The 53,718-nt window shown below is 35.2% G+C and carries 50 protein-coding genes (1 of these 50 cut by a window edge); 44 read left to right on the top strand and 6 right to left on the bottom strand.

The features are described 5' to 3' along the window. Nucleotides 1-118: 118 nt before the first annotated feature. Entirely contained in the window at nt 119-997 is an 879-nt protein-coding gene (locus HW423_RS03165) for a MetQ/NlpA family ABC transporter substrate-binding protein (RefSeq protein WP_218930494.1), read from the bottom strand. A gap of 290 nt (nt 998-1,287) precedes the next feature. Here HW423_RS03165 and HW423_RS03160 point away from each other — a divergent pair, with 290 nt between their 5' ends. The 24 genes from HW423_RS03160 (at nt 1,288) to pip (ending at nt 27,380) form a co-directional block, all read left to right on the top strand. Continuing rightward, nucleotides 1,288-1,728, top strand: a complete 441-nt coding sequence (locus tag HW423_RS03160; RefSeq protein WP_218930493.1) for a hypothetical protein — start codon at nt 1,288-1,290, stop codon at nt 1,726-1,728. Between the two features lie 198 nt (nt 1,729-1,926). Further along, on the top strand, nt 1,927-2,400 hold the full coding sequence (rimP, locus tag HW423_RS03155) for a ribosome maturation factor RimP (RefSeq protein ID WP_218930492.1): 474 nt from the start codon (nt 1,927-1,929) through the stop codon (nt 2,398-2,400). Nucleotides 2,401-2,424: 24 nt separating this feature from the next. Continuing rightward, the gene (nusA, locus tag HW423_RS03150) at nt 2,425-3,759 is read left to right on the top strand and encodes a transcription termination factor NusA (protein ID WP_218930491.1); all 1,335 of its coding nucleotides are present in this window, start codon (nt 2,425-2,427) and stop codon (nt 3,757-3,759) included. Nucleotides 3,760-3,791: 32 nt separating this feature from the next. Then, the gene (rnpM, locus tag HW423_RS03145; protein ID WP_138403503.1) at nt 3,792-4,085 is read left to right on the top strand and encodes an RNase P modulator RnpM; all 294 of its coding nucleotides are present in this window, start codon (nt 3,792-3,794) and stop codon (nt 4,083-4,085) included. Beyond that, a complete protein-coding gene (locus HW423_RS03140; protein WP_138403502.1) occupies nt 4,082-4,405 on the top strand; it encodes a L7Ae/L30e/S12e/Gadd45 family ribosomal protein in 324 nt (107 codons plus the stop codon). Before rnpM ends, HW423_RS03140 begins: the two co-directional genes overlap by 4 nt. Nucleotides 4,406-4,425: 20 nt before the next feature. Then, on the top strand, nt 4,426-6,642 hold the full coding sequence (infB, locus tag HW423_RS03135) for a translation initiation factor IF-2 (protein WP_218930490.1): 2,217 nt from the start codon (nt 4,426-4,428) through the stop codon (nt 6,640-6,642). A 21-nt stretch (nt 6,643-6,663) separates the two neighbouring features. After that, on the top strand, nt 6,664-7,038 hold the full coding sequence (gene rbfA / locus HW423_RS03130) for a 30S ribosome-binding factor RbfA (protein ID WP_218930489.1): 375 nt from the start codon (nt 6,664-6,666) through the stop codon (nt 7,036-7,038). Nucleotides 7,039-7,174: 136 nt separating this feature from the next. After that, nucleotides 7,175-8,083, top strand: coding sequence for a tRNA pseudouridine(55) synthase TruB (gene truB / locus HW423_RS03125; RefSeq protein WP_218930502.1), 909 nt, complete (start codon nt 7,175-7,177; stop codon nt 8,081-8,083). 17 nt (nt 8,084-8,100) lie between these two features. Next, nucleotides 8,101-9,060, top strand: a complete 960-nt coding sequence (ribF, locus tag HW423_RS03120) for a riboflavin biosynthesis protein RibF (protein ID WP_218930488.1) — start codon at nt 8,101-8,103, stop codon at nt 9,058-9,060. Then, nucleotides 9,053-9,925: a YitT family protein gene (locus HW423_RS03115; protein ID WP_218930487.1), complete on the top strand. Its 873-nt coding sequence runs from the start codon at nt 9,053-9,055 to the stop codon at nt 9,923-9,925. The genes ribF and HW423_RS03115 overlap by 8 nt, the downstream gene beginning before the upstream one ends. Nucleotides 9,926-10,054: 129 nt before the next feature. Beyond that, entirely contained in the window at nt 10,055-11,071 is a 1,017-nt protein-coding gene (gene hrcA / locus HW423_RS03110) for a heat-inducible transcriptional repressor HrcA (protein ID WP_218930486.1), read from the top strand. A 22-nt stretch (nt 11,072-11,093) separates the two neighbouring features. Next, on the top strand, nt 11,094-11,666 hold the full coding sequence (grpE, locus tag HW423_RS03105) for a nucleotide exchange factor GrpE (RefSeq protein ID WP_235956264.1): 573 nt from the start codon (nt 11,094-11,096) through the stop codon (nt 11,664-11,666). A gap of 21 nt (nt 11,667-11,687) precedes the next feature. Beyond that, nucleotides 11,688-13,514: a molecular chaperone DnaK gene (dnaK, locus tag HW423_RS03100; RefSeq protein WP_218930484.1), complete on the top strand. Its 1,827-nt coding sequence runs from the start codon at nt 11,688-11,690 to the stop codon at nt 13,512-13,514. 107 nt (nt 13,515-13,621) lie between these two features. Then, on the top strand, nt 13,622-14,770 hold the full coding sequence (dnaJ, locus tag HW423_RS03095; protein ID WP_218930483.1) for a molecular chaperone DnaJ: 1,149 nt from the start codon (nt 13,622-13,624) through the stop codon (nt 14,768-14,770). 248 nt (nt 14,771-15,018) lie between these two features. After that, nucleotides 15,019-16,842: a translation elongation factor 4 gene (gene lepA / locus HW423_RS03090; protein WP_218930482.1), complete on the top strand. Its 1,824-nt coding sequence runs from the start codon at nt 15,019-15,021 to the stop codon at nt 16,840-16,842. A gap of 232 nt (nt 16,843-17,074) precedes the next feature. After that, nucleotides 17,075-18,751, top strand: a complete 1,677-nt coding sequence (locus HW423_RS03085; RefSeq protein WP_218930481.1) for a formate--tetrahydrofolate ligase — start codon at nt 17,075-17,077, stop codon at nt 18,749-18,751. A 58-nt stretch (nt 18,752-18,809) separates the two neighbouring features. Beyond that, the gene (locus HW423_RS03080; RefSeq protein WP_218930480.1) at nt 18,810-18,992 is read left to right on the top strand and encodes an LPXTG cell wall anchor domain-containing protein; all 183 of its coding nucleotides are present in this window, start codon (nt 18,810-18,812) and stop codon (nt 18,990-18,992) included. A 137-nt stretch (nt 18,993-19,129) separates the two neighbouring features. Continuing rightward, nucleotides 19,130-20,848, top strand: a complete 1,719-nt coding sequence (locus tag HW423_RS03075; protein WP_218930479.1) for an ABC transporter ATP-binding protein — start codon at nt 19,130-19,132, stop codon at nt 20,846-20,848. 83 nt (nt 20,849-20,931) lie between these two features. Further along, on the top strand, nt 20,932-22,824 hold the full coding sequence (locus HW423_RS03070) for an ABC-F family ATP-binding cassette domain-containing protein (RefSeq protein WP_218930478.1): 1,893 nt from the start codon (nt 20,932-20,934) through the stop codon (nt 22,822-22,824). A 16-nt stretch (nt 22,825-22,840) separates the two neighbouring features. Beyond that, nucleotides 22,841-23,785, top strand: a complete 945-nt coding sequence (locus tag HW423_RS03065; RefSeq protein ID WP_218930477.1) for a thymidylate synthase — start codon at nt 22,841-22,843, stop codon at nt 23,783-23,785. Between the two features lie 12 nt (nt 23,786-23,797). Further along, nucleotides 23,798-24,298, top strand: a complete 501-nt coding sequence (locus HW423_RS03060) for a dihydrofolate reductase (RefSeq protein WP_218930476.1) — start codon at nt 23,798-23,800, stop codon at nt 24,296-24,298. Beyond that, nucleotides 24,298-25,596, top strand: coding sequence for an adenylosuccinate lyase (gene purB, locus HW423_RS03055; protein WP_218930475.1), 1,299 nt, complete (start codon nt 24,298-24,300; stop codon nt 25,594-25,596). The genes HW423_RS03060 and purB overlap by 1 nt, the downstream gene beginning before the upstream one ends. 15 nt (nt 25,597-25,611) lie before the next feature. Continuing rightward, on the top strand, nt 25,612-26,427 hold the full coding sequence (proC, locus tag HW423_RS03050) for a pyrroline-5-carboxylate reductase (RefSeq protein ID WP_218930474.1): 816 nt from the start codon (nt 25,612-25,614) through the stop codon (nt 26,425-26,427). Nucleotides 26,428-26,441: 14 nt separating this feature from the next. Further along, nucleotides 26,442-27,380, top strand: a complete 939-nt coding sequence (gene pip / locus HW423_RS03045) for a prolyl aminopeptidase (protein WP_218930473.1) — start codon at nt 26,442-26,444, stop codon at nt 27,378-27,380. A 40-nt stretch (nt 27,381-27,420) separates the two neighbouring features. Here the strand turns inward: pip and trhA are convergent, their stop codons facing one another. Next, nucleotides 27,421-28,065 (bottom strand): PAQR family membrane homeostasis protein TrhA, encoded by a 645-nt coding sequence (gene trhA / locus HW423_RS03040; protein ID WP_218930472.1) that lies wholly within the window; start codon nt 28,063-28,065, stop codon nt 27,421-27,423. A gap of 105 nt (nt 28,066-28,170) precedes the next feature. Next, complete coding sequence (locus HW423_RS03035) at nt 28,171-28,344, bottom strand: hypothetical protein (RefSeq protein ID WP_171031222.1); 174 nt, start codon at nt 28,342-28,344, stop codon at nt 28,171-28,173. A gap of 203 nt (nt 28,345-28,547) precedes the next feature. Here HW423_RS03035 and HW423_RS03030 point away from each other — a divergent pair, with 203 nt between their 5' ends. From HW423_RS03030 to HW423_RS02975, 12 genes are all read left to right on the top strand, one after another. Next, nucleotides 28,548-28,769 carry a YozE family protein gene (locus HW423_RS03030; RefSeq protein WP_218930471.1) on the top strand — a complete coding sequence of 74 codons (222 nt, stop codon included), beginning with the start codon at nt 28,548-28,550 and terminating at the stop codon, nt 28,767-28,769. A gap of 14 nt (nt 28,770-28,783) precedes the next feature. Next, nucleotides 28,784-29,503: a purine-nucleoside phosphorylase gene (gene deoD, locus HW423_RS03025; RefSeq protein ID WP_218930470.1), complete on the top strand. Its 720-nt coding sequence runs from the start codon at nt 28,784-28,786 to the stop codon at nt 29,501-29,503. Between the two features lie 20 nt (nt 29,504-29,523). Next, nucleotides 29,524-30,981, top strand: coding sequence for a S41 family peptidase (locus tag HW423_RS03020; protein ID WP_218930469.1), 1,458 nt, complete (start codon nt 29,524-29,526; stop codon nt 30,979-30,981). Beyond that, a complete protein-coding gene (gene lepB / locus HW423_RS03015) occupies nt 30,978-31,571 on the top strand; it encodes a signal peptidase I (protein WP_218930468.1) in 594 nt (197 codons plus the stop codon). Before HW423_RS03020 ends, lepB begins: the two co-directional genes overlap by 4 nt. 13 nt (nt 31,572-31,584) lie before the next feature. Continuing rightward, nucleotides 31,585-32,448 (top strand): ribosome biogenesis GTPase YlqF, encoded by an 864-nt coding sequence (gene ylqF, locus HW423_RS03010; protein WP_218930467.1) that lies wholly within the window; start codon nt 31,585-31,587, stop codon nt 32,446-32,448. Further along, nucleotides 32,441-33,238, top strand: a complete 798-nt coding sequence (locus tag HW423_RS03005) for a ribonuclease HII (protein ID WP_235956262.1) — start codon at nt 32,441-32,443, stop codon at nt 33,236-33,238. The genes ylqF and HW423_RS03005 overlap by 8 nt, the downstream gene beginning before the upstream one ends. Nucleotides 33,239-33,306: 68 nt before the next feature. Continuing rightward, nucleotides 33,307-34,212: a DNA-processing protein DprA gene (gene dprA / locus HW423_RS03000; RefSeq protein WP_218930466.1), complete on the top strand. Its 906-nt coding sequence runs from the start codon at nt 33,307-33,309 to the stop codon at nt 34,210-34,212. A 187-nt stretch (nt 34,213-34,399) separates the two neighbouring features. Next, nucleotides 34,400-36,460 (top strand): type I DNA topoisomerase, encoded by a 2,061-nt coding sequence (topA, locus tag HW423_RS02995; RefSeq protein WP_218930465.1) that lies wholly within the window; start codon nt 34,400-34,402, stop codon nt 36,458-36,460. Between the two features lie 275 nt (nt 36,461-36,735). After that, entirely contained in the window at nt 36,736-37,656 is a 921-nt protein-coding gene (gene xerC / locus HW423_RS02990) for a tyrosine recombinase XerC (protein ID WP_218930464.1), read from the top strand. Between the two features lie 2 nt (nt 37,657-37,658). Next, the gene (hslV, locus tag HW423_RS02985) at nt 37,659-38,186 is read left to right on the top strand and encodes an HslVU peptidase proteolytic subunit (protein WP_218930463.1); all 528 of its coding nucleotides are present in this window, start codon (nt 37,659-37,661) and stop codon (nt 38,184-38,186) included. A gap of 33 nt (nt 38,187-38,219) precedes the next feature. Beyond that, nucleotides 38,220-39,641 carry an ATP-dependent protease ATPase subunit HslU gene (hslU, locus tag HW423_RS02980; RefSeq protein WP_235956261.1) on the top strand — a complete coding sequence of 474 codons (1,422 nt, stop codon included), beginning with the start codon at nt 38,220-38,222 and terminating at the stop codon, nt 39,639-39,641. 21 nt (nt 39,642-39,662) lie between these two features. Continuing rightward, nucleotides 39,663-40,553, top strand: coding sequence for an aldose 1-epimerase family protein (locus tag HW423_RS02975; protein WP_218930462.1), 891 nt, complete (start codon nt 39,663-39,665; stop codon nt 40,551-40,553). Nucleotides 40,554-40,627: 74 nt separating this feature from the next. Here HW423_RS02975 and plsY read toward each other — a convergent pair whose 3' ends face one another. Further along, the gene (gene plsY, locus HW423_RS02970) at nt 40,628-41,257 is read right to left on the bottom strand and encodes a glycerol-3-phosphate 1-O-acyltransferase PlsY (RefSeq protein WP_235956259.1); all 630 of its coding nucleotides are present in this window, start codon (nt 41,255-41,257) and stop codon (nt 40,628-40,630) included. Nucleotides 41,258-41,522: 265 nt separating this feature from the next. Between plsY and parE the strand changes: the two genes are divergently transcribed. The 3 genes from parE (at nt 41,523) to HW423_RS02955 (ending at nt 47,112) form a co-directional block, all read left to right on the top strand. Next, the gene (parE, locus tag HW423_RS02965; protein ID WP_218930461.1) at nt 41,523-43,622 is read left to right on the top strand and encodes a DNA topoisomerase IV subunit B; all 2,100 of its coding nucleotides are present in this window, start codon (nt 41,523-41,525) and stop codon (nt 43,620-43,622) included. Further along, nucleotides 43,612-46,107, top strand: coding sequence for a DNA topoisomerase IV subunit A (parC, locus tag HW423_RS02960; protein WP_218930460.1), 2,496 nt, complete (start codon nt 43,612-43,614; stop codon nt 46,105-46,107). Before parE ends, parC begins: the two co-directional genes overlap by 11 nt. Nucleotides 46,108-46,182: 75 nt before the next feature. Further along, entirely contained in the window at nt 46,183-47,112 is a 930-nt protein-coding gene (locus HW423_RS02955; RefSeq protein ID WP_218930459.1) for a manganese-dependent inorganic pyrophosphatase, read from the top strand. A gap of 101 nt (nt 47,113-47,213) precedes the next feature. Here HW423_RS02955 and HW423_RS02950 read toward each other — a convergent pair whose 3' ends face one another. Further along, the gene (locus HW423_RS02950; RefSeq protein ID WP_218930458.1) at nt 47,214-48,920 is read right to left on the bottom strand and encodes an Rqc2 family fibronectin-binding protein; all 1,707 of its coding nucleotides are present in this window, start codon (nt 48,918-48,920) and stop codon (nt 47,214-47,216) included. Between the two features lie 438 nt (nt 48,921-49,358). Here HW423_RS02950 and HW423_RS02945 point away from each other — a divergent pair, with 438 nt between their 5' ends. From HW423_RS02945 to nrdH, 5 genes are all read left to right on the top strand, one after another. Further along, nucleotides 49,359-50,360: an ABC transporter substrate-binding protein gene (locus tag HW423_RS02945; protein ID WP_218930457.1), complete on the top strand. Its 1,002-nt coding sequence runs from the start codon at nt 49,359-49,361 to the stop codon at nt 50,358-50,360. An 8-nt stretch (nt 50,361-50,368) separates the two neighbouring features. After that, nucleotides 50,369-51,259 carry an ABC transporter permease gene (locus tag HW423_RS02940; RefSeq protein ID WP_218930456.1) on the top strand — a complete coding sequence of 297 codons (891 nt, stop codon included), beginning with the start codon at nt 50,369-50,371 and terminating at the stop codon, nt 51,257-51,259. A 16-nt stretch (nt 51,260-51,275) separates the two neighbouring features. Next, complete coding sequence (locus tag HW423_RS02935; protein WP_218930455.1) at nt 51,276-52,067, top strand: ABC transporter ATP-binding protein; 792 nt, start codon at nt 51,276-51,278, stop codon at nt 52,065-52,067. Then, a complete protein-coding gene (locus tag HW423_RS02930) occupies nt 52,057-52,953 on the top strand; it encodes an LD-carboxypeptidase (RefSeq protein WP_218930454.1) in 897 nt (298 codons plus the stop codon). The genes HW423_RS02935 and HW423_RS02930 overlap by 11 nt, the downstream gene beginning before the upstream one ends. Before the next feature lie 134 nt (nt 52,954-53,087). Then, nucleotides 53,088-53,315: a glutaredoxin-like protein NrdH gene (nrdH, locus tag HW423_RS02925; RefSeq protein ID WP_218930453.1), complete on the top strand. Its 228-nt coding sequence runs from the start codon at nt 53,088-53,090 to the stop codon at nt 53,313-53,315. A gap of 76 nt (nt 53,316-53,391) precedes the next feature. Here the strand turns inward: nrdH and HW423_RS02920 are convergent, their stop codons facing one another. Then, nucleotides 53,392-53,718 carry the end of a helix-turn-helix domain-containing protein gene (locus HW423_RS02920; RefSeq protein ID WP_218930452.1) on the bottom strand. Its footprint extends 837 nt past the window's final position, so 327 of the gene's 1,164 nt are visible here — the last part of the coding sequence; the start codon falls outside the window, past its right edge; the stop codon is at nt 53,392-53,394.

Raw genomic sequence — 53,718 nt, 5'->3', positions numbered from 1 at the left:
CCTTAAAAAACGCGCGTAGAAAGCTAGAGAAGTCTTACTTTCTACGCGCGTTTTTGTTTTTAAGAATAACTACAAACGGTATCGTTTCTTGAAGTTGTGATGATCACAAAATAAATAATTAATTACTTTCATTCTCAAGACTTGCTTCGTATTCTTCTAATAATATCCAAGCAGGAATATGACCACCATTTGAAATTTCTTCAATATAGTCTGCAACATCGTCAGATTGATATAAATCTACAATATATTGGTATAGTGGGTTGTCTTGATCTTCTTCACGAACCGTAATGGTGTTTAAGCGATTATAATTGAATGTTTCTGTATTGTGGCCATAAGAATAGATAGCATCATTTGGTTCAAAGTCAGTACTTTCTAAGTAGACCTGATGAATCACTCCCATATCAACATCGGCCATGGCAGCTGGAATTTGAGCAGCTTCCAATTCTATGATTTCATAATTATTTGGATTTTCAACGATGTCATTCACAGTAGGTAAGGCATCAATTGATTCATCTAGTTTAATAAGCTCAGCATAATCTAAGATTTGTAAGGCGTAAGAGCTACTTGCCAAATCATTTGGAATAGCAATGATCGCCCCTTCAGGTAAATCATCAATAGAATTATGCTTTTCAGAAAAGAAACGCAAAGGAGTAGCAAAAGTATTTCCAATAGAAACTAAATTTGTTTCATTTGCATCATTCCACTCATTTAAGAAGTCGGTATGTTGATAAGCGTTCATATCCAATGAGCCATCAACTAAAGAAATATTAGGAGTATTATAGTCAGTAAACAAGACTATGTCTAATTCAATGCCATCTTCCTCAGCTTTATCAGCAACAAACTCCCATATATCAGCCAATTCTTCACCGACCGTTCCGATAGTCACAGTTTCACCTACAAATTCCTCGGAAATTACCTCAGCTTTAGCAGGGGCCATTGGTTCTAAGACTAAGAATAATAACAAACCAAAAAGCAACAGTTTTATAGTTTTTTTCATTTATATAAACATCCTCTCAATTCAATATGAATAGAATTATAGCACAACTTTTTAATCATAAGAAATAAAATTGGTCTTAAATAAATATAACAGATAATAAAAATATAATATAACAGATTGATGTGTTTTTTATTCACATGAAAAAGTTTCATATTAAATTTAAGTGAATTAAACGCTGATTTAATCACATGATTTAATTGTGAAAAAGATAACAAACTTCTGGACTCGTCAAAAAAATGTGTTATAATAAGTTTATAAGAAAACTATATAGCTTAAAGGGGAGAACTGTAATGGGAAGAAAGGTTCAGAAATTTAATTTTCATTTTCATAATGGTGGCCAATGGGAAATTCCAGTAGAATTAGTCGGCGACATGTGGATTAAACGCGTTTCAACAAGTTTAGGTAGAATTAATGATGGAGAAATTGTTGAGATTCATCCTTCAGAAGCTTTCAGAATGGAATTACTACCTGAAGCAGATACTTTTCAAACAACAGATATTAATCAAGGTGGTCTAGAAGCTGGTATGTTTGAGACAGTGATTAAAAATCAAGATATTGAACGATTGACAGTCGTATGGGACAATGATGAAAGTGAAGAAGTTTACTTCCCATTCGAAGTAACTGAAGAAAGTGGTACAGTGAATAGATTTATGTCAGGAAAAATTCAAGATGAAAAATTATACTTAGTAATCGATGTAAACAATCATGTGAATGATATTTACCCAAATTAACTTGAATTAAAACCTTTGATCATATTTTGATTGAAGGTTTTTTATTTGGAATGCTTTAAAGAAGCTGTTACTTGTACATTTTAAAGATTTGTGGTATATTGGTTAAGGAATTTAGAAGAGACGGGGAGGAGTGAGCGGCGACGCTTGCTCCTTTCATATTTATAACTAAGAATTTAATTTAAAGGATGAGGTGAAATATTGAGTAAAGTTATTGAGTCCGTAGTTCCAGTAATTGAGCCAATTGTAGAATCAGAAAATTGTTATTTGGTTGATGTTGAATATTTAAAAGAGGGACCAAACTGGTACTTGAGAGTCTATGCCGATAAAGAAAAGGGAATAGATATTGAAGATTGTGCGGAAATTAGCGAAAAACTAAGTGAGGCACTCGATCAGATTAGCCCAGATCCATTTCCAAAAGCATATTTTTTAGAAGTGTCATCGCCAGGTGCTGAACGACCATTAAAAACTGAACAAGATATCTTAAATGCAGTGGGCGAATATATCCATTTAGATTATTACGTACCACAATTTGGAGAGAAATTTCATGAAGGTACTTTATTAGAAGTCACAGATGAAATGTTCCAAATTGAAGTGACAATTAAGACAAGAAAAAAAGTACTCGAAATTAAACGCGATGCGGTATCAAAACTCCGTTTAGCAATTAAATTCTAAAAAAATAATAAGGTGATTAAGAAGATGAGTAAAGATTTAGTACAAGCTATGCAGATTCTTGAAGAAGAAAAAGGAATATCTAGTCAGGTCATCAAGGAAGCTCTCGAATCGGCTTTAGTATTAGCTTATAAAAAAAGATACGATAATGCACAAAACGTAGAAGTAGAATTTGACGAAGAAAGTGGATCAATCAAAGTATTTTCAGTGAAAGAAGTCGTAGAAACTAAGTATGATCCTACTTTTGAAATTTCATTGGAAGAAGCTTTAGAAATTAATCGTGCTTATGAAATCGGCGACAAAATCAAATTCGAAGTAACACCAAACGATTTTGGTCGTATTGCCACTCAAACAGCTAAACACGTTGTAATGCAACGTATTCGTGAAGCTGAACGAGACATTATTTACAATGAATTCATTCAATATGAAGATGAGATTTTAACTGGGACTGTTGAACGTTTCGAAAAAGGAATTGTTTATATCAATTTAGATAAAGTTGAGGCAGTAATGCCTATCCGTGAACAAATTGCTGGAGAAAACTTAGAAATTGACGAACGTGTGAAAGTGTATGTGTCAAAAATTGATAAAACTCCTCGTGGACCACAAGTGGTCGTGAGTCGTTCACATCCAGATTTCTTACGCAGATTATTTGAACAAGAAGTGCCAGAGATTTATGATGGGATTGTTGAGATTGTCTCAATTTCACGTGAAGCAGGAGACCGTTCGAAAGTAGCGGTAAGATCTCGTGATGAGAATATTGACCCAGTTGGTACATGTGTGGGTCAAAAAGGACAACGTGTACAAACAATCGTGAATGAACTTAATGGTGAGAACATGGATATTATTGAGTATAGTGAAGACCCTGCAACATTTATCCGTAACGCTATGAGTCCTGCAGAAGTTATTAATGTAATTTTTGAAGAAGAAGGAAACTCTTGTATCGTTGTAGTGCCAGATTACCAATTATCGTTAGCAATCGGTAAAAAAGGGCAAAATGCTCGCTTAGCTGCGCGTTTAACATCACATAAGATAGATATTAAATCAGAAACAGCTTATGAAGAGTATTTATCAGAACAAAGTGCTGAAATCGAAGAAGATTACTTAGTTAACAATGAAGTAGAATTAACCGAAGAGTATGATGCATTCGATGAAGCTGAAATTATTGCTGATGTAGAAGAGATAGAAGAAATTGAAGAAATTGAAGAACAAGATAGTGTCAATGAACAACTTGAAGAGCAAGATCTAGATGAGAATAATTACGATGCTGAAGCTGTAGAGGACGCAATTTCTGAAGTTGAGCATGATCATGAGCAAGATTATGATGAATTACTTGAAGAGCAAGAAGAACAAGATGAATTATAATAAATAATAATTTTCATTAAAGGAGCGAACTAATGGCTGCTAAACAACGCAAACAACCAATGAGAAAATGCATTGTATCTCAGGAAATGTATCCAAAAAAAGAATTAGTGCGTGTTGTTAAATCCAAAGAAAACGAAGTTTTTCTTGATCCAACAGGACGACAAAATGGACGAGGCGCTTATATAGCACTTGAACCTGAGTTGGCATTAAAAGCAAAAAAAGAAAAAACATTTGATCGTGCATTTGGTGTGAAGATTAATGATGAATTCTATGATGAGTTATACAATTATATTGATCATCAGAAAGCTCGCAAAGAACTACTATGAAAAATGATTTAAAAAAATTAAATATGTTAGGTTTAGCTATGCGCGCCAGAGAGATTATTTCGGGAGATGAATTGGTCGAAAAAGCGGTAAAAAATAACCGCGTTCGCTTAGTATTATGCGCGAGCGATGCCAGTGAGAAAACATTAGAGAGATACCGTTCTTTAAGTGAACGAAAAGATATTCCCCTTAACACAGAATTTACTAAGTATGAATTAAGTCAAGCTATTGGTAAAAACCGTTCAATTATCGGTTTGACAAATCAAGGCATGACAAAGAAATTTTTATCTTACGATGTGGAGAGTGAGGAATCATATGACTAATTAATTAGGAAGGTGATTATATGACTAAACGCGTATATGAATATGCAAAAGAACATAATCTGACAAGTAAAGAACTACTAACTATGGCTAAGTCAAAAGGCATGGAATTCGGTAGCCATATGTCTTCAATTTCTGAAGAGCAAGAAAAGCAACTGAATAATATTATTAGTAATAAAAACAATAAGAAATCCGAAAAACCAGAAACAAACTCGAAAGAAGCAAATAAAGAAGGTTCAAACACTTCTCAAAATACGAATAAAAAAGCATCGGATAAAAACCAAGCAAAACAAAATCAACATAAAAAAGAGGAATCTAAAACGAATACTAAGCAGAATAACAACTCAAATAAGAACGCTTCTAATAACAATAAATCATCTAATCAAGCTGGACGCCGTAATCGACGCAACCGTCGCGGTAAAGGAAACAAGAATTTCAAAAACACTGAGTCTAAAGGGATTACACAACGTAAACATAAAGATTTACCAGAAAAATTAGTGTATTCCGAAGGAACAAATATTCAAGAAATTGCTAAAATGTTGCACCGGGATGCATCTGAAATCATTAAGAAATTAATGATGAACGGTGTTATGGCTAACCAAAACCAAGCACTTTCAAAAGATGTGATCGAATTAATCGCGCTTGAGTATGGTGTAGAACCAGAAGAAAAAGTTGTTGTTGATGTATCTGATTTAGATGTGTACTTCGAAGAAGAACAAGATGAAGCTAAATTAACAATTCGTCCAGCTGTTGTTACAATTATGGGTCACGTTGACCACGGTAAAACAACATTACTTGACCAATTACGTCATTCACGGGTTACAGAAGGTGAAGCTGGTGGGATTACTCAACATATTGGTGCTTACCAAGTTGAAACTGAAGACGACAATATTATTACATTCTTAGATACACCTGGGCATGAGGCTTTCACAACTATGCGTGCTCGTGGAGCGGATGTAACGGATATTGCAATTATTGTTGTAGCTGCCGATGACGGTGTAATGCCACAGACAGTGGAGGCGATTAACCATGCGAAAGCTGCTGATGTACCAATAATTATCGCTGTGAACAAAATTGATAAACCAACAGCAAATCCAGACCGTGTAAAACAAGAGTTATCTGAACACGGAATTATTTCTGAGGATTGGGGTGGAGACAACATCTTTGTCGAAATCTCAGCGAAATTCAATCAAAATATTGAAGAATTATTAGAAATGATTGTACTAGTAGCAGAAGTTCAAGAACTGAAAGCTAACCCAGATCGTTTAGCAATAGGGTCAGTTATCGAAGCACGTCTTGATAAAAACCAAGGTGCAACAGCTACATTATTAGTACAAGATGGTACTTTAAATGTTGGAGATCCGATCGTTGTTGGTAATACGTATGGCCGTGTTAGAACAATGGTTAACGATATCGGACGACGTATCCGTACAGCTGGACCTGCCACTCCTGTTGAGATTACTGGTTTACAAACAGCACCACAAGCGGGTGACTTATTCGTAGTATTCGAAGATGAGAAAACTGCACGTCAAGCCGGTGAACAACGTGCACAAGAAGCTCAAGAAGCTCAACGTAGTTTAACAAAGAAAGTAACTTTAGATAACTTATTTGAATCATTACAAGAAGGCGAATTAAAATCAGTTAACGTGATTATTAAAGCCGATGTGCAAGGTTCAGCTGAAGCATTATCTGCAAGTTTACAAAAAATTGAAGTTGAAGGTGTGCGTGTAAATGTAGTTCACCAAGCCGTTGGAGCAATTAATGAAAGTGACATTTCATTAGCCACTGCTTCAGGTGCGATTGTGATTGGATTTAACGTTCGCCCAACACCACAAGCGCGTCTACAAGCAGATTCTGAAGTTGTCGACATTAGACAATATCGTGTAATTTATGACGCTATTGAAGAAATAGAAACAGCCATGAAAGGTATGCTAGACCCAGAATATGAAGAAGAAGTTCAAGGTCAAGCGCTTGTACGTGAGACATTTACAGTGTCTAAATTAGGTACGATTGCTGGTTCATTCGTTACTGATGGCTACATTGCTCGTGATAGTCAAGTTCGTTTAATTCGTGATAACATTGTAATCTTTGAAGGTGAAATCGCAAGTTTGAAACGATTCCAAGATGATGCAAAACAAGTAGCTAAAGGCTATGAATGTGGTATCATGATTGAAAACTATAACGATGTTAAAATGGATGACGTTATCGAAGCATTCCATATGGTTGAAATAGAAAGATAACCTTTTAAGGAGGACGATACTATGGCAAAATACCGTGCAGGTAGAGTTAGACAAGAAATATTACGTGAAGTTAACAATATCTTATTATTAGAAATCAAAGATCCGCGTGTTGAAGGGGTAACAATTACCGATGTAAATGTTACTGGAGATTTACAACAAGCGACAATTTACTATAGTACTTTATCGGATAAAGCTGGTGAGAGACAAAAGACTCAAAGAGGTCTTGATGCTATTACAGGTAAAGTTCGTAGAGATTTAGGTAAAAAATTAACTTTATATAAAACACCGGAAATTAAATTTGAACGTGATCGTTCAATTGATTACGGTAGTCATATTGATTCGTTATTAAACCAAATTAAAGGTGACTATAATGAAGAAAGTGACAATGAAGCTTAAAGATTTAAACCATTCAAGTCACATTTGTGATTTGAATGGTTTTTTGCATTTCCAATCAGTTAATATAGAATAGCGGTTATGGTGGAAGTTTGATATAATCAAGTGTCGAAAAGTTTATATTAAGGAGTTAATTATGATAAATGGGATTTTAGCGGTTTGGAAACCTAGAGGCATGACAAGTCATGATGTGGTATTTAAATTGCGAAAAATGTTAAAAATGAAAAAAATCGGACATACTGGAACGCTCGATCCAGAAGTAGATGGCGTTCTAGTAGTGTGTTTAGGAAAAGGAACTCGCTTAGTTGAATTGCTGATGGACTCACCTAAAGTATATTACGGAGAGATTACCCTTGGTATGTCAACAGAAACTGAAGATGCCCACGGTGAAGTTGTTGACCATAAAGCAGTTGAACAGCCTGTTTCAATTGAAAAAATCGATAAAGCAATGTCAACTTTTGAAGGTGTCATTGAACAAATACCACCGATGTATTCAGCAGTGAAAGTGAATGGTCGAAGATTATATGAGTATGCTCGAGAAGGTTTAGAGGTAGAACGCCCAATTCGAAATACGGTCATCCATTCGTTAGAACGCGACGGCGAGCCCGTGTATAATCAAGAAATTGGTACTCAATCATGGAAATTCAAAGTAGATTGCGGTAAAGGAACTTACGTTAGAACTTTAGCTGTCGATTTAGGGAAGAAGTTGGGATATCCTGCACATATGTCGAAATTAACAAGATTAGAAACAAGTGGATTTTCAGATTCTGAGAGCTATACACTTGAAGAAATACAAACGTTAATAGATAATGAAGAAATCAAAGATAAAGTGGCTACAATTGAGACAGCATTGAAGCATATTCCCAAAACTGATTTAGACGATGAATTATATGATAAGGTAAAAAATGGACAAGTACTCTTGAAAAGCGATTTTGAGCAGGATTTTCAAGATCCAATCGCTTTCTATTATAATGATAAAATTATCGCGCTTTATCGTCAGCATCCAGAAAAAGAACTATATATAAAACCATACAAAATGTTTGTTTAAATGAAAGGAGATTCTAAATGAAGATAGTACACTTAAGTCATCCTTACGATTCAAAAGAAATATCAGACGAACCTGTAGTCATGACTTTAGGTTTTTTTGATGGCGTTCATTTAGGTCATCAAAAAGTAATTAAAAGAGCAAGAGAAGAAGCAGATAAAAGAGGAATTAAACTAGCTCTAATGACGTTTAATCAACATCCTAGAATAGTTTATGAAGATCTTAATTTAGATTCATTTCATTACTTAACAACGAATAAGCGAAAAGCGGAACTAATGGAAGAATTTGAAGTGGATATTTTATACATTGTTGAATATACATTTGCTTTTGGTACTCAAACGCCGCAAGAATTCGTTGAAAAGTACTTAGTCGATTTGCATACCGAAGTTGCGGTGGCAGGTTTTGATTATACTTATGGAAAAAAAGACATCGCGAATATGCAAACTTTACCCATTCATGCTGCTGAGCGCTTTGATGTCATTGAAGTCGAGGAATTAGCATCACATTTTTCCAAAGTAGCAACGACTCGAATTAAAGAACTCGTTTACCAAGGCGATATGGAGCAAGCCAACCAGGATTTGGGCTATATTTATGAAATATACGGTACAGTTATTCATGGTGAAAAAGTAGGACGTACATTAGGATATCCAACAGCTAATATCCAAGTCCCACATCCGCAACTGCTACCTGGAATAGGCGTTTATGCCGTTGAAATTAAGATAGGCGATACTTGGCATCTAGGTAGCGCATCTATTGGTCATAATATTACGTTCTACGATAATCATGATTTAACGTGCGAAGTTTACATTTTAGATTTTGATCAAATGATTTATGGTGAAAAAGTCAGAGTAAGATGGCATCATTATTTACGTGGAGAATATAAATTTAATAGTGTCGATGAATTGATCGACCAATTGAAAATTGATGAAGATAACACCCGTCTGTATTTCAAAAATCTAGGTGGTGGTCGAGATGTATAAATCAGTGATTAAAAACCTAGCACTTGTGTTAATCGGGACATATATCTTTTCAATCGCTGTTAATTCAATAGTCATTCCAAACCAACTTGGTGAAGGTGGCGTAACAGGTATCACACTCTTATTGTTCTATATATTTGACATTAGTCCTGCATTGAGTAACTTTATAATCAATGCGATTATTATGTTGGTCGGTTGGAGGTTTCTCGAAAAGGAGACAATCTTTTATACGATTGTCGCAATTATATCCATGTCATTATTCTTAGAATTCATATTCCTACCTAGTTTTATTCCAACGAATTCATTATTAGGACCATTAGCCAGTGGATTTTTAATTGGATTGGGAATCGGAATTGTTATTTTAGGACACGGGACGACAGCAGGCGTTGATATTATTGCCTTAATTATTAATAAATATTTGGGCTTGCAAGTTTCTATTGCTTTGTTGATTCTTGACGTTTTGATTGTCATTCCACTAACAATTGTCATCGGTTTAGAAAAAGGCTTACTGACTTTAATCTCGTTATATATTACAAGTAAGATTTTAAACTTTGTCATGGAAGGGTATAATCCTAAAAAAGCGATCATGGTTGTATCAAATAAACATGATGAAATTGCTGAAGAAATTATGAAGCGAGTTGACCGTGGGATTACAGTACTAAAAGGTTACGGATATTATTCTAAAGCTGAAAAAGAAGTACTATATGTCGTTATTAATCGAATTCAGTTAATTAAAGTACAAAGAATCATAAATGAAATTGATTCAAATGCCTTTGTAACAGTGACGGGAATTCAGCAAGTTCTAGGTGAAGGCTTCACGTTTAACCTTGACCAGTCACATAATATAGAGGAAAATGAAGTGATCTAGCACTCTTAATAAAAGAGTGCTATTTTTTTTATTTATTTCTGTAAAACCCTTGACAATTGTCCCGGGAGGATGTATTATAATAACAGTTAGCACTCAGATAACTTAAGTGCTAATAAGTGGGGTGAGAAAATGTTGACACCAAGGCAACAAGAAGTTCTTAATTTAATCATACAACTTTATGGACAATTTGAAGAACCCATTGGTTCAAAAACTTTACTTCGAGAGAGTTACTTAAAAGTGAGTCCTGCAACAATACGCAATGATATGGTCGTGTTAGAACAACAAGGCTTACTAATGAAGCCACATACTTCTAGTGGCCGTATACCATCTATTGATGGTTATCGTTATTATATTGATGGGATTATTCATCAGGAGGACAAAGAATTACCATTTCTTGATGATGACGCTAATTTTGAAGAGTTGACTCAAGCGAAACATTATAGTCCCTTACAATTAACGCAACTTTGTGCAGATATATTAGTTTCATTGACTGGTTTTACAGCAGTGGTACTAGGGCAAAATAAAGAATCGCATTATTTCGAAGAATTTAAATTAGTACCAATTGATCGGACGCGTTATATTTCTATCCTTATGACAGATAAGGGGAATATAGAAAGCGAGCAAATTGAATTAAAAGTATCACTTTCAAAAGATGATATTACAAAGTTAGTTGAGATGATAAATGATGAACTCAAAGGTGTTGTACTTGAAGATGCCTATCAAAGAATGAAGTTAGGAATACCTTTATTAACTCAACGTTTAACAGGATATCAATTAGATTTCTCTCCGTTGATTGAAAAATCAATGCACCACATAAAAGGACACCGCTATTACATTAGTGGGAAAAGTAATCTCTTTGATTTAATCGATGGCCAAACAAGTAGAGAAGCATTGAAACATCTCTTTGAACTCATTGATGGTTCAAGGGAAATGCATCATTTACTTGAGGAACAAGAAGAAGGTATTAATATTTTGTTTGGTTATGAGTTTTTAGCTGATAGCTTAGCGAATATTAATCTTCTTACTGGATCGTTTGTCAATGAAAATCAAAAAATAATATTAGGATTACTTGGACCTACAACAATGTCCTATGAAAAAGTAATTGCGTTATTAGAAGTGATGATTAACAAATTATCGATTCAATAATATGTATGAAGGAGGGTGTCAATTGACAGATAACGAAAAAAATAACAATGTTGTTGATGAATCTGTGGAAATTATCGAACCAGAGACATCAGAAGAGACAACGTCTGATACACCCGAAGTTTCTGAAGAAGAAACTCAAGAGGTATCAGAATTAGATAAATTAAAACAAGAAAACGAAGAACTAGATGACAAGATATTACGCCTACAAGCTGAGATAGCTAATATGCGTCGAATTAATTCAAGAGAACGATCTGAAGCAGCAAAATTTAGATCGCAAAACTTAGCGTCATCACTCTTAGAAGTTATTGATAACTTAGAAAGAGCTCTACAAACGGAAACGACATCGGAAGATGGCGAAGCACTTAAAAAAGGTGTTGAAATGGTTCATAACCAATTCAAATATGCCTTTGAAAAAGAAAAGATTGAAACAATTGATCCGTTGAATGAAGAATTTGATCCAAACTTCCACCAAGCAGTAAGTGTCATGCCTGTGGGAGAAGGACAAGAAAGTAATCATGTGATTCAAGTGTTACAAAAAGGATATCGAATTGATAATCGTGTCATTAGACCGGCAATGGTTATCGTATCAGAATAAAATTAAAAGGAGAAATGTAATATGGCTAAAATTATTGGTATTGACTTAGGTACAACAAACTCTGCTGTAGCGGTTCTTGAAGGTGGAGAAGCTAAAATTATTCCAAACCCAGAAGGTAACCGTACAACACCATCTGTTGTAGCTTTAAAAAATGATGAAATTCAAGTAGGGGAAGTTGCTAAACGTCAAGCAGTAACAAACCCAGATACAGTAAGTTCAATTAAACGTCACATGGGTGACAGTTATAAAGTAACTATGGGAGATAAAGAATATACTCCTCAAGAAATCTCTGCGATGACATTACAATACCTTAAAAGTTATGCAGAAGACTACTTAGGTGAAAAAGTTGATAAAGCAGTTATTACAGTACCTGCATACTTCAACGACTCACAACGTCAAGCAACTAAAGATGCTGGTAAAATCGCTGGTTTAGAAGTTGAACGTATTGTTAACGAGCCAACTGCAGCTGCTTTAGCATATGGATTAGATAAAACTGATAGCGAAGAAAAAATCTTAGTATTCGACTTAGGGGGAGGAACATTCGACGTTTCAATCCTTGAATTAGGAGACGGAGTCTTTGATGTTCTTTCAACTTCAGGTGATAATAGCCTAGGTGGAGATGACTTTGACAACAAAATTATCGAATACTTAGCAGCTGAATTCAAAAAAGAAAACGGCATTGACTTAACTAAAGATAAAATGGCAGCACAACGTCTTAAAGACGCAGCTGAAAAAGCTAAAAAAGATTTATCAGGTGTAACATCTACACAAATTAGCTTACCATTCATCACAGCATCAGATGCTGGACCATTACACTTAGAAACTTCTTTAAGTCGCGCTAAATTCGACGAATTAACAGACGAATTAGTAGAACGTACTAAAAACCCTGTTCGTCAAGCATTAAAAGATGCTGGCGTTGACAAAAACGAAATCAACCAAGTTATCTTAGTTGGTGGATCAACTCGTATTCCAGCAGTAGTTGAAGCAGTACGTAAAGAAACTGGTAAAGAACCAAATAAATCAGTAAACCCTGATGAAGTAGTAGCGATGGGTGCTGCTATCCAAGGTGGAGTTATCTCTGGTGATGTTAAAGATATCGTCTTACTTGACGTAACACCATTATCATTAGGTATCGAAACAATGGGTGGAATCTTCACTAAATTAATCGACCGTAATACAACGATTCCTACAAGTAAATCACAAGTATTCTCTACAGCAGCTGATAACCAACCAGCAGTAGATGTACATGTATTACAAGGTGAGCGTGAAATGGCTCAAGACAACAAAACTTTAGGTAGATTCCAATTAACAGATATACCTGCAGCACCACGTGGTGTTCCACAAATTGAAGTTTCATTCGATATTGATAAAAACGGTATCGTTAACGTAAGTGCTAAAGACTTAGGAACTCAAAAAGAACAAACAATTACAATCAAATCATCATCAGGTCTTACAGATGAAGAAATTGATCAAATGGTTAAAGATGCAGAAGCGAATGCTGAATCAGATAAACAACGTCGTGAAGAAGCAGATTTACGTAACGAAGTAGATCAATTAATCTTTACAACTAACAAAACGTTAGAAGACTTGAAAGATAAAGTATCAGAAGAAGAAGTTAAACAAGCAGAAGCAGCTCGTGATGAGTTACAAGCTGCAATCGACGAGAACGATTTAGAACCTATGAAAGAAAAACGCGACGCTTTAAATGAAGTTGTTCAAAACTTGACTGTTAAACTTTATGAACAAGCAGCTGCTGAACAACAAGCTCAAGCAGATGCTTCTGGTGAAACAGCTGAAGATGACAGTGTTGTAGATGCTGAGTTTGAGGAAGTTGACGACGAAGAGTAATTTTTATAAAATGATTACATTATGACGTTAATTTTTAGCCGAGGGCATCAATACCCTTGGCTTTTTATATAAATAGACTTGTGATTATTTCAAGAAGGAGGTAGATTATGGCAGAGAAGCGTGATTATTATGAAGTGCTTGGCGTATCTCGAGATGCATCCGATGCAGAGATAAAGAAAGCCTATCGTAAATTATCAAAAAAATATCACCCAGACATTAACAAAGATGAAGGCGCAGAAGTTAAATTTAAAGAAGTTTCTGAAGCATATGAAGTACTAAGTGATTCGCAAAAACGTGCTGCTTATGATCAGTATGGACATGCGGCTAATGATCCGAACTTTGGTGGCGGATTTGGCGGTGGCTTCGGTGGTGGAAGTTATGGTGGCGCAGGATTTGGCTTTGAAGATATCTTCGAACAATTCTTCGGAGGCTCAGGTGCTTCACGTCAAAGTCCAAACGCACCAACACGTGGAAGTGACTTACAATACCGTGTGACATTAACTTTTGAAGAAGCAATCTTCGGAAAAGAAACAACAATTAAATACAACCGTAATGAAGAATGTCATACGTGTCATGGTTCAGGTGCTAAACCAGGAACAAGTCCAGTAACATGTTCTAAATGTCATGGATCTGGAGCTGTTCAAGTAGAACAAAACACACCATTTGGTCGTGTTATGACTCAAAGAACTTGTGATGTTTGTTCAGGAACTGGACAAGAAATTAAAGAGAAATGTCAAACGTGTCATGGTGCAGGAATTGAAGCTAAAGAGCATTCAGTTAAAGTAACTGTTCCAGCCGGAGTAGAAACTGACCAACAAATTCGTTTATCAGGACAAGGAGAAGCTGGTCAAAATGGTGGACCTTATGGAGACCTTTACGTAGTCTTTAGAGTACAGCCAAGTGAGGAATATGAACGTGACGGAACTGAAATTTATTATGAATTACCAATTTCATTCGTTCAAGCTGCCTTAGGTGATGAAATTACTGTACCGACTGTTCACGGAAAAGTGAAATTAAAAGTACCTGGTGGTACACAAACAGGTACAAGTTTCCGACTTAAAGGTAAGGGTGCACCTAGTCTAAGAGGTAACTTCACGGGAGATCAACACGTTAAAGTGACAGTTAAAACACCTACAAAATTGTCAGAAAAAGAACGCGAATTATTCCAAAGTTTAGCTGAAGAATCTGGCCAAACGGTTCGTGCGAATAATGAAGGTGGATTTTTTGACAAAATGCGCGACATGTTCGATAAGTAATTTAATGTAAGTTTTATTAGGAGGCGACTCAGGCTAGTTATTATGCCTGAATTGTCTCCTTTAATTTTTACTAATTTTAGATTAATGTATATATTACAAGATTTACATTTTTTTAAATTGTATTTTTATGATTAGATAATTAATTAAAAAAAGAGCTGAAGCCTATCAATATGCAATGTTTTTTGGTATGATTAAGTGTGAGTATTTTTGTAGGTAAGCCATTTGGCTATAAAGGAAGTGAAGGATTTATGAATATAAATGAAATGAGAGAAAGACAAAAAAGAATAAGAAATTTCTCGATTATTGCCCATATTGACCACGGTAAATCGACTTTAGCAGACCGTATTTTACAACAGACCCATTCTGTGGCTGACCGTGATATGCAAGCTCAATTATTGGATTCAATGGATCTTGAGCGTGAGCGTGGAATAACAATCAAATTAAATGCGATTGAATTAACATATAAAGCAAAAGATGGCGAAGATTATATCTTCCATTTAATTGATACACCTGGTCACGTCGATTTTACATATGAAGTTTCTCGTTCATTAGCAGCCTGTGAGGGTGCTTTATTAGTTGTCGATGCAGCTCAGGGGATAGAAGCTCAAACATTGGCAAATGTTTACCTAGCCTTAGACAATGATTTAGAAATTTTACCTGTAATTAATAAAATTGATTTACCAGCAGCAGATCCTGAACGAGTTCAATTTGAAATTGAAGATATTATTGGGATTGATGCTTCTGAAGCCGTTCATGCAAGTGCAAAATCTGGTATTGGAATTGAAGAAATTTTAGAACAAATTGTTGAGAAAGTTCCAGAACCACAAGGGGATGTTGATGCTCCGCTTAAAGCATTAATCTTTGATTCGGCCTATGACAGTTACCGTGGTGTTGTTTTAAACATTCGTGTCATGGAAGGTGTTATACGCCCCGGTGAGCGCATGAAATTAATGAGCAATGGGAAAGAATTCGAAGTTGTTGAAGTAGGAATATTCTCACCATCACCAATTCAACGTGATTTCTTAATGGCCGGGGATGTTGGTTATGTCACAGCGAACATCAAAACAATTCAAGATACCCGTGTTGGTGATACCATCACATTAGCTAACAATCCAACGGAAGAAGCATTGCCAGGATACCGTAAATTAAATCCAATGGTTTACGCTGGTTTATATCCAGTTGATTCAAGTGACTACAATGATTTAAGAGAATCGCTTGAAAGGTTACAATTAAACGATGCGGCACTGCAATTTGAACCTGAAACGTCACAAGCGTTAGGTTTTGGTTACAGAACAGGGTTCCTGGGCTTATTACATATGGATGTAATTCAAGAGCGTTTAGAACGTGAATTTGGCTTAGATTTGATTATGACTGCACCTTCAGTAATCTATGAAGTGGTCAAAACAGACGGTGAGACAATCATCGTGGATAACCCATCTATGATGCCAGATAACACCGAAGTTGATAAAATCTTAGAACCTTACGTTAAAGCAACGATCATGGTACCAAATGATTATGTTGGAGCAGTAATGGATCTATGTGAACGTAAACGTGGTAACTTCCTAACAATGGATTATCTTGATGAGTATCGTGTTAACGTTGTTTACGAAATGCCAATGGCTGAAATCATCTTTGATTTCTTCGATAAATTAAAATCAAATACTAAAGGTTATGCGTCGTTAGAATATGAAGTGATTGGTTACAAACAATCAAACTTAGTGAAGCTTGATATTCTTCTTAATGGAGAAATTATTGATGCCTTTAGTACGATTGTTCACCGTGACTTTGCTTTCAACCGTGGAAAAGAGTTAGCAAGTAAATTGAAGGAAATCATACCTCGTCAGATGTTTGAAATTCCGGTACAAGCGACTATTGGTAATAAGGTTATTGCGCGTACGACAATTAAAGCTTACCGTAAAGATGTAACTGCAAAATTATATGGTGGGGACGTTTCTCGTCGTAAAAAACTATTAGAGAAACAAAAAGAAGGTAAGAAACGTATGAAGTCTGTCGGAAGTGTGGAAATTCCACAAGAAGCTTTCATGGCAGTGCTTTCTATGGACGAAGATTAATATATTTTTAAAGTAGACTTCCTTAACGGGTTGTCTATTTTTTTGCCTAAATTGCGTGAATAAGGATTTAACTAGCGTTCAATATAATATGATAATTTAAGAAACTATAATTTGATTTTGAATACACGAATGATTGAGTATTATTAGTATAAGTTCATTGGTTATAAGCAATTGAAAACGTTCTTCTATGATATACTAAATTAAATAAAACTACGAATTTAGGAGTGATTATTTGAGTCATCTAAATGATATCGATATAGCAAAGACTGCTGATAAAAAGCCTATTAATGAAATTGCTGAAAATTTAGGCATATCCAAGGAAGAGTTTATACCTTACGGACATTATAAAGCCAAAATTGATGTGAATATGAATAAAGAAGAATTTGAAAAAAATAAAGGAAAACTCGTTTTGGTTACAGCTATATCGCCAACACCTGCAGGTGAAGGGAAGACAACTATGTCTGTAGGTTTAGCTGATGGTCTAGCTCAAATCGGTAAGAAATCAGTCTTGGCGCTTAGAGAACCTTCCCTGGGACCTGTCTTTGGGATGAAAGGTGGGGCAGCAGGAGGCGGTTACGCGCAGGTAGTTCCGATGGAAGATATTAATCTACATTTTACGGGTGATTTCCATGCAATTTCTTCTGCACATAACTTAATCTCTGCATTATTAGATAATCATATTCATCATGGAAACTCTTTGAATATTGATACGAGAAAGATTCATTGGAAACGTGTCGTAGATATGAATGATCGTCAACTCCGTCATATAGTTAATGGATTAAATGGTTCAACTAATGGGGTTCCACGAGAAGATGGCTATGATATAACAGTTGCCTCAGAGATTATGGCCATCTTTTGTTTATCTGAAGATTTAATAGATTTGAAAGAAAGAATCAGCCGAATTATTGTGGCTTATACTCATGATAACCAACCTGTAACTGTTGATGACTTAAAAGGTTCTGGAGCAGTTACGGCTTTATTAGTAGATGCTTTTAAACCAAATTTAGTTCAAACACTTGAGAACACACCAGCGTTTATTCATGGTGGACCTTTTGCAAATATAGCCCATGGTTGTAATAGTATATTAGCAACAAAACATGCTTTACTTTATGGAGATTATGCTGTAACTGAAGCCGGTTTTGGTGCAGATCTTGGTGGAGAGAAATTCATAGATATCAAATGCCGTACAGCGGAGCTTGCACCTGATGCAGTCGTTGTTGTAGCTACTGTTAAGGCTCTGAAAATGCATGGTGGTGTTTCAAAACAGCATCTTAATGAGGAAAATGTCATCGCAGTTAAAAAAGGACTAGTGAACTTAAAGCATCATATTCAAACAATGAAAGATGTCTTTAATCTAAATACAGTCGTCGGAATTAATCACTTTTTCACCGACACAGATGCAGAAGTTCAAGTTATATTGGATGCTTGCCAAGAATGGGGTATTAAAGCATCTGTAGCAAAAGTCTGGGAACAAGGTGGTAAAGGCGCGACAGAATTAGCTCAATTAGTTGTTGAAGCTTGTGAGAATAAGACAAACATGACATTTGCTTATGACTTAGATACGACTTTAATGGATAAAATCACTCATGTAGTTCAAAAAGTATATGGAGGCAAGGGCGCAACCTATACAAATAAAGCGATGAAACAGTTAAAAGAAATTGAACAAGTTGGATTTGGTCAGCTTCCAGTATGTATGGCTAAAACTCAATATTCACTTTCAGACACAGCATCATTAATTGGCGCACCGACGGATTTTGATATTAAGATCAAAGAACTTCGCCTTTCAGCTGGTGCAGGCTTTATCGTTGCTATCACTGGAACGATTATGACTATGCCAGGTTTACCAAAAAAACCGTCTGCAGAAAGTATTGATGTCGATAAGGAAGGGAATATCACTGGCTTATTTTAAACATATTACATATAATTATTATAGTGTGATCCATTTCTTATAGATAAGGGGTATATTTATGAAAAAAGAAACTTTATTTAGCTTAATATTAACTTTATTACTTTTAGTTCCTAATAAAGTCCAAGCAATGTCAACTTTACCTAACACAGGTGAATCTAATAGTTGGGTATTTATCTTAATTGCAGCAATTGCAGTTGTTGCTGGGATTTGGTTAGTAGTTTCATCAAGAAAGAAAAAGTAAGCTAAAGATAAGAAAGTTTAAATAATAATGCATGGTCTTTGAATTAATTCAGAGCCATGCTTTTTAATTTTTAACTTTGAAAAGCCTACTGAATTCAGGTAGAATGGGTTAAGATTTTATGTCAGAGGAGTTATACAATGCTTAAAAAATTTTTCTCGTATTATATTCCATATAAAAAATTATTTGCAATCGATTTTATTTGTGCTGTTATTTCAGCTATCTTGGAATTATTCTTTCCGATTGCGGTCAATATGGTGATTGATCAAATATTGCCGAAAGGAAATTTACGGCATATTGTCATGTTCTCAGTATTATTATTTGCTTTATATTTATTTAATACGACTATGAATTATATTGTCGTATATATCGGTCATGTCTTTGGGAGTCATATTGAGACAGATATGCGTAAAGAGCTATTTGAGCATTTTCAAAAGCAATCTTATGCTTATTTTGACAAGATGAAGACTGGGGACTTAATGAGTCGTATTACAACAGACTTGTTCGAAATTAGTGAATTAGCTCACCACGGACCCGAAGATGTTTTTATAACGATTATGACTTTGGTCGGAGCGTTTCTTTTAATGTTAAATGTTCATGTTCCGTTAGCATTAATGACTGTCGCCTTAATTCCTATCTTAGGTGTTGTACTGGGGCTGTTTAGCCGTTATATGGTTAATATTAATGTGAGTATTAAACAAAACTTGGGCCGGTTTAACGCTGGAATTCAAAACTCAATTAGTGGGATGAGAGTAGTTAAAGCTTTTGCGAATGAGTCATACGAGAATGATATTTTCGTTGATTTAGCTGAGAAATACCGTTTAGCAATGGTTAGATTTTATAATTCTATGGCAACGAGTTCTTCATTTAATTATATTGTCATGCGTTTGATTAATCTGTTTGCCTTGCTGGCGGGTTCTTATTATACAATTGTAGGTGAACTAACAATTGGTGAGCTCGTTGGATATATTCTACTTTCCAATGTATTTATTCGTCCACTTGAGAGAGTTAATGCGATGTTAGAAGTTTATCCAAAAGGTTATGCTGGTTTTGTTAGATTACAAGAAGAATTGAATAAAGAACCAGATATTGTCGATAGTCCCAATGCAGTTGAAGCACCTAAGTTTGAAGGAAATATTCGCTATGACAATGTTTCTTTTGGTTATAATAAAGAAAAACCCGTCCTAGAAAATGTAACGATTAATATTAAAGCTGGTCAAACTGTCGCTTTTGTAGGACCATCAGGAGCTGGTAAAACGACGTTAGTAAATTTATTACCTCGATTCTATGAAATTACCGGAGGCAAAATAACGATTGATGGGGTAGATATTCAGGATGTGACGATGCGTTCATTACGTAAACAAATCGGTATTGTTCAACAGGATGTCTTTTTATTTGATGGGACCATTAAAGAGAACGTATTGTATGGGCGATTGGATGCAACTGATGAAGAGGTTAAAGCTGCCATTGATTCAGCTAAATTACGAGAGGTGATTTCAAATTTACCAGATGGGGTTGATACTCAGATAGGCGAAAGAGGAGTTTCGCTATCAGGAGGGCAGAAACAGCGCTTATCAATTGCTAGAATATTCTTAAAAAATCCCAAAATTCTTATTTTAGATGAAGCTACAAGTGCTTTAGATACTGCTACCGAACGCTTTATCCAATCTTCACTCGATGAATTGTCACAAGGACGAACATCACTCGTCATTGCCCACCGCTTAGCAACAATTACAAATGCAGATCGCATCATCGTTGTAACGCCTGAGGGAATAATGGAGGATGGAACACATGAGGAATTGTTAGAGTTAGATAACATTTATGCTGACTTATATCGCAGTCAATTTGGAGAAATGTAATTATACCCAGGGACCTAAGGGTACCTGGATTTTTTCACTCTATTCTATGTTATAATATAGTGAATTTAGCGAGGAGTTTTGATATGAAAGAATTAAAAATTACAAATTTACATAAAACTTACGGAACAAAAACTTTACTAGGCGGAGTTGACTTATCGATTCGCACAGGGGACCGAATTGGTTTGATTGGGCCAAACGGGACTGGGAAAAGTTCACTATTAAAGGTGATTGCCAATATCGATACATATGACGAAGGCGAGATACTCAAACCTAATGATTTTCGCATAGGCTATTTGGATCAACATCCAGAATTGGATTTAGATAAGACGATATTAGAAACAGTCTATGATAGTCCTGCACCTCAAATTCAAAAGTTATTACGCTATGAAAAAGCACGCTTAGATTTGGAAAATGAACCAGAGAATCCGACCAATTTCGACCGCTTCACTAAGATGAGTGATGAAATGAATTTAAATAATGGTTGGGAAATTGAAGTGAATGCCAAAACAATCTTAAGTCAGCTTGACTTAAATGATTTAAATCGTCTCGTTTCTACTTGTTCAGGTGGGGAACGTAAACGTATCGGGATAGCCCAAGTACTTATATCTGAACCAGATTTATTAATCTTAGATGAGCCAACGAATCATTTAGATATCTCATCTATTCAATGGCTAGAAAAATATTTAGCTACTTACAAAGGTGCACTATTACTCGTAACGCATGATCGCTACTTCCTAGAGCGTTCAGTTAACAAAATTGTAGAACTAAACTTTGGTCAATTGAGAGAATATTCTGGGAATTATCAAGACTATTTAACTAAACGAAGCGAAGAAGCAGCCAATAATGAAAGAATCCAAGAGAAACAAAACCGCTTATTCCAACAAGAACTAAGTTGGATGCGCAAGGGTGCCAAAGCAAGAACTACTAAACAACAGGCGCGTATCAATCGTTTTGAAGATTTAAAAGGTTCAATCGAATCACGTAATCAAGCAGATGAAGCGATTGATTTTAACTTTGATCAACAAAGAATCGGCCAAAGAATTATGGATTTAGAAAATGTCACTGTTGAGATTGGTGATAAGACTGTTATTGAAAACTTTACGAAAAGCTTTATCAAAGGTGAACGCCTAGGTATTATTGGTGAGAATGGTATCGGAAAATCAACATTCTTAAACACCTTAGCTGGATTACATCCTATTACAAGTGGTGTGTATGAAATTGGTCAAACTGTTAAGATGGCATATTACCGTCAATTGGATCAAGACTTACCTGGTGAGATGCGCGTTCTACAATATTTAACACAAATTGCGGACGAATTTCAAACAGATGGAGGTCAATCTGTTTCGGCAGCATCAATGTTAGAGCAATTTAACTTCCCTAGAGTGACTCACGGTAATCAAATTAAATATCTTTCAGGTGGTGAGCGCCGACGTCTATATTTACTGACATTATTAATTCAAGAACCAAACGTATTGTTCTTAGATGAGCCGACGAATGATTTAGATATTGAAACACTCACAGTGCTAGAAGATTACTTGGATTCCTTTGTCGGAGTCGTAATTATTGTATCCCATGACCGTTACTTCATTGATAAAACAGTGGATCAATTATTAGACATTCAAGGCGAAGGTAAATTTAATTTAATTTACGGGAATTATAGTGATTATTTAAATACACAAAGTAAGGTACCCGCTCAAACTGAGAAGACAGAAAGTAATGATGCGCCGAAAAAAGACATTGAAAAAGTAAAAACTGAGAAAAAACGCATGTCTTATAATGAGAAAAAAGAATGGGCGACAATCGAAAAAGATATCGAAGAAACTGAAGCTGAAATTGAAACAACTCAAGCAGAAATGGCAACACAAGGCAGTGATGCATATAGATTAATGGAATTACAAGAAAAGCTAGAAAGTCTAGAGTTAGCTTTACTAGAATATTACGAACGTTATGAGTACTTAAGTGAACTTTCATTATAGAAAGGATTATTATAGAATGACAACTCAATACCAAGATTTAGTAAGAAAAGTATTAAAGGAAGGAACAAAAAAAGAGGACCGGACAGGTGTTGGAACTTTGAGCATATTTGGGCACCAAATGCGCTTTAATCTTCAAGAAGGCTTTCCTTTATTGACATCTAAACGCGTACCATTTGCCCTAATTAAATCAGAATTACTTTGGTTTCTTCGTGGAGATACAAATATACGCTATCTATTAGAAAACAATAACCATATATGGGACGAATGGGCTTTTAAAAATTATGTTGAAAGTGATGCGTATGAAGGACCAGATATGACTGACTTCGGTAGACGTGCCTTAGTAGACGAGACTTTTAAAGTTCAATACGATGAAGAAATGACTAAATTTCAAAATGAAATACTTACAAATGATGACTTTAGTGAACGATTTGGTCACTTAGGGGATGTTTATGGTAAACAATGGCGAGCGTGGCAATTACGTAATGGTGACACTCTTGATCAAATTAAAATAGTCATTGACCAAATTAAAACAAATCCTGATTCAAGACGTCACATTGTTTCCGCTTGGAACCCAGAAGATGTTCCTTCAATGGCTTTACCACCTTGTCATACCTTATTCCAGTTTTATGTGGCAGATGGCAAATTAAGTTGTCAGTTATATCAAAGAAGTGGCGATATCTTTTTAGGTATTCCATTTAATATCGCGAGTTATGCACTATTAACACATTTGATTGCACGTGAAACAGGTTTAGAGGTCGGAGAATTTGTTCATACAATTGGTGATGCTCACATTTATTCAAATCACCTTGAACAAGCTAAACTGTTATTAGCAAGAGATGTTAGACCATTACCTCAACTCGTAATTCAAAGTGAAGCTAAATTGGATCAAATTGAAAGTAATGAGATTAAAGTAGAGAATTACAATCCGCATCCTTCTATCAAAGCACCGATTGCAGTTTAAGGAAGTGTAATTATGATAACATTTGTATATGCACAAGATTTAAATGGTGGGATCGGATATAAAAATGACCTACCGTGGAATTTGCCGAATGATTTGAAATTCTTTAAAGAAACGACTATGGGGCACACAATGTTAATGGGGCGTCGAACTTTTGAATCTATGAACAGACGACTACTACCAGGTCGAAAAACGGTAGTATTAACAACTGATACATCTTATGGACAAGATATTCCGGAGTTAACCGTTGTTCATACGATTGAAGACGTATTGGCTTTGTCAGAAGATCGTAACCTAATGGTTATTGGTGGAGCTAAAGTCTTCTTAGGTTTAATTGATCATGCGGATCGAGTGGTAAGAACAGTTATCGAGGATGAATTTTTGAATGATGTTGTCATGGCAGAGATTGATGAAGAGAACTGGGAATTAACAAAAGTCGTTCACGGCGAAACAGACGAAAAAAATATTCATAAACACCGGTATGAATGGTGGCAACGTAAGGAAGAGGGTATATAATGACGATTGAACGTTATACAAGACCAGAAATGAAAAATATTTGGTCACTTGAGAAGAAATACGAAACATGGTTAGAAGTTGAGATTGAAGCATGCCAAGCTTGGGCAAACTTAGATGAGATTCCTCAAGAAGATGTAGACAAGATTAGACAAAATGCGAGCTTTACTGTAGAGCGAATCCTAGAAATTGAAGAAGAAACGCGTCATGATGTTGTTGCATTTACTCGTTGTGTGAGTGAAAGCTTAGGTGATGAAAGTAAATGGATTCATTACGGTTTAACAAGTACAGATGTGGTCGATACAGCTTATGGCTTCCAATTGAAACAAGTCAATGACATCTTAAGAAAAGATATTCAACGCATCATTGATGTTGTTGGTAAAAAAGCTAAAGAACACAAATATACTATTCAAATGGGAAGAACTCATGGTGTTCATGCGGAACCAACAACTTTCGGCTTGAAATTAGCTGGCTTTTACTCTGAGTTAAAACGTAATCAAAAGCGCTTTGAAGAAGCGGCGAAAGATGTTGAAGCAGGAAAAATGAGTGGTGCAGTTGGATCATTTGCCAATACACCTCCAGAAGTTGAAGCATACGTCTGTGAACAATTAGGTATCCGTGCTCAAGATATTTCAACTCAAGTATTACCACGTGATTTACATGCACATTACGTTGCGGTCATGGCGTTAATTGGGACAAGTATCGAACGATTTGCGACTGAAATTAGAGGACTCCAAAAAACTGAAACACGTGAAGTGGAAGAGTACTTTGCTGCAGGTCAAAAAGGCTCATCAGCAATGCCTCACAAACGTAACCCGATTGGTAGTGAGAATGTCACTGGTTTAGCAAGAGTAATGCGTGGATACATTACACCCGCATACGAAAATGTCTCATTATGGCATGAACGTGATATTTCACACTCTTCAGTAGAGCGAATTATCTTACCGGATATAACAACTTTACTAAATTACCAACTTAATCGTTTCGCGAATATCATTGAGAAATTAACTGTTTTACCTGAGAACATGGAACAAAACATGGCAAAAACGTACGGCTTAATTTATTCACAACGTGTCATGTTATCACTCATAGATGCGGGTCTAACACGTGAAGCAGCCTATGATTTAGTTCAACCTCTCACTAAAGTAGCTTGGGATGAATCAAAATCCTTTGAAGAATTAGTTAAAGAAAATAAAACTATCAATCAAAAATTATCAAGTGATGAGGTCAATAACTTATTTGATCCTTCATATCATTTAACACAAGTAGATGCTATATTCAAACGTGTGGGACTAGACTAAAGAAAGAGGGATAACATGCCAACAATTGGAATGATCGGCGTCGGCAATATGGGGTCTGCGATTGCAAAAGCAATACTTAAAGCAGGATACTCGATGATATTACATAACCGCACACAAGAGAAATTAGCAGACTTAGCTGAACAAGTTGGCGCTGACGTTGTCAAATCGGAATCATTGGATGAATTAATCAATGAATCAGACATCATCTTTATCGGGGTGAAACCCAATCAATTTGGAACGATTTTTGAACAACTCGATGATTTAGTCATTGAATCTAAACCAAAAACTTGGGTGAGTATGGCTGCTGGGTTATCAATCGCGCAATTAGAAGCCTTTACACCCGCTTCTCATAAATGGATTCGCACCATGCCTAATACGCCAGTTGAAATTGGCGAAGGGTATATTGCATATTGTACGTCAAAAAATACTGACGATGAAAAAATAACTCTTTTTGAAAAAAGTCTACAGTATGCAGGTATCGTCGAAGCTATACCAGAATCACTTTTTAATGCTGTAACTGGTTTAGCCGGGTCGAGCCCAGCCTTCATATATCAACTCATTGAGGCGATGAGCGACGTTGGAGTAGAGTATGGACTCTCACGTGAACAGAGTCGTAAAATGGCGTCACAGGCCGTAAAAGGCGCTTCTAGCATGGTTATAGAGACAGGTATGCATCCAGGCGAACTGAAAGATAAAGTAACTAGCCCAAATGGAACAACAATTGCCGGAGTTGTTGCGCTTGAACATGCTGGATTTAAATCAGCGATTAACAAAGGCGTCACTGCAGCTATTAATAAATCTATTCAAATGAGTAACAAAGAAAAGAAATAAAGGGAGAAAAAAATATGTCACTTGGTTACTTAAATACACCAGTAAATGAAAGTTATCATATTGATGTCACTAATGGGCATTCTTTATATGTTGAAGAATGTGGGAATCCAGAGGGGATTCCAGTAGTATTTCTACATGGTGGTCCTGGCGGATCTATTAGTGAGAAATCACGTCGTTTTTTTAACCCAGAAAAATACCGGATTATTTTATTTGATCAAAGAGGGACAGGACGCAGCAAACCATTTTTATCACTTGAGAACAATACGATTGATGCGAGTGTCGAGGACTTAGAAGCCATACGTCTCCATTGTCATATTGACTCTTGGATTGTTTTTGGTGGAAGTTACGGGTCAACATTAGCCTTAGCATACGCTATTAAACATCAAGAATATGTGAAACATCTTGTTTTGCGAGGAATATTCTTAGGCCGACAAGCGGATATTGATTGGTTGTTTAAATTTGGTGCAAGTGAGTTTTATCCTGCTGATTTTGAACAATATAAATCGTTTATTGAAGAAGATAAACAAAGTGACTTAATCAGTGCCTATTACTATCTTATGACTCAAGGTAGTAAAGAAGAGCGAGAGGCAGCTGCCCAACAATGGAATATTTGGGAATCTAGTCTAGTGTTACATAAGCCAGTCAAACAAGAAGTGTCTCCAGTTAAACCAGGGGATTTATCACTTGGCTTATTAGAAGCTCATTACTTCAAACACCACATGTTTTGGGATGATGATAATTATTTGCTGAATCATGTTTCAGTCTTAAAAGATATTCCAATTCATATTGTCCATGGACGGTATGATGTTGATTGTCGAGTGAGTGGTGCGTTTGAGTTACAACAACAGTTACCACATGCTTCATTAGAAATTATTGAAGAAGCAGGACATTCCCCCTTTGAAGATAATATGATGAATGCTCTCCTTAACATTATGGATACTTTAGCAAAATAAAAACATCCATTCGTTTCAATCGAAACGGATGGATGTTTCTTTATACATAAAATAATACGCTGATGTACATGAAGAAAGCACCAGCCATAACAAACAAGTGCCAAATAATATGCATCCACTTATTATTTTTCATACTATAGAAGATTGTTCCTAAGGAATAAACAATACCACCAATTGCGAGTAGAGCGATACCTGTAATTTCGATGGTTTGTAGAAGTGGATAGATTATTGTGACACCCAACCAACCTAATCCTAAGTACATAAAAGTACTTAAGCGTGGAAACTTATTAATATGAAAAAGTTCAAAAAAGATTCCAATCAATGCTAAGCTCCAAACTAAAATTAAGAAAAATAGTCCTAATCGTCCACCTACACCAATAACTACGTAAGGTGTATATGTACCAGCAATCAAAATATAAATTGCGCTGTGATCTAATCGTTGAAAAAAATCTTTGAATTTTGTAAAACTTAAACTATGGTAAAGGGTAGAATTCAGAAAAAGTATGACTAAACTTGCGCCGTAAACGACATAAGCGATTATAGCAGTGGGTGAAGATACATCAATTCCTTTAATTATAAGTAAGATTAGCCCTACGATACTAAGAATCGTACCAATACCGTGAGTCATTGCGTTCAAGACTTCAACTAAAATTGCTTTACCTTTCGATTGAGATTTATTATCCATTTACTCACCTTCCAAGTAATTTTAATTCTACTTTAATTATACCAAATAGAAAGTAATAAACATAACTTTCAACTAGTAAATAGTTTAATAAATCTTTAAACCAGATTATTTGCGTTCTATTTTCCAGTCATACTCTGCGAGTTGACCAAATAATTCAGGTTTTTCAGCGAAGTTCTCCATAGCCATATCGATTAATTCGTAATCTAGTAAATCACCAGAATTTTCGAATTCAAACTCAACATTCCCAGTAAATGTAACATGCACAACGGCTTTTCCCATAATTATTCTCCTTCATGGTAACATAAGATAAAGTTAATTATAGATATGAAAAAGACAAAGTCAATCTGATATTTAAAAACATTTGTAATTAGTTTAAAACTAAGATATAACTAATAGAATGATAAGTTTTGTTTTGATTATTTAAATACGATGTTATAATAAATTCATAACTTATTAAGGATAAATTGAAAGTAGGTAATTTAATGGGACCTTCGTTTTACGAATATATTCTTCGATATGTGAATCATGATGCTAATGATCCAATTAGTCGTCTTGCAAATCGCATACATTCCGATCAAAGTTTTCCAAAGAAGAGTGAAAGCTTTGACGAAGTATCAACATACTTAGAATCATCGCCAGAGTATAGTAAATTATTAGTCATTTTTGATGATACTTGGCAATCATATCAATTTGATAATTTTTAAGGAGGAATAATAAAATGAGTGTACATATTGGAGCAAAAAAAGGTGACATTGCAAAAACAGTTCTATTTCCAGGAGATCCATTAAGAGCGAAATTTATTGCGGAGACATTCTTAGATAATGTAATACAATACAATACCGTTCGTAATATGTTTGGCTATACAGGAGAATATAATGGAGTAAAAATTTCAGTTCAAGGATCTGGTATGGGGATTCCTTCTGCGATGTTATATGCCGAAGAGTTATATACTGAATATGAGGTTGAAACTATTATCCGTATTGGTTCTGCTGGAGGTATGAAAAACAAAGTTAAAGTTCGTGATATTGTATTTGGTCAGGGAGCAACGACAGATTCAAGTATCTTACAAAATATCTTTAATGGACAAGTACATTATTCGGCCATCGCTAATTTCGAAGTTTTAGATATTGCTTATCATTTAGCGACCGAATCATTAAGTGAAGATAATATCCATGTTGGAAATATCTTATCAAGTGACCGTTTCTATAATGAAGAGCTGAACAAGAAAAAATTAGCAGATTACGGTGTTTTAGCAGTTGAAATGGAAGCTGCAGGACTTTATGCTGTTGCAGCAAAACATAACCGTAAAGCATTGGCTATGTGTACAATAAGCGATCATCTAATCACAGGTGAGGAAACAACAGCTGAAGAACGTCAAAATACATTTACACAAATGATGAAAATCGCTTTAGAAACTGCAGTGAAACTAGATAAATAGAAAAAAACTGAGGTGAGAATATGAAAAAAAGCTTTAAATATGGATCTATTGCCTCGATCGTCGTTATTTTCGCCTTTGTATTTTTCAGTTCATCTTCATTGACAGAAGTTCAAGGCTTTGAATGGTTGTTTGGTGATGAAGAAGCGAATGTTGAGGAACTGAGTGACGAAGATATTCAAAATTTTATAGATAATTACTATGCCATTCAACAATTTTATATTGAGGATGTAAGTAAAGATCAATTAATGGAAGGTGCACTGAAAGGGATGGTAGATTCTATCGAAGATCCTTATTCAGAGTATTTAAATGCCAAAGAATCGGCGGATATGAATGAAACTGTTGAAGGTTCTTTCCAAGGTGTCGGAATTCAAATTATGGCGAGCGATGACCAAATTGTCATTGTAACGCCTATAGATGGGACACCAGCCAGTGAAGCCGGAATTCAACCAAATGATATAATTCTTGAAGCGGATGGTACTGAGTTAACAGGGATGGATACGAATGAAGTAGTCGATTTAATTCGCGGTCAAGAAGGAACCACAGTTAATTTGTTAATTCAACGTGGTTCTTCGGAATTTAATGTTGAATTAGAACGCGCCGAAATTCCAATCACAACAGTTACAGGTGAGTTGGATGAAGAAGATGCTACCATCGGAAATGTTCAAATTACTCAGTTCAATGGTACGACTTATGATGAATTAGTATCAGCTGTTGAAGATTTACGAGAACAAGGTGCAACCTCCTTTGTATTCGATTTAAGATATAATCCTGGTGGATTATTAGATCAAGGATTAGCTATCAGCAATATGTTCTTAGAAGACGATGAAATTATTATGAAAATGGAAGAAAGTGGGACAACAACTTCCACGTATGTTGCGAATGATTCAGAATACGGAGACTTCCAAATTACTGAACCATATGTCTTATTAATTAATGAAGGTAGTGCGAGTGCCAGTGAAATTTTAGCTGCTGCAATTAGAGAAAATACTGACGCACCTATTGTAGGTACAACTAGTTTTGGTAAAGGTTCAGTACAAACTATCTTAAATCCGACTGATTTCGGAGAGTTAAAACTAACTTTTGCGCGTTGGTTAACACCAAGCGGTGAGTGGATTCATGAAGTAGGGGTTGAACCAACGGTTCAAGTAGAAGGTCATCCAATAGAAACGTCAATTATAATGAACTCTGAAGAAGTACTTGTTTTAGGCGATAGCTCTGATCAAGTTGAATCACTTACAAATATGTTAGATGCGTTTGGCTATGAAGTGAATGTCGGAACATACTTTGATGAATCAATACAATCAGCCGTCGAGCAATTTCAAGAAGATAATGATTTAGAAGTTACTGGCGAAGTGGCGGGAGAAACTGCCACGACTTTAAATACAAAGGCTAGAGAATATATTCAAGAAAATGACGCTCAATATAATGCTGCCGTGGATGTGTTAGTTGAGTTAGTTTCTAAAGGTGAAGCAGCATGAGCTTGATCAAATATCTAATTAATGAATTAGTGAGTATCATATTTGCCGTATTGGTTGCAGTGCTAATATTTTTAGCACTGCGCCATTATGTTTTACAGCCGTTTCAAGTTGAAGGTAATTCAATGGAACCACAATTACATAATCAAGATCAAATGGTTATGTTGAGAAATAAAGACATAAAACGCTACGATGTTGTAGTGTTTCCGGACCCTAGAGGTTCGGGGGATTCATATGTGAAACGGATTATTGGAGAACCTGGAGATGAGATATATTTTTCAAATGATACATTATATTTGAATAATCAACCGGTTGAAGAACCTTATTTAGAACCCCTCAAATCAGAAACTGTGGGGAAATTTACTGAAGATTTCAGTTTATGGGATACTTTAGGTTTGACGGAAGTTCCAGAAGATTATTACTTTGTTATGGGGGACAATCGACCCTATTCGGGTGATAGCCGTCAGTTTGGACTCATTCAAGCCGAAGATATTCAAGGTGTAACTAATTTTGTCTACTTTCCTTTCGAGCGATTTGGTAAGATAGAAGAGTATAATTTAACAGAGGATGGAACAGTAAACATTTTAGAATAGAGGTGGATATTTTATGTCATCAAATATTATACAGTGGTTTCCCGGACATATGGCGAAAGCAAGGCGTGAAGCTACAGAAAAAATGCATCTAGTTGATGTTGTTATTGAATTAGTTGACGCTAGAATTCCAGAATCAAGTCGTAATCCGATGATTAATGAGATTGTTGGAAACAAACCAAGAATTATTGCATTGAATAAAAGTGATTTAGCTGATAGTGAAGTAACAAATCTATGGTTAGACTATTATGAATCACAAAATATACCTGCTGTCGCGATTGACTCGCAACACAATAAGGGTTTACGAAAACTTCAACAAAGAATCCAGGCAATTATGGCGGATTACTTTGAGAAGCAAAAAGAACGCGGCGTTAAACCAAGGGCTATTCGTTTGATGATTCTTGGAATTCCCAATGTTGGTAAGTCTACTTTGATTAATCGTTTTGTTGGGAAAAACCAAGCGCAAACAGGGAACAAGCCAGGGGTCACAAAAGCCCAACGTTGGTTAAAAATTAATAAAGACTTTGAATTATTAGATACACCTGGTATTCTATGGCCTAAATTCGAAGATCCGAATGTGGGAACTAAATTAGGTATTACAGGTGCTATCAAAGATACATTATTATATATGGATGATCTTGCTTTATTTTTACTTGCATATTACCAAGAGAATCACGTAGATATTTTAGTAAACCGATATAATGTGACTCAAGACGATGTATTAAATAATACGCCGGTTGACTTATTAATTAAAATAACAGAAAAAATGAACTTGAGAGATGACTACGAAGCTGCAAGTCAACGAATTATTTTTGATTATCGAAAAAATAACTTAGGTTCAGTGACATTAGATAAAGTAGAGCAAGTAACAAATGAGTAAAATGACCATTAAAGATATCAAGGAAATGTTATCTAATGAAGAATTGACTGATGTTCAATTTATCGAGTTAAAACGAGACGAGCGCAAAGGTGTTCAGAAATTATTACAGCAGTTCGAATTGAAAAAGCAAAAGTTAGCAAAACAATTACTTGAGCATCGGACGAGACTAGAATTCGAACTTGATCTCTATGCTAAGCAAAATCTATCGTATATCGCAGGAATTGATGAAGTTGGGCGAGGCCCCCTCGCTGGCCCGGTTGTTGCAGCGAGTGTTATATTACCTCGAGATATGGATGATCTTGTTGGAATCAACGATTCCAAATCATTGTCACACGCTAAAAGAGTTGAATACGCACAATTAATTAAAGAAGTAGCAATTGCATATAGCATTATTGAAATAGATAACTCTGTTATTGATAAAGTCAATATATTGGAAGCTACAAAGGTAGCAATGCTAAAAAGTGTAAGTGAATTGCCAATTAAGCCACAACATTTGTTAATTGATGCACTTAATTTGAACACTGATATTCCACAAACTAAAATAATTAAAGGTGACGAACGATCGATTTCTATTGCGGCAGCAAGTATCATAGCAAAAGTATATCGTGATGAACTAATGTTATGTTATCATCAGTTATATCCCGAATTCGAATTTGATAAAAATATGGGTTATGGGACAAAAAATCACTTAAATGCCTTACAACAATTTGGCTATACTCCGATTCATCGACAGTCATTTTCACCCGTAAGTCATACGACATCGATATATAATAGTAGAAAGACGAAATAATTAAAATTATTTCGTCTTTTTTTAATGGATTTGCCTCTTTTTTTTGTATATATATATGGAGGTGTAATATGAAATTAAAAATTAAAGAACAACTTATTTTTCTAAAAGCAAAAAATGTATCTCACAAAGTTTTGGCGACCTACTTAGAAGTTATTATGGATTATCGATTATTAAGAGAAGAACTTGAACCCATAGAGTGTCAAAAAATATTGATTGAGGTTAGACAAACAAAACAAGTAAAACTCACAGTGGAAGCAAATTTTAATCATATTCGTTTAGCCGATTTAACGACTTTAACTCAATTGGCACAGTATTCCATTATGATCGGTGAGTATCATTATCCGATGTTATGGTATCATACGGCACAGCCACCTATACTTGTCTTTTACAGAGGAGACATAGGGCTTTTAAGGAAACCGAAAGTATCTGTCATTGGAACAAGACAAATTACTACTTACGGAAAGACAGTCACTCGTGAGATTATAAATGCCTTGTCAAAAGAAACATGGGTGAGTGTATCAGGATTAGCCTTAGGTGTAGATGCTTCAGTTCATGAGTATACCCTTGAACATCCCAACGGCAGAAGTATTGCGATCATTCCTTGTGGCTTAGACTATTATTATCCAAGGGCGAATAAATACATTCAAAAAAGAATGGAACAACAGGACCTCATTTTAAGTGAATATATGCCAAATATAAAGCCAATGAAACACCATTTTGTATTGAGGAATCGGTTAGTTGCCGGCATATCCAAAGCAACCATTGTCATTGAAGCAGCACAAAGAAGCGGTAGCTTAATTACTGCTAATTATGCTTTACAGTATAACCGCGAAGTCTTTGCTGTACCTGGACGTATCACAGATGATCAATCAAGAGGTTGTAATGACTTAATCCAAATCGGAGCGACACCCGTATTGGATATTCCATCGATGATTAATGAATTAAAGGAAATCTTTCAAATGCAAGGCTATTAATTTATTGACACGTATGTATATAAGAAAAAATTCATTTAAACTTTAATTTATTGTCTATATAATGGATAGAAAAATATAAAGTTGAAATTTAATATTTGACAACAATATCAGAATGGACTAATATGTTTACGATTTTATAAATTAAACATATCGAAAAATAAAAATAATTTAAAGGAGTTGATTGAGGGTGGCATATAAATACTTAGTCATCGTCGAATCACCAACCAAAGCTAAAACAATAGATAAATATTTAGGAAGAAACTATAAAGTTGTAGCGAGTAAAGGTCACTTAAGAGATCTACCAAAAAGTAAGATGGGGATTGATTTTGAAAATAATTTTGATCCTCAATATATAACTATACGTGGCCGCGGTGATACCGTTAAAGAATTAAAAAAATTAGCCAAAAAAGCTGAAAAAGTCTATCTCGCAGCCGATCCGGACCGCGAAGGGGAAGCAATTGCTTGGCATTTAAGCTATATTCTAGGCTTAAAAGAAGGAGACAAAAACCGTGTTGTATTTAACGAGGTTACTAAAGATGCTGTAAAAGATGCATTTAAAAACCCGAGAGAAATCAATCAGGATTTAGTTGATTCACAACAAGCACGACGTATCTTAGATCGTATTGTTGGTTATTCAATTTCTCCTCTATTATGGAAGAAAATTAAAGGTGGATTAAGTGCCGGACGTGTTCAATCAACGGCTTTAAAATTAATTATCGACCGTGAACACGAAATCCGTGCATTTAAACCGGAAGAATACTGGTCAATTCCTACTAAATTCAAAAAAGGTCGCTCGAGTTTTGAAGCACAATTCTATGGTGAGAATGGTAAAAAGGTTGAGTTAACTTCTGAAGAGCAAGTCAAAGGGATCTTAGATAAACTCGATCAAGATAAAGATTTTAAAATTGTTGATATCGAAGAAAAAGAACGTCGTCGAAAACCACCAAAACCATATACGACAAGTACACTTCAACAAGATGCATCAAACCGAATTAATTTCCGAGCTGGGAAAACGATGATGATTGCACAGCAATTATATGAAGGGATTGCGATTGGGAAGAATACGATTGGTTTAATCACTTATATGCGTACAGACTCAACACGTATTTCTCAAACCGCTAAAGCAAGTTCAAGTAATTATATTAAAGAGAAATTTGGTCAAGAGTATCTTGGTCAAGGTACAGCGGTGACAAATTCTGCCAACACACAAGATGCCCATGAGGCGATCCGTCCTTCAGATGTAACTTTAGCACCTGATGACATTAAGGAATTTCTATCCCGCGATCAATTTAGATTATATTCTTTAATTTGGTCACGTTTTGTAGCGAGCCAAATGACAGATGCTGTGTATGATACCATTCGAGCTGACATCACTCAAAACGACGTGAATTTCCGTGCGAATGGCTCTCGAATCAAATTCGAAGGGTTTTTAAGAGTATATGAAACTAAGTCTAAGAAAGATAATTACTTACCAGACTTATCTGTAGACGATTTAGTTAAACTTGCAGAAATTAATCCAGAGCAACACTTTACACAACCACCTGCGCGATACAATGAAGCAAGTTTAGTGAAGGTTCTTGAAGAATTAGGTGTCGGACGTCCGTCAACTTATGCACCAACGCTTGAAACATTAAGAAAAAGATACTATGTGAAAATGGTCGCTAAACGATTTGAACCGACAGAACTAGGTGAAATTGTTAATAGTGTGATGGTAGAATTCTTCCCAGATATTGTGGATACTGACTTTACAGCCGGTATGGAAAGAGGCTTAGATGAAGTTGAAGATGGGAAGCAAAACTGGGTTAAATTATTAGATGAATTCTATACTGGCTTTGATAAAGAAATAAAACAAGCCGAAGTTAATATGGAAGATATCGAAATTAAAGATGAACCTGCTGGCTTTGATTGTGATGTCTGCGGCCACCCAATGGTAATTAAAATTGGACGTTATGGTAAATTCTATGCATGTAGTGCTTTCCCAGACTGTCGAAATACGAAAGCCATTGTTAAAAAAATCGGCGTTACTTGTCCAACTTGTAAAGAAGGCGAAGTAGTTGAACGTAAATCTAAGAAAAATAGAATTTTCTATGGATGTACTCGCTATCCTGAATGTGACTTTGTTTCATGGGATAAACCAATTGCACGCTCATGTCCAAAGTGTGATCACTTCTTAACTGAAAAAGTAACAAGAAAAGGTAGTCAAGTAAAATGTAGTAACTGTGATTATGCTGAAGAATTAGTGAATTAATCCAATTTGCGATAACTACTCAATCGAATAGTTATCGCATTTTTTTTTATATATTTCATATTTAGTTTATGAAAACGTGTTAAACTTAGAAAGTACTATAAAAACGATACGGTTTTCATATTAATCAGACCTTGGAATGATTACAAAATGCATATTAATTGATAGAATATTATAAGGCACTGTAAAATAGTATGCATCCTTTTTATAGGAAGAATTTAAAAATAAAAAAATTGCGGTAGATGCATGAAAGGCTTATAGTTGAAATGAGGGATAGAATGGAAGATTATATTAGTCAATTTCTAAATTATATCGAGAATGAACGACGTTACTCTAAACAAACTGTCCTGGCCTATTCAAAAGACTTGAAGGAATTTCATAAATTTTTAGAAAGTTCCGGGGAAACAGACATTACAAAGTTAGTTTACCAAGATTTTAGACTTTTTTTAGCTTTTTTAAACGAGAGAGAATTGGCTCGAACGACCATTTCTAGAAAGTTATCAAGTTTACGAGCATTTTTTAAATACGCTTTAAGAATGGATTGGATAGAAAGTAATCCAATGGAATTAATTCAATATAATGTTAAGAAACAACAGTTACCGGAATTTTTTTATGAAGATGAGATGCGAGAACTATTTACCGCGATTGAAGTCTCAGAGTCATCCATGCAATTGTTACATAGTGCATTGGTAGAGTTACTCTATGCCACGGGAATGCGAGTTAGTGAGTTAACTAATTTGACACTCCAGCAAGTTGATTATGATATGTCACTAGTTCGAGTGATTGGTAAAGGGAATAAAGAACGCATAATACCTGTAGGTGATCTTGCATTAAAAAGCCTAACAAAATATATTCAAGAATTAAGACCTGAACTTGCGGCCAAAAGTAAGCCAGAAGATAGGAACTATGTGTTTCTATCAAAAACGGGATTACAACTAAGTCCAACGCAAGTTAGAAAGATACTTAATTCTATCGTTAAAGAAGCAGGGCTAAATCTTTCAATACATCCTCATAAACTTCGGCATACATTTGCGACGCATTTATTGAATAACGGGGCGGATATGCGAAGTGTGCAAGAATTATTAGGACATGAAGACTTAAGTTCAACACAAGTTTATACTCATGTAACAAAAGATCGTTTAAGAAGCACTTATTTAAATGTGTTTCCAAGAGCAAAAAGACAATCTAAGGAGGAATAATAATGACAACAATATGTGCAGTTAAAAAAGATAATAAAGTAGCAATGGCCGGAGACGGGCAAGTAACTATGGGTGAAAGTGTTATTATGAAAGGTGGCGCGAAGAAATTACGCCGCATCTATAATAATAATGTTATTGTTGGCTTTGCTGGTGGAGTCGCTGATGCGATCACCTTATCAGAAATGTTTGAAGAAAAACTTCAAGCGCATCAAGGACAATTAGCTCGTGCAGCTGTAGAGGTTGCTAAACAATGGCGTACAGACCGTTCGCTTCAAAAACTAGAAGCATTATTAATCGTTATGGACCGCAATAACATCTTATTAGTGAGTGGGACGGGCGAAGTCATTGAACCAGATGATGGCGTCTTAACGATTGGATCAGGTGGTAACTTTGCCTTATCTGCAGCCAGAGCCATGTTAAGATATGGAGACTTATCTGCTGAAGAGATTGCCAAAAACTCTTTACAAATTGCAAGTGAGATTGATGTATTTACAAACGATAATATTATTGTCGAATCATTTAAAGACTAATTTATATAAGTAAAGATTTACTAGGAGGTTATTATGGATAATTTAACACCAAGAAAAATTGTGGAAGCTTTAGATCAATATATTGTTGGTCAAAGTGACGCAAAACGCTCTGTTGCCATTGCATTACGAAATCGAATTCGCCGATTAAAACTCGATGATGAATTACAAAGAGAAGTAAAGCCTAAGAATTTACTTATGATTGGTCCTACTGGGGTAGGTAAGACCGAGATTGCAAGACGTTTAGCTGACATTGCTCAAGCGCCATTCATTAAAGTTGAAGCAACGAAATTTACAGAAGTAGGTTATGTGGGTCGAGACGTTGAATCAATGGTACGTGACTTAGTTGAGAATAGTATTCGTCTACTTAAGAAACAGAAACAAGAAGAAGTTAAAGAAACAGCAGAAGCGAAAGCGATTGAACGCATTGCTAAAGCATTGAAACCTGGGGAAAAACCTGCCAAAGCTGAATCAACTTCACAACAAAACCAAGCAAATCCATTTGGAAACTTCGCGGAAATGTTTAAGCAAATAAATCCCGCGGCCAATGACGTTGAGGAAGAAGAAGAGGAAATTGTCACTGAAGAAGTGGCAGCAACGCGTCGTGCCATTCGTCAACAAATTCGTGATGGTAAATTAGATAATCACGAAGTGACGATAAAAATGGAAGAGAAAAAACTTCAATTAAATAGCATGAACCCAGCGATGGAACAAATGATGGATATGCAAGAAAGCTTAAATGCGCTAAAACCTAAAAAGAAAATTGAACGTACAATAACAGTTGCAGAAGCAATTAAATTACTGACAGAAGAAGAAGCTGATAAATTAATTAATCAAGATGATATTAATCAAAAAGCTTTAGAACTTGCACAAAGTAACGGAATTATCTTTATTGATGAAATAGACAAAATTGCATCCAAAAATCAAAATAGCGGCGAAGTCAGCCGTCAAGGTGTTCAACGTGATATTTTACCAATCGTTGAAGGAAGTCAAGTCCAAACTAAATACGGTATTATCCAAACAGATCATATCTTATTTATTGGATCAGGTGCTTTCCATGAATCAAAACCATCGGATTTAATCCCTGAGTTACAAGGACGATTCCCAATTCGTGTGAATCTGGATGATTTAACTAGAAGTGACTTTGTAAGTATCTTAACTGAGCCTAAAAACGCTTTAATTAAGCAATACGAAGCATTGTTAGCAACAGAAGGTGTAGAAATTCATTTTACTGAAGCTGCAATCGAAAAACTTGCAGATTATGCGGTTCGTTTAAATGATACAACTGATAATATTGGAGCAAGACGTCTCCATACAATTCTAGAAACAGTCCTAGAAGAATTATTATTCGAATCAGCTGAAATGCAGATGGGTGAAATCGAAATTACAGAACAATACGTTGAACAACGATTAGAGAAAATCGTTGAAAACCGTGATTTAAGTCACTATATCTTATAATAGAAGCTGGGAGGAACCTAAATGATTACTTTAGAAAATGACTATTTAATCGTTAAAATTAAAGAAGAGGGTGCCGAACTCGTTTCCATCGTCGATAAGAAAACGGATTATGAATTTTTATGGCAAGCCGATGAAAAGTATTGGGCAAGACATGCACCGGTATTATTTCCGATTGTCGGAAAGCTAAAGGATGATTCTTATCAATTTGTTGATAAAGAATATCATATGAAGCAACATGGTTTTGCTAGGGACTTGCCGTTTCACGTTCAAAATATCACGAGCAATTCAGCAAGTTTATATTTAAAGAATACAGATGAAACGCATGAAAAATATCCTTTTGAATTCAGCTTACAAATTAATTACATCTTGCATTACTCAAGTATTACAGTAAGTTATGAGATACTAAATCCGTCTACAGATAAGACTTTATATTACAGTATCGGTGGTCATCCTGCTTTTAATGTGAGTCAATCTACTTCAGGTTCTAAGGAAGAATTTGATGATGTCTCTTTCAGATTCGAACCAGCAGGCCAATACTTGCAAATACCGCTTAGTAAAGGCGGTTTAACGCTACCAAATAAAGCGAAATATGTTGAAGTTAATGAAGTACCAATAAAACATACAACGTTCAAAAATGATGCTTTAATTTATCAAATTAGCCAACAAACTGAGATAGTCTTAGAAGATAAGTCCAATGATGTAGCGATTAGATTGAAGCCTAATCGGATGGACTTTGTAGGGATTTGGTCACCATATCCTAAACGTGCACCCTTTGTATGTATTGAACCTTGGTCTGGTATTGCAGATCCTGATAATACAACAGGCCATCTAGCTGAAAAATATGCTATTCATGAATTACGTGCATCGCAATTGATGACTCATGATTACACTATGTCATTTAGCAAAAATTAACCGATAAAAAAACCGCCTATTAACTGATAAGTTCTACTTTTATTGTAGAACTCATCGCTCAGGCGGTTTTTGATTTATTTATTTGGTTTATTTAATCCCCAATTAATACGGCTTTCGTTCCCTTTTAAAAGTCTTTGAATATTTGTACGATGGCGATAGAGAAGTAACAGTGCAATGAGGATGAAACCTACTTTGTAAACAGGTTCCGGATTTGTAATCGCAATATATAGTGCTATGATAGAATAGCTTGTCATCGATGATAGGCTGACCGTACTCGTTAAGAATATCAGAATACCTAAGATTAATACTAAGACTAATGCGAGATAAATATTAAATGCGACTAATACGCCGATTGAAGTTGCGACAATTTTCCCACCGCGAAAACCTGCCCATAAGGGATAAGAATGCCCAATTACACAAGCTAAGGCAGTCGCCATTATAATTAACGGAGACTCGGAAAATATATTTTTTGCAATGAGTACCGGAATTAACCCTTTCAGTACATCAACAATCGTTACCATTACTGCCGCACGAAAACCAAAATTTCGTCCAACATTGGTTGCGCCACTGCCTCCACTCCCTAAAGAGCGGACATCAATATCATGGCGTGTTCTAGAATAGAGTACGCCTGTAGGAAATGATCCAATACAGTATGCTAAGATGAGCCATATGATAGGCCAGATATTATTCATTATTGTTTCCATAGCAACCTCCTAATAACTGGCTTTATTTTACCATATAAATTTTAATTAATATAGATAAATTAAGATAGTGAACCAATGTGAGGAATCATTTTAAGGCAGTAGAAATGAAAAGAGTTTGCAATATCTTAGTTCTTTGTATAAAATTCAAAAGGTCAAACACAATGAAATCGTGACAAATAAACATTTTAAAATTTAATACAGAAAAACAGATAAATTTTTGATATGATAAAGAAGTTGATTATTTATAGAAAAAAGAGGTGTAATTTTGGCACAGAAACCAAACCTTACAAATTATAATGATGATGCCATTCAAATACTTGAAGGACTAGACGCAGTACGTAAGCGTCCGGGTATGTATATTGGATCGACAGATCAAAAAGGCTTGCATCATTTAATATATGAGATAGTAGATAATTCAGTAGACGAAGCGTTAAGTGGATTTGCTGATAAGATAAATATAACGTTAATGGAAGATGGCAGTGTCCTAATCGAGGATAATGGTCGAGGGATGCCTATTGGTTTACATGACAGTGGTATTCCAACAATTCAAGTCATCTTTACAGTGCTACATGCCGGAGGTAAATTCGGTCAAGGTGGCTATAAATCTGCCGGAGGGCTGCATGGTGTTGGAGCGAGTGTTGTTAATGCTTTATCAAGTTGGTTAGAAGTAACTGTTTATCGTGATGGTTACAAATATACAATGCGCTTTGAAGATGGTGGTAAACCAGCGACGAAATTGAAAAAAACAAAAGCACCTTCGAAATCCATGACAGGAACGACCGTGCATTTTATGCCGGATGATAGTATTTTTGGTAGTTCAAAAATCAGTTATAGCACGATTAGCGAGCGATTTCGTGAGTCTGCTTACTTATTAAAAGGCTTAGAAATTACCATCGAAGATAAAATCCATGAAGAAAGCGAAACATTTTTATTCGAAAATGGTTTACATGATTTCATCAATTACCTAAATGAAGAAAAAGATACAATGGGTGAGATTGCGAATCTTTCAACCGTTGTGGATGAATTCGAGATTGATTTTGCAATGCAATACAATGATGGCTATTCTGAAACGATTTTATCTTTTGCTAATAATGTCCGCACTTATGGTGGTGGAACACATGAAACGGGTATGAAGACGGGAATTACAAAAGCCTTTAATGAATATGCACGTAAATCGGGCTTATTAAAAGAAAAAGATAAAAACCTTGAAGGATCAGATGTGCGTGAAGGGTTAGCAGCCGTCATATCTATACGTGTACCTGAACAGTACTTACAATTCGAGGGACAAACTAAAGATAAACTCGGTACACCCAAAGCTCGTCAATTAGTTGATAATGCTGTGAACGAATTTTTATCAGCTTACTTAAATGAAAATGGTAACTTCAGTCAAATGATTTTACGTAAGGCGATTAAAGCGCGTGAAACACGTGAATTAGCCAGAAAAGCCAGAGAGGCAGCACGTACCGGTGCTAAGAAATCACAACAAGAAAAACTAATTTCTGGAAAATTAACCAAAGCACAATCAAAAGATGCTTCGAAAAACGAACTTTATTTAGTCGAGGGAGATTCCGCGGGTGGGTCAGCCAAATTAGGACGTGATCGTCGCTATCAAGCAATCTTACCATTACGAGGTAAAGTTATTAATACTGAAAAAGCATCGATGGCTGATATTCTAAAAAACGAAGAGATTAATACGATGATTTATACCATTGGTGCCGGGGTTGGGAATGATTTCAATGTTATTGAATCCAACTATGATAAAATCATTATTATGACCGATGCGGATACCGATGGGGCTCATATTCAAGTTTTATTACTTACATTCTTCTATCGTTACATGAAACCTTTATTAGAGGCTGGGAAAGTCTACTTGGCGATGCCACCACTTTATAAGGTAAGTAAAGGAAAAGGTAAGAAAGAAGTCATTGAATATGCTTGGACAGATGAAGAATTAGAAGAAAAAATTAAACAAGTTGGAAAAGGCTATATCTTACAACGCTATAAAGGTTTAGGTGAGATGAATGCTGATCAATTATGGGATACAACGATGAATCCTGAATCACGTTTATTAATCCGTGTAACCATTGATGATGCAGCCATGTCTGAGAGACGATTAACAACTCTAATGGGAAGTAAAGTAGAACCAAGACGTAAATGGATTGAAAACAATGTCAGCTTTACCTTGGACGAAGAGGATACATTGCTTAAAGAAGCTGATATCAGTACGAGTCAAAAAGACGAGGAAGCAAATATCGACGTCAAAGAAAAGTTAGAAAATCATTCTGAACCCGAGATTGATTTAAATCGTGACAATAGTGAATCTCAGATAAATTTATTTAGTGAGGATGATATAAATGGTCGTTAATCCAAATGAACACATTGAAGAACTGACGTTCGCAGACGTCATCGGTGACCGATTTGGTCGCTATTCTAAATATATTATACAAGACCGTGCCTTGCCGGATATAAGAGACGGATTGAAACCGGTACAACGTCGTATATTATTTGCAATGCAACAAGACCGCAATACGTCTGAAAACCCTTATCGAAAGTCGGCTAAGACTGTCGGAAATGTTATTGGTAACTATCACCCTCATGGGGACTCATCAGTTTATGAAGCGATGGTCCGATTAAGTCAAGATTGGAAGTTACGAGAGCCATTAATTGATATGCACGGTAATAACGGAAGTATGGACGGGGACCCAGCTGCAGCGATGCGTTATACCGAAGCTCGCTTATCACCAATTGCGTCTTTACTATTAGAAGATATAAACTATGAAACAATTGATTATGCGTTTAACTTTGATGACACAATTGAGGAACCGATAGTCTTACCTGCTAGATACCCTAATTTAATTGTCAATGGAGCGACAGGTATTTCAGCCGGTTATGCGACTGAGATTCCGCCCCATAATCTAGGTGAAGTCATTGATGCAGTGATTTATATATTGAAACATAAGAAGTATGAACTCTCTGATTTATTAAAATTCATCAAAGGGCCAGACTTTCCAACCGGCGGGATTATTCAAGGAGCGAAAGATTTAAGTAATGCTTATAAGAATGGGAACGGAAAAGTCGTTGTTCGATCTAAAATCGAGATTGAAACGCTTAAGGGTGGTAAATCTCAAATTGTTGCGACTGAACTTCCTTATGATGTAAATAAGTCTAAACTCATCCAACGTTTAGATGATATCCGTCTACAGAGAAAATTAGAGGGGATTTCAGAAGTCCGCGATGAATCGGACCGTGATGGAGTTCGCCTTGTAATTGAATTAAAACGAGATGTCGATGCTGATGCTGTATTGAACTATTTACTAAAAAATTCCGACTTACAAGTAAATTATCATTTTAATATGATTGCCATTCATAACAGACGTCCTGTATTAGCGAATTTAAAACTAATTCTTGAATCTTATATCGATCATCAACGTGAAGTAATCACAAGACGTACGAAATTCCAATTAGCTCAAGATAAGACGCGATTACACATTGTTGATGGATTAATTCGAGTGATGTCAATTTTAGATCAAGTGATTGCAACCATCCGCCAAAGTGAAAACAAATCCGATGCGAAAGCAAATTTAGTAAAAGAATTTGAATTCTCAAATGAGCAAGCAGAAGCGATTGTTTCACTGCAATTATATCGTTTAACAAATACTGATATTACCGCTTTACAAAATGAGCGTTTAGAATTGAATGAACGTATTGGTATGTATGAAAATATCTTAGCAAATGATGATATTCTAAATAAAGTATTAATTAATGAATTAAGTGATGTTAAAAAGAAATTTGCAACACCACGTCGGACTGAAATTGAAGCTGAAGTTGAAGAAATTACGATTGAGTCAACACTTTTAATTCCACAAGAAGATGTCGTTGTATCCGTAACAAATGAAGGTTATGTTAAACGGACAAGCCACCGTTCATTTAATTCGTCAGATACATTGAATTTAGGGCGTCGTGAATTTGATTATGCAATTTATGTGGAGAAGTTAAGTACTTATGATGCGATCGTCATGATTACTAACAAAGGAAATTACATCTACATACCAGTCAATGAATTGCCTGATATCCGTTGGAATGATATGGGAATGCACATCTCACAAAAATACCGTTTAAAAGAGGGTGAGCAACTTATTGCTGCCTTTAAAGCAGTTCAAGGTATTGGTGATGCAGATTCAAATATTGCTGAAGACAAGGTGCTTCTTGCTACTCGTTTAGGAATGATTAAACAAACAAGACTCGATGAATTTGTAACATTTAGAAGTTACAAAACAAAATCAGCTATTGCTATGAAATTGAAAAAAGATGATGAGCTTATCTCAGCTATTCCTGTCAAAGATAAGACTGACTACCAAGTCGTATTCTTAACACACCGAAGTTACAGTTTAAGATATCCGCTTAGCGAAGTCTCTAGTTACAGTTTACGAGCACAAGGGGTTATTGGTATAAACCTTAAAGAAGAAGATTATGTCGTCGCTGCCTTAGTTATTGAAGATGATACAAATACACAAATTGTTGGATTAACTCAAAGAGGGAATATCAAACGATTTAAACCAGATATTGTTGGATCAGCTTCTCGTGGTAGCCGTGGTATTCTATTATTAAAAGAATTGAAGTCTCAACCACATCGACTAATCAATGCATTAGCAATTACAGATGCAAATGCTCCATTAGTCGTATACGGAGATACTGGCTTTGAAAGTGAGATTCAACCGAATGATTATCCAATATCAGAACGGTTATCAAACGGTTCTGCTGTTAAGGAAATTGAAAAACTAGGGAATGTACTTGATATTCATCTCGCTCAACTAAAACTAATTAATCAAGAATCTAAAATTGAAGAATAGTTAGGAAAGGTCATTCATTTTTTAGTAATATAATGATAAACTATATTAGAATTAACCTGAAGGAGGAATATATTCATGTCAAAATATTTAGTTTTTGGACATAAAAATCCAGACACTGATGCGATAGCATCAGCGATTGCATTTAGTTTTTATTTAGAAAAAATCGGTCATGAGTCAGAAGCTGTGGCTCTTGGTACACCCAATGAGGAAACTCAGTTTGCATTAAATTATTTTAACGTTGAGAGACCACGTGTTGTGTCATCTGTCTCAAATGAAGTAGAACGTGTCGCTTTAGTTGACCATAACGAAGCTAAACAATCAGTGAATGATTTAGATGAGGTTGAAGTTGGTTTTGTTATTGATCACCATAGAATTGCTAACTTTGAAACATCTAATCCACTGTTTTACCGTGCTGAACCAATTGGAAGTACAGCGAGTGTTATTTATAAATTATTCAAAGAAAATAACATTGATGTTCCAAAAGCAATCGCAGGCTTAATGTTATCAGCGATTATCTCTGATACACTATTATTCAAATCACCAACTAGTACATCTCAAGATGAGAAAATTGCGAATGAATTAGCAAAAATTTCAGATGTAAACATTGATAAATATGGTCTTGAATTATTAAAAGCAGGAACAAAATTAAGTGCTAAATCTGCACTTGAGTTAGTTCAATCTGATTCAAAAACTTTTGATATGAACGAGCAATCTGTCCGTATTGGCCAAATCAATGTGATTGGGTTTGACGAGATGTTAGGACGTAAAGATGAAATATTAAATGCAATGCGTGATGAAATTGCTGAAAATAACTTTGATTTATTTGTTCTATTGATTACAGATATTTTAGAGAGCGATTCAATTGCCTTTGTTCTGGGTGAGAATATTATTCCTGTAGAAAAAGCATTCAAACAACCTGTGGTTGAAGAAGTAATTACTTTACCAGGTGTTGTATCACGTAAAAAACAAATTGTACCTCAATTAACTGAAGCATTTTCAGACTAAGCAAATGAAGCTGGTAAAGATTTATTTACCAGATTTTAAATGAAAAATAAAAAACAACCCGCTACCTAGTTCGAAAACTAGACAGTGGGTTGTTTTTTCGATTAATCGTTTATTTTTAATTCGTTAATTTTTTTCTCAACGGGTGTGACAAACAGTGTATTTTGACCTTCGTAAATGACATAGCCAGGTTTAGCACCATTGGGTTTACGTAAGTGCTTCACTTGAACGGTATCAACAGGTACATTTGCAGAATTATGTGATTTAGAATAGTAAGCGGCTATCTCAGCTGCCTCTGTCATCGTTTGATCACTTGGTTTGTCTGATTCAACAATCACATGGGCACCAGGAATATCTTTAGTATGTAACCACCAATGATTTTTACTTGCTTTACGCATACTTAATTCATCATTTTGTTGGTTATTACGGCCAACATAAATCATTACACCGTCGCTTGATTTGTAGCGACGCGGTTTAGATTTTGATTTAGCTCGTTTTTTATCAGATTTATTACGTTTTCCGCCATAACCCTCTCGAATTAACTCGGCTTTAATATCTTCAATGTCTTCAATTTCTGCTTGTTCAAGCTGTACAAGAACTGAATTTAAATATTCTATTTCTTGCTGGGCTAATTTTTCTTGTTTTTCAATAAAGCGTAACGAGTCACGATATTTGGTATAGCGTTTGAAATATGCTTGACTATTCTCAGATGGTGTTTTTCTTGGATTTAATTCAATGGTATAAGGTTCATTGTTATCGTAATAATTAGCTACAACAGTAGATGATTGACCTTTTTCGATTTGATACGAAAAGGCATTGATTAATTCACCTTTTAGACGATAAACATCCGCATCTTGGGCGACTTGTCTATCTTTTTCTAAGTTTTCTAATTTATGATAATTTTTCTCAATGATTTGTTTGATTCTTTGAATTAAATCACCAGATAATTGCTTAACTCGATCTAAACGCACCTTTTGATTATAGAAGACATCCAGTGATTCACTTAATGATTCATAATAATCTCGTTCACCTTCAATATAGGGTAGATCCATCGCGTAAAATTTCATTTGGTTATCAGTTCTAAATATAACGGGTTGACCTGTCTTTAGCTCATGTAAGTACTTTTCTAAGGCTTGATAAGCTGTTAGCTGGTCGTCATTTATCCACGCGGTAATTTGTTTACTCGCAAGACCTGACATTCCTTGAATTACTTTAGATGCTTTACCAGTTGCAAGTAATTCTTGGTTTTCAGTTGCGAATTCGTTTAATTGAGTATCACTCAGTGTCAAGATATTTTCTTGATTTTCATTTTTAGGTGGTAGGATATATTCTGTACCTGGTTGTAAACTTCTAAAACTATTCATACTTGGTGGAATATGTTTAATACAATCAATAATTTTATTCGTAACGGGATTAACTAATATAATATTACTGTGGCGACCCATTAATTCAAAGATAAGTAAATAACTTTGTAAATCACCTAATTCATCCCGGCCACTTAATTCAAATGTGATGATTCGGTCATTTTCATATTGACGAATATCCAATACTGTTGCATTTTCCAGATGTTTTCTTAACAGCATGCAAAACATTGGCGCTTGCTGTGGGTTATTTGCTTTTACCTCAGTTAAGTGCAGGCGATAGTAGATTGGATGGATCGAAGCATCGAGTCGGTAATTGGTACGATTTGCTCGTATAACAAATTGTAATTCTTGTTCAAACGGTTGATAAATTTTGTGTATGCGTCCATTTTTTAGTTTGGAAGTTAGCTCTTCTGTTATTTTGTGTGTATAAAAGCCATCAAATGACATCAACCAAACCTCCTTTAATCACATGATTTTACTAGACTATTATTGTACATTAAATAGGCTGAAATTACTAATTATCAAAACGTAGCCGATTATTAAAAAGAGATTAAAAAAAGAATAGAAATGGTTGACATATATTTAACGAGGTTGTATTATTGTATTAACAAATAAGAAAGGGGCCAATGAATATGACGAACCAAGTTAACAACAAAATTAATTTAATCTGGCAAAGCTGGCGTAGATAGGTTGTAGACTTGGAATCCGTTCCATGGATACAGCCCAGTTTGAATTTAACTGAAACTGTATCTATGTGGCTCTTAATCCAGTTTACCACATAGAGTTTGTAGTCTTACAATCTATGTGGTCTTTTTTTATGCTTTATTAAGCTGACACATAGATTGTATGTGTCGGCTGTTTTTTATTTAAAAAAGGAGAATAAAAATGAAAAAATTACAAAAACTTATCTTAGCAATGGTTGCACTGGCATTAGTAATTGTATCTAGTAAGACAACAAAAGAGGTTTTCGCTCAAGAAGAATCACTAGATGTTGCAGTTGTTCAATTAGTTACACATAGTTCACTCGATGATATCCGTCAAGGAGTTTATGATGGTCTAACGGAACATGGGTACACTGAAGGAGAAAATTTAACAATTAATTACCAAAACGCTGAAGGAGATTTAAACATCCTCTCAACGATTGCTCAAAGTGTCGTTGCTGAAGAACCTGATATGATTTTCGCCATTACGACACCGGTAGCGCAAGCATTTCAAAATGCCACATCAGATATTCCTATAATTATGGCAGGAGTCACTGATCCTGCTTCAGCAGGAATTATTGATGATTTAGAGAACCCAGGTGAAAACATTACAGGTGCTAGTGATGCTGTACCTTATGAAGATCAATTTGAATTATTATTACAATTACAACCACATGTTCAAAAAGTTGGAATGATTTATACAACAAGTGAAGATAATTCATTGGCAGAAACTGAACAAGCAGCAGCAGTTGCTGAAGAAATGGGCTTAGAAGTTCAAATTGAAGGAATAGCTTCAACTATGGACATGCAATTAGTGGCTCAAACTTTAGCTAATGAAGTTGATGCGATTTATGTTGGATCAGATAACACCATTGCAAGTGCCTTTGAAACATTATTAGATGCTACAGATGCAACAGGTATTCCAGTTTTTACAACGGTTGACGTGATGGTAGGACAAGGGGCATTATCAGCTGTTGCAATTAATCAAAAAGATATTGGATTATTAGCAGCCGATGTTGCTAAAGAAATTATCGATGGTGCTAATCCAGGAGAAACACCGGTTCAGTTTTTAGAAGAATTACAACCTGTGATTAACTTTGAAACAGCAGATCGTTTAGGTATTGAAGTGCCAGAAAAACTTACTTCTGAAGTGATGGATATTAAGGACCGTTTAGGTGAGGAGTAGTTGTTAGTATGAGTATTTATTTTAGTGCAGTTTACCAAGGAATCTTATGGGGAATTATGGGATTGGGACTATACATTAGTTTCAGAATCTTACGCTTTGCCGATTTAACCAGTGAAGCATCATTCACTTTAGGTGCTGCTTCGGCAGTTACATTAATTACAATGGGTGTTAACCCAATTATCGCCACTTTTGCTTCTATTATTACTGGAATGTTAGCTGGTTTAGTAACAGGAATATTAACTACGTATTTTGACATTCCTGCTTTACTGGCTAGTATCATTTCCCTAACTGGGTTTTATTCGATAAATTTACGTGTTATGGGGAGTCCAAACCTAAGCTTACGTGGTTTTAATACGATTTATAGTTACTTAAGTGAATTTGTTGAAAGTGTCCAATATCAAAGAGCTATTGTTGGCTTAATTGTTGTTTTACTTGTTATCTTTTTTATGACTTATTTATTTAAGACAGATTTAGGTCAAGCGATTATTGCAACCGGTGATAATGAAATTATGGCTGCTTCTTTTGGAATTAAAACAAATACAATGAAACGTCTAGCATTAATGTTTGCCAATGGTTTTATTGCACTAAGTGGAGCATTAGTTGCCCAAGACAATGGGTTCTCAGATGTTCAAATGGGGACAGGAACCGTGGTGGTTGCTATGTCTTCAATTGTTATTGGAGAAGTTATCTTTAGAAAACAAATGAAATTATCTGGGCGTTTTATTTCAATTGTTGTTGGATCTGTGATTTATCGCTTAATTATTGTATTTGTACTTCAATTAGGTTTTAATCCAAACGACTTTAGATTAATCTCAGCCTTAGTATTAGCTATATTCCTAGCATTACCAGCTATTTCTAAGAAAATGGGTTTAAATAAAGCAAAACTAGGGAAATTATAGGAAGAAGAGTGTAATCATGACAGAAAATTATTTAGAATTAAACCATGTATCCAAAGTTTTTCAAAGAAGAACTGGAGATATTGTCAAAGGGTTAGAAGATATTACTCTCTCTATAAAACAAGGTGAAATTATTGCTATAATAGGAACAAACGGAGCAGGGAAGTCCACGTTATTTAATACTCTTACAGGGTATATCGAACCCGATGAAGGAAGTATCTTATTAAATAATACGGATATTACAAAAATCCCTCAAATAAAACGTGCTAGTATTGTAGCAAGAGTGTTTCAAAATCCAAGTATGGGGACGGCTCCTCGAATGTCTGTATTTGAGAATCTAATGTTAGCAAGTAAACGTGGTAAAAAACGAGGTTTGTCTTTATCATTAAATGCTGAAAATAAAGCTGAAATGGCAGAGTATATTTCTCAGTTTAATTTAGATTTAGAGAAGCGCTTAGACTTGCCCATAGAATATTTATCTGGTGGACAGAGACAAACCATCTCTTTAGTAATGGCAACGATTCAAAAGCCACAACTATTATTATTAGATGAGCATACATCAGCGTTAGATCCACGTACTGCTAAACAAGTCATGGAAATGACACACAAAATGGTAACAGAAAATAATTTAACTACTTTAATGATTACCCACCATATGCAAGACGCAATTAAATATGGTGACCGAATTGTTGTCCTCCATCAAGGAAAAATTGCGAATGTTTATAGCAAAGAAGAAATTTCTAGTTTAGAAATTGGACATTTGCACGAACTTATGGAAAAATTAGTAGAGATTGAGGCAAATGCTTCTTAAAAAACTTGATATAGAAAGTGATGATAATATGCACCTGAATTCTGATGATGAAGTCATCTTGCTTGGCTGTTCAAACGGACTAGACTTAGATGAACAAGTAAGATTAAAGATAACATCTTTATATGATTGTTTGGTTAATGAATTTAATCTTAAAGTTAATATAAGCCCTACTATATACATAGATCCGATTAATAATGAAACACATGACGCTACTTACCGAAAAGAAGAATTATACAATGCCTTGATAGATCCTAATATCAAAGCTATTTTCGACTTATCAGGAGGAGACTTAGCGTTAGAAGTATTAAACCAATTTACTGAAGATGATTGGCGAGCAATTGAATCTATCTCTGATAAATTTTATTTAGGTTATAGTGATAATACAGTGATTATTAATGCATTATTATTAAAAACAAACGTTAAAGCTGTAAACTTTTTAGCAACTAATATTGTCAAAGACAAATCAGGCATTGCAAAAGATAGTTTTAAACGTGTGCTATTTAATAATGAACGGATCAATAGAGGAAGTACAACACCAAACAAATTAGATGAAAGTGCAATTATTATTGGTGGAAATATCCGATGCTATTTAAAATTAGCTGGGACACCTTATTTTAATCTTGATAATGCTGATGGATTACTACTTGAAGGTCTATCTGGTGATATTAATAAAATGCGCAGCTACTTTTCACAACTTGATTTATTGAATATTTTGGATAGAATGAAGTTTGTAGTTATTGGTCAGTTCAGTGAAATAAAAGAAAAAGGCCAAGAAGACGAATTATACAAATTAGTCCAAACTTATCAGAATAAATATAATTTTAAATTATATTTTACGGATTATGTCGGACACCATGAAGCCGTATATCCATTTATAATGAATTAGTTTCAGTGTCATCATCATTGCGAAAAATAACTATATATTGTGTCGAAATTAACAAAGCAATCAATATGTAGTTGTTTTTTGTTTAGTTATAAAGTATGATGAGTTTATTAGTTAAAAGAAAGAAGGTCATATCCATGTCAAAAATTACTGTTTATTCAAAACCAAATTGTATGCAATGTAACTTTACGAAAAAATATTTAGATGATAAAGGTGTCGAATATTCTACACTAGATGTGTTTGCTGATGAGGAAGCACTTAATCATATTAAATCATTAGGCTTTCAATCACTTCCTGTAGTTGAAATCGATGGGGAAGAGCCTTTTAACGGATTCCGTCCAGATTTATTAGCAAAATTAGCTTAATACAAAAAATCCACTCTTTAAAGTTAGTCAACAACTTAAGGAGTGGATTTTTTTTATTAATGCAAGTTTAACTTGTTCAAACAATTGATTTAGCATAGCTAGAAGGGCTTAAACCAAATTGCTTACTAAATGCTCGAGAGAAGTACTGAATCGAACCATAGCCAAGATAATCCGCTATTTGCGATAAGGTCATTTGCGTTTCTTGAATCATTTGTTTACTTCGGTTTAATCGAATGGTATTTATATAATTTTTTGGTGTTGTATTTGCATATTTATTAAATAACGATTGTATGGTTGATCTTGATAATGAGAAATGTTCAACTAAATCACTCACTTGGTTTTGGTCTTCAACATGTGCATCAAGGAAATCGACCATAGCTTGGAATAATTCACTTTCATAATT

Source organism: Ruoffia halotolerans, assembly GCF_014049385.1.
Taxonomy (GTDB): domain Bacteria; phylum Bacillota; class Bacilli; order Lactobacillales; family Aerococcaceae; genus Ruoffia; species Ruoffia halotolerans.
Note: the sequence above shows the minus strand (reverse complement) of the source record. Positions and strands in the feature narration are given on the sequence as shown.

Excerpts from the sequence above, each read along its gene's own strand:
- nrdH (WP_218930453.1), top strand. The coding sequence starts at position 53,088 with ATGTCAAAAATTACTGTTTATTCAAAACCAAATTGTATGCAATGTAAC.
- HW423_RS02955 (WP_218930459.1), top strand. The coding sequence starts at position 46,183 with ATGTCAAAATATTTAGTTTTTGGACATAAAAATCCAGACACTGATGCG.
- hslU (WP_235956261.1), top strand. The coding sequence starts at position 38,220 with ATGGATAATTTAACACCAAGAAAAATTGTGGAAGCTTTAGATCAATAT.
- HW423_RS03080 (WP_218930480.1), top strand. The coding sequence starts at position 18,810 with ATGAAAAAAGAAACTTTATTTAGCTTAATATTAACTTTATTACTTTTA.
- parC (WP_218930460.1), top strand. The coding sequence starts at position 43,612 with ATGGTCGTTAATCCAAATGAACACATTGAAGAACTGACGTTCGCAGAC.
- dprA (WP_218930466.1), top strand. The coding sequence starts at position 33,307 with ATGAAATTAAAAATTAAAGAACAACTTATTTTTCTAAAAGCAAAAAAT.
- lepB (WP_218930468.1), top strand. The coding sequence starts at position 30,978 with ATGAGCTTGATCAAATATCTAATTAATGAATTAGTGAGTATCATATTT.
- trhA (WP_218930472.1), bottom strand. The coding sequence starts at position 28,065 with ATGGATAATAAATCTCAATCGAAAGGTAAAGCAATTTTAGTTGAAGTC.
- purB (WP_218930475.1), top strand. The coding sequence starts at position 24,298 with ATGACGATTGAACGTTATACAAGACCAGAAATGAAAAATATTTGGTCA.
- HW423_RS03060 (WP_218930476.1), top strand. The coding sequence starts at position 23,798 with ATGATAACATTTGTATATGCACAAGATTTAAATGGTGGGATCGGATAT.
- ribF (WP_218930488.1), top strand. The coding sequence starts at position 8,101 with ATGAAGATAGTACACTTAAGTCATCCTTACGATTCAAAAGAAATATCA.
- HW423_RS02945 (WP_218930457.1), top strand. The coding sequence starts at position 49,359 with ATGAAAAAATTACAAAAACTTATCTTAGCAATGGTTGCACTGGCATTA.
- HW423_RS02975 (WP_218930462.1), top strand. The coding sequence starts at position 39,663 with ATGATTACTTTAGAAAATGACTATTTAATCGTTAAAATTAAAGAAGAG.
- deoD (WP_218930470.1), top strand. The coding sequence starts at position 28,784 with ATGAGTGTACATATTGGAGCAAAAAAAGGTGACATTGCAAAAACAGTT.
- HW423_RS03020 (WP_218930469.1), top strand. The coding sequence starts at position 29,524 with ATGAAAAAAAGCTTTAAATATGGATCTATTGCCTCGATCGTCGTTATT.
- dnaK (WP_218930484.1), top strand. The coding sequence starts at position 11,688 with ATGGCTAAAATTATTGGTATTGACTTAGGTACAACAAACTCTGCTGTA.
- rnpM (WP_138403503.1), top strand. The coding sequence starts at position 3,792 with ATGGCTGCTAAACAACGCAAACAACCAATGAGAAAATGCATTGTATCT.
- hrcA (WP_218930486.1), top strand. The coding sequence starts at position 10,055 with ATGTTGACACCAAGGCAACAAGAAGTTCTTAATTTAATCATACAACTT.
- rbfA (WP_218930489.1), top strand. The coding sequence starts at position 6,664 with ATGGCAAAATACCGTGCAGGTAGAGTTAGACAAGAAATATTACGTGAA.
- HW423_RS02935 (WP_218930455.1), top strand. The coding sequence starts at position 51,276 with ATGACAGAAAATTATTTAGAATTAAACCATGTATCCAAAGTTTTTCAA.
- HW423_RS03065 (WP_218930477.1), top strand. The coding sequence starts at position 22,841 with ATGACAACTCAATACCAAGATTTAGTAAGAAAAGTATTAAAGGAAGGA.
- xerC (WP_218930464.1), top strand. The coding sequence starts at position 36,736 with ATGGAAGATTATATTAGTCAATTTCTAAATTATATCGAGAATGAACGA.
- HW423_RS03115 (WP_218930487.1), top strand. The coding sequence starts at position 9,053 with ATGTATAAATCAGTGATTAAAAACCTAGCACTTGTGTTAATCGGGACA.
- ylqF (WP_218930467.1), top strand. The coding sequence starts at position 31,585 with ATGTCATCAAATATTATACAGTGGTTTCCCGGACATATGGCGAAAGCA.
- HW423_RS03140 (WP_138403502.1), top strand. The coding sequence starts at position 4,082 with ATGAAAAATGATTTAAAAAAATTAAATATGTTAGGTTTAGCTATGCGC.
- lepA (WP_218930482.1), top strand. The coding sequence starts at position 15,019 with ATGAATATAAATGAAATGAGAGAAAGACAAAAAAGAATAAGAAATTTC.
- plsY (WP_235956259.1), bottom strand. The coding sequence starts at position 41,257 with ATGGAAACAATAATGAATAATATCTGGCCTATCATATGGCTCATCTTA.
- HW423_RS03075 (WP_218930479.1), top strand. The coding sequence starts at position 19,130 with ATGCTTAAAAAATTTTTCTCGTATTATATTCCATATAAAAAATTATTT.
- infB (WP_218930490.1), top strand. The coding sequence starts at position 4,426 with ATGACTAAACGCGTATATGAATATGCAAAAGAACATAATCTGACAAGT.
- HW423_RS03030 (WP_218930471.1), top strand. The coding sequence starts at position 28,548 with ATGGGACCTTCGTTTTACGAATATATTCTTCGATATGTGAATCATGAT.
- proC (WP_218930474.1), top strand. The coding sequence starts at position 25,612 with ATGCCAACAATTGGAATGATCGGCGTCGGCAATATGGGGTCTGCGATT.
- pip (WP_218930473.1), top strand. The coding sequence starts at position 26,442 with ATGTCACTTGGTTACTTAAATACACCAGTAAATGAAAGTTATCATATT.
- HW423_RS02940 (WP_218930456.1), top strand. The coding sequence starts at position 50,369 with ATGAGTATTTATTTTAGTGCAGTTTACCAAGGAATCTTATGGGGAATT.
- nusA (WP_218930491.1), top strand. The coding sequence starts at position 2,425 with ATGAGTAAAGATTTAGTACAAGCTATGCAGATTCTTGAAGAAGAAAAA.
- dnaJ (WP_218930483.1), top strand. The coding sequence starts at position 13,622 with ATGGCAGAGAAGCGTGATTATTATGAAGTGCTTGGCGTATCTCGAGAT.
- HW423_RS03070 (WP_218930478.1), top strand. The coding sequence starts at position 20,932 with ATGAAAGAATTAAAAATTACAAATTTACATAAAACTTACGGAACAAAA.
- HW423_RS03035 (WP_171031222.1), bottom strand. The coding sequence starts at position 28,344 with ATGGGAAAAGCCGTTGTGCATGTTACATTTACTGGGAATGTTGAGTTT.
- HW423_RS02950 (WP_218930458.1), bottom strand. The coding sequence starts at position 48,920 with ATGTCATTTGATGGCTTTTATACACACAAAATAACAGAAGAGCTAACT.
- HW423_RS02930 (WP_218930454.1), top strand. The coding sequence starts at position 52,057 with ATGCTTCTTAAAAAACTTGATATAGAAAGTGATGATAATATGCACCTG.
- HW423_RS03165 (WP_218930494.1), bottom strand. The coding sequence starts at position 997 with ATGAAAAAAACTATAAAACTGTTGCTTTTTGGTTTGTTATTATTCTTA.
- hslV (WP_218930463.1), top strand. The coding sequence starts at position 37,659 with ATGACAACAATATGTGCAGTTAAAAAAGATAATAAAGTAGCAATGGCC.
- HW423_RS03005 (WP_235956262.1), top strand. The coding sequence starts at position 32,441 with ATGAGTAAAATGACCATTAAAGATATCAAGGAAATGTTATCTAATGAA.
- HW423_RS03160 (WP_218930493.1), top strand. The coding sequence starts at position 1,288 with ATGGGAAGAAAGGTTCAGAAATTTAATTTTCATTTTCATAATGGTGGC.